This is a genomic window from Methylobacterium cerastii (assembly GCF_022179125.1).
Classification (GTDB): Bacteria; Pseudomonadota; Alphaproteobacteria; order Rhizobiales; family Beijerinckiaceae; genus Methylobacterium; species Methylobacterium cerastii.
Map to the genome: position 1 here is coordinate 1 of NZ_BPQG01000053.1, position 57,671 is coordinate 57,671.

The 57,671-nt window shown below is 67.0% G+C and carries 42 protein-coding genes and 3 pseudogenes (1 of these 45 running past the window's edge); 28 read left to right on the forward strand and 17 right to left on the reverse strand.

The features are described from left to right. The 3 genes and pseudogenes from MFF13_RS17510 to MFF13_RS17520 all read left to right on the forward strand — a co-directional run. A pseudogene (locus tag MFF13_RS17510) lies at window positions 1-557 on the forward strand (transposase); the annotation flags it as partial. A 50-nt stretch (window positions 558-607) separates the two neighbouring features. Next, a pseudogene (locus tag MFF13_RS17515) lies at window positions 608-1,081 on the forward strand (IS5 family transposase); the annotation flags it as partial. A gap of 1,716 nt (window positions 1,082-2,797) precedes the next feature. After that, a complete protein-coding gene (locus tag MFF13_RS17520; RefSeq protein WP_238272604.1) occupies window positions 2,798-3,040 on the forward strand; it encodes a hypothetical protein in 243 nt (80 codons plus the stop codon). A 118-nt stretch (window positions 3,041-3,158) separates the two neighbouring features. Here MFF13_RS17520 and MFF13_RS17525 read toward each other — a convergent pair whose 3' ends face one another. The 8 genes from MFF13_RS17525 to tssK form a co-directional block, all read right to left on the reverse strand. Continuing rightward, a complete protein-coding gene (locus MFF13_RS17525) occupies window positions 3,159-3,791 on the reverse strand; it encodes an invasion associated locus B family protein (protein ID WP_238272605.1) in 633 nt (210 codons plus the stop codon). A 98-nt stretch (window positions 3,792-3,889) separates the two neighbouring features. Next, window positions 3,890-7,540 carry an autotransporter-associated beta strand repeat-containing protein gene (locus tag MFF13_RS17530; RefSeq protein ID WP_238272606.1) on the reverse strand — a complete coding sequence of 1,217 codons (3,651 nt, stop codon included), beginning with the start codon at window positions 7,538-7,540 and terminating at the stop codon, window positions 3,890-3,892. A 1,722-nt stretch (window positions 7,541-9,262) separates the two neighbouring features. After that, complete coding sequence (locus MFF13_RS17535) at window positions 9,263-11,167, reverse strand: serine/threonine protein kinase (RefSeq protein ID WP_238272607.1); 1,905 nt, start codon at window positions 11,165-11,167, stop codon at window positions 9,263-9,265. After that, window positions 11,164-11,955 (reverse strand): PP2C family protein-serine/threonine phosphatase, encoded by a 792-nt coding sequence (locus tag MFF13_RS17540; protein WP_238272608.1) that lies wholly within the window; start codon window positions 11,953-11,955, stop codon window positions 11,164-11,166. The genes MFF13_RS17535 and MFF13_RS17540 overlap by 4 nt, the downstream gene beginning before the upstream one ends. Before the next feature lie 40 nt (window positions 11,956-11,995). Further along, entirely contained in the window at window positions 11,996-12,709 is a 714-nt protein-coding gene (tagF, locus tag MFF13_RS17545; RefSeq protein ID WP_238272609.1) for a type VI secretion system-associated protein TagF, read from the reverse strand. A gap of 5 nt (window positions 12,710-12,714) precedes the next feature. After that, window positions 12,715-16,338: a type VI secretion system membrane subunit TssM gene (gene tssM / locus MFF13_RS17550; protein WP_238272610.1), complete on the reverse strand. Its 3,624-nt coding sequence runs from the start codon at window positions 16,336-16,338 to the stop codon at window positions 12,715-12,717. Between the two features lie 88 nt (window positions 16,339-16,426). After that, window positions 16,427-17,689 carry a type VI secretion system protein TssL, long form gene (tssL, locus tag MFF13_RS17555; RefSeq protein ID WP_238272611.1) on the reverse strand — a complete coding sequence of 421 codons (1,263 nt, stop codon included), beginning with the start codon at window positions 17,687-17,689 and terminating at the stop codon, window positions 16,427-16,429. A gap of 253 nt (window positions 17,690-17,942) precedes the next feature. Next, window positions 17,943-19,280, reverse strand: a complete 1,338-nt coding sequence (gene tssK / locus MFF13_RS17560) for a type VI secretion system baseplate subunit TssK (protein ID WP_238272612.1) — start codon at window positions 19,278-19,280, stop codon at window positions 17,943-17,945. A 158-nt stretch (window positions 19,281-19,438) separates the two neighbouring features. On the opposite strand from tssK, the gene MFF13_RS17565 reads away from it, so the two are divergent. The 3 genes from MFF13_RS17565 (at window position 19,439) to MFF13_RS17575 (ending at window position 21,274) form a co-directional block, all read left to right on the forward strand. Next, window positions 19,439-20,365, forward strand: coding sequence for a hypothetical protein (locus MFF13_RS17565; protein WP_238272613.1), 927 nt, complete (start codon window positions 19,439-19,441; stop codon window positions 20,363-20,365). Between the two features lie 275 nt (window positions 20,366-20,640). Then, on the forward strand, window positions 20,641-20,940 hold the full coding sequence (locus tag MFF13_RS17570; RefSeq protein WP_238272614.1) for a hypothetical protein: 300 nt from the start codon (window positions 20,641-20,643) through the stop codon (window positions 20,938-20,940). 34 nt (window positions 20,941-20,974) lie between these two features. Continuing rightward, on the forward strand, window positions 20,975-21,274 hold the full coding sequence (locus tag MFF13_RS17575; protein WP_238272615.1) for a hypothetical protein: 300 nt from the start codon (window positions 20,975-20,977) through the stop codon (window positions 21,272-21,274). A gap of 75 nt (window positions 21,275-21,349) precedes the next feature. Here the strand turns inward: MFF13_RS17575 and tagH are convergent, their stop codons facing one another. From tagH to MFF13_RS17590, 3 genes are all read right to left on the reverse strand, one after another. Beyond that, window positions 21,350-22,795 (reverse strand): type VI secretion system-associated FHA domain protein TagH, encoded by a 1,446-nt coding sequence (tagH, locus tag MFF13_RS17580; protein ID WP_238272616.1) that lies wholly within the window; start codon window positions 22,793-22,795, stop codon window positions 21,350-21,352. A gap of 147 nt (window positions 22,796-22,942) precedes the next feature. Continuing rightward, window positions 22,943-23,491: a DUF6931 family protein gene (locus MFF13_RS17585; protein WP_238272617.1), complete on the reverse strand. Its 549-nt coding sequence runs from the start codon at window positions 23,489-23,491 to the stop codon at window positions 22,943-22,945. 7 nt (window positions 23,492-23,498) lie between these two features. Continuing rightward, entirely contained in the window at window positions 23,499-25,328 is a 1,830-nt protein-coding gene (locus MFF13_RS17590; RefSeq protein ID WP_238272618.1) for a type VI secretion system Vgr family protein, read from the reverse strand. Between the two features lie 95 nt (window positions 25,329-25,423). Between MFF13_RS17590 and MFF13_RS17595 the strand changes: the two genes are divergently transcribed. The 13 genes from MFF13_RS17595 (at window position 25,424) to MFF13_RS17655 (ending at window position 38,960) form a co-directional block, all read left to right on the forward strand. Further along, on the forward strand, window positions 25,424-25,963 hold the full coding sequence (locus MFF13_RS17595; RefSeq protein WP_238272619.1) for an OmpA family protein: 540 nt from the start codon (window positions 25,424-25,426) through the stop codon (window positions 25,961-25,963). Between the two features lie 41 nt (window positions 25,964-26,004). After that, complete coding sequence (locus MFF13_RS17600; RefSeq protein ID WP_238272620.1) at window positions 26,005-27,348, forward strand: type VI secretion system protein TssA; 1,344 nt, start codon at window positions 26,005-26,007, stop codon at window positions 27,346-27,348. A gap of 171 nt (window positions 27,349-27,519) precedes the next feature. Further along, window positions 27,520-28,047 carry a type VI secretion system contractile sheath small subunit gene (tssB, locus tag MFF13_RS17605; RefSeq protein WP_238272621.1) on the forward strand — a complete coding sequence of 176 codons (528 nt, stop codon included), beginning with the start codon at window positions 27,520-27,522 and terminating at the stop codon, window positions 28,045-28,047. Window positions 28,048-28,207: 160 nt separating this feature from the next. Further along, window positions 28,208-29,707 (forward strand): type VI secretion system contractile sheath large subunit, encoded by a 1,500-nt coding sequence (tssC, locus tag MFF13_RS17610; RefSeq protein WP_238272648.1) that lies wholly within the window; start codon window positions 28,208-28,210, stop codon window positions 29,705-29,707. A gap of 107 nt (window positions 29,708-29,814) precedes the next feature. Then, window positions 29,815-30,297 (forward strand): Hcp family type VI secretion system effector, encoded by a 483-nt coding sequence (locus tag MFF13_RS17615; protein ID WP_238272622.1) that lies wholly within the window; start codon window positions 29,815-29,817, stop codon window positions 30,295-30,297. 108 nt (window positions 30,298-30,405) lie between these two features. Next, the gene (locus tag MFF13_RS17620) at window positions 30,406-30,939 is read left to right on the forward strand and encodes a type VI secretion system baseplate subunit TssE (RefSeq protein ID WP_238272623.1); all 534 of its coding nucleotides are present in this window, start codon (window positions 30,406-30,408) and stop codon (window positions 30,937-30,939) included. Continuing rightward, window positions 30,936-32,909: a type VI secretion system baseplate subunit TssF gene (tssF, locus tag MFF13_RS17625; RefSeq protein WP_238272624.1), complete on the forward strand. Its 1,974-nt coding sequence runs from the start codon at window positions 30,936-30,938 to the stop codon at window positions 32,907-32,909. The genes MFF13_RS17620 and tssF overlap by 4 nt, the downstream gene beginning before the upstream one ends. Window positions 32,910-32,948: 39 nt before the next feature. Beyond that, window positions 32,949-33,401, forward strand: a complete 453-nt coding sequence (locus MFF13_RS17630; protein ID WP_238272625.1) for a hypothetical protein — start codon at window positions 32,949-32,951, stop codon at window positions 33,399-33,401. Beyond that, the gene (gene tssG / locus MFF13_RS17635) at window positions 33,398-34,447 is read left to right on the forward strand and encodes a type VI secretion system baseplate subunit TssG (RefSeq protein WP_238272627.1); all 1,050 of its coding nucleotides are present in this window, start codon (window positions 33,398-33,400) and stop codon (window positions 34,445-34,447) included. The genes MFF13_RS17630 and tssG overlap by 4 nt, the downstream gene beginning before the upstream one ends. A gap of 2 nt (window positions 34,448-34,449) precedes the next feature. Next, a complete protein-coding gene (tssH, locus tag MFF13_RS17640; protein WP_238272628.1) occupies window positions 34,450-37,113 on the forward strand; it encodes a type VI secretion system ATPase TssH in 2,664 nt (887 codons plus the stop codon). Window positions 37,114-37,389: 276 nt separating this feature from the next. Further along, window positions 37,390-37,998, forward strand: a complete 609-nt coding sequence (locus tag MFF13_RS17645; RefSeq protein WP_238272629.1) for a hypothetical protein — start codon at window positions 37,390-37,392, stop codon at window positions 37,996-37,998. Between the two features lie 253 nt (window positions 37,999-38,251). Further along, entirely contained in the window at window positions 38,252-38,617 is a 366-nt protein-coding gene (locus tag MFF13_RS17650; protein ID WP_238272630.1) for a hypothetical protein, read from the forward strand. Between the two features lie 46 nt (window positions 38,618-38,663). Continuing rightward, complete coding sequence (locus MFF13_RS17655) at window positions 38,664-38,960, forward strand: hypothetical protein (protein ID WP_238272631.1); 297 nt, start codon at window positions 38,664-38,666, stop codon at window positions 38,958-38,960. 435 nt (window positions 38,961-39,395) lie between these two features. On the opposite strand, the gene MFF13_RS17660 is transcribed toward MFF13_RS17655, so the two are convergent. Further along, complete coding sequence (locus MFF13_RS17660; protein WP_238272633.1) at window positions 39,396-39,689, reverse strand: PAAR domain-containing protein; 294 nt, start codon at window positions 39,687-39,689, stop codon at window positions 39,396-39,398. 476 nt (window positions 39,690-40,165) lie between these two features. Between MFF13_RS17660 and MFF13_RS17665 the strand changes: the two genes are divergently transcribed. The 3 genes from MFF13_RS17665 to MFF13_RS26575 all read left to right on the forward strand — a co-directional run bounded on the left by MFF13_RS17665 (window position 40,166) and on the right by MFF13_RS26575 (window position 45,839). After that, window positions 40,166-41,440, forward strand: coding sequence for a M23 family metallopeptidase (locus tag MFF13_RS17665; RefSeq protein WP_238272634.1), 1,275 nt, complete (start codon window positions 40,166-40,168; stop codon window positions 41,438-41,440). A 113-nt stretch (window positions 41,441-41,553) separates the two neighbouring features. Then, complete coding sequence (locus MFF13_RS17670) at window positions 41,554-44,085, forward strand: caspase family protein (protein ID WP_238272635.1); 2,532 nt, start codon at window positions 41,554-41,556, stop codon at window positions 44,083-44,085. A gap of 92 nt (window positions 44,086-44,177) precedes the next feature. Continuing rightward, window positions 44,178-45,839: a transglycosylase SLT domain-containing protein gene (locus MFF13_RS26575; RefSeq protein WP_373322571.1), complete on the forward strand. Its 1,662-nt coding sequence runs from the start codon at window positions 44,178-44,180 to the stop codon at window positions 45,837-45,839. A 671-nt stretch (window positions 45,840-46,510) separates the two neighbouring features. Here MFF13_RS26575 and MFF13_RS26435 read toward each other — a convergent pair. Further along, window positions 46,511-47,156, reverse strand: a pseudogene (locus MFF13_RS26435) (methyl-accepting chemotaxis protein); the annotation flags it as partial. A gap of 172 nt (window positions 47,157-47,328) precedes the next feature. Beyond that, window positions 47,329-48,267 (reverse strand): LysR family transcriptional regulator, encoded by a 939-nt coding sequence (locus MFF13_RS17690; RefSeq protein ID WP_147829273.1) that lies wholly within the window; start codon window positions 48,265-48,267, stop codon window positions 47,329-47,331. Window positions 48,268-48,388: 121 nt separating this feature from the next. Between MFF13_RS17690 and MFF13_RS17695 the strand changes: the two genes are divergently transcribed. The 4 genes from MFF13_RS17695 (at window position 48,389) to MFF13_RS17710 (ending at window position 51,238) form a co-directional block, all read left to right on the forward strand. Further along, window positions 48,389-49,006 (forward strand): YceI family protein, encoded by a 618-nt coding sequence (locus tag MFF13_RS17695; protein ID WP_147765081.1) that lies wholly within the window; start codon window positions 48,389-48,391, stop codon window positions 49,004-49,006. 21 nt (window positions 49,007-49,027) lie between these two features. Next, the gene (locus MFF13_RS17700) at window positions 49,028-49,636 is read left to right on the forward strand and encodes a cytochrome b (RefSeq protein ID WP_147765082.1); all 609 of its coding nucleotides are present in this window, start codon (window positions 49,028-49,030) and stop codon (window positions 49,634-49,636) included. Further along, window positions 49,633-50,199, forward strand: a complete 567-nt coding sequence (locus MFF13_RS17705; protein ID WP_147765083.1) for a YceI family protein — start codon at window positions 49,633-49,635, stop codon at window positions 50,197-50,199. The genes MFF13_RS17700 and MFF13_RS17705 overlap by 4 nt, the downstream gene beginning before the upstream one ends. Window positions 50,200-50,302: 103 nt before the next feature. Then, on the forward strand, window positions 50,303-51,238 hold the full coding sequence (locus MFF13_RS17710; RefSeq protein ID WP_238272636.1) for a VOC family protein: 936 nt from the start codon (window positions 50,303-50,305) through the stop codon (window positions 51,236-51,238). 139 nt (window positions 51,239-51,377) lie between these two features. Here MFF13_RS17710 and MFF13_RS17715 read toward each other — a convergent pair whose 3' ends face one another. Further along, a complete protein-coding gene (locus tag MFF13_RS17715; RefSeq protein WP_238272637.1) occupies window positions 51,378-52,286 on the reverse strand; it encodes a LysR family transcriptional regulator in 909 nt (302 codons plus the stop codon). Window positions 52,287-52,518: 232 nt separating this feature from the next. Here MFF13_RS17715 and MFF13_RS17720 point away from each other — a divergent pair, with 232 nt between their 5' ends. After that, window positions 52,519-53,313, forward strand: a complete 795-nt coding sequence (locus MFF13_RS17720; RefSeq protein WP_444543556.1) for an SDR family oxidoreductase — start codon at window positions 52,519-52,521, stop codon at window positions 53,311-53,313. 17 nt (window positions 53,314-53,330) lie between these two features. Further along, the gene (locus tag MFF13_RS17725; protein WP_147763531.1) at window positions 53,331-54,338 is read left to right on the forward strand and encodes a zinc-dependent alcohol dehydrogenase family protein; all 1,008 of its coding nucleotides are present in this window, start codon (window positions 53,331-53,333) and stop codon (window positions 54,336-54,338) included. Window positions 54,339-54,383: 45 nt separating this feature from the next. Here MFF13_RS17725 and MFF13_RS17730 read toward each other — a convergent pair whose 3' ends face one another. Together MFF13_RS17730 and MFF13_RS17735 are read right to left on the reverse strand one after the other, a co-directional pair. Beyond that, window positions 54,384-55,580, reverse strand: coding sequence for an FAD-dependent monooxygenase (locus MFF13_RS17730; RefSeq protein ID WP_147763530.1), 1,197 nt, complete (start codon window positions 55,578-55,580; stop codon window positions 54,384-54,386). Between the two features lie 21 nt (window positions 55,581-55,601). After that, a protein-coding gene (locus MFF13_RS17735; RefSeq protein WP_147763534.1) for a PAS domain S-box protein crosses the window boundary here: on the reverse strand, window positions 55,602-57,671 show its 3' portion. The gene runs 351 nt beyond the window's last position; only the last 2,070 of its 2,421 coding nucleotides appear in the window; the start codon falls outside the window, past its right edge; it ends in the stop codon at window positions 55,602-55,604.

Consider the following 57,671-nt stretch of genomic DNA (forward strand, 5'->3'; position numbering starts at 1 on the left):
GTCCAGACACCGCTTACGATCTTCCTGACGGAGCTACAGGAGAAGCTGGCGGAGCGCGGCCTGCGGGTCGGGGTGAGCAGCCTGTCGCGCTTCTTCAAGAGTCATGGCATCACGCGAAAAAAAACACCGGCCACGCGACCGAGCAGGCTCGGGAAGACGTGAAAGCCGCCCGCGAGGCATGGTTCGAGGGGCAACTCGACCTCGACCCAGACGCCCTCGTGTTCCTGGACGAAACCGCGGCCAACACCAGCATGGCCCGCCGCTACGGACGCGCCCCGCGCGGCGAGCGTTGCCGGGTCGCGGCGCCGATCGGACATTGGAAGACCACCACCGTCACGGCCGCCGGTGCCCGACCGCTCTACCTTCCGCCCTACAGCCCCGATCTCAACCCGATCGAGATGGCCTTCGCCAAGCTCAAGGCCACGCTCTGATCGGCTGCAAAGTGCACCGTTACCGACTTCTGGGACGCCATCCGAAACGCCTTCGCGGCCTTCAAACCAGACGAATGCCGGAGATGCATCGCCGCCGCGGGATACGACGCCTATGATCCAACCTGATCGGATGCCGCTCTAGCAATGAAGCCCGGTGACGGGCGGGCCATCCATAAAAGGGGGCGGCGACCGGTCCGAACCCGACCGACCGACCGGGGCAAGCCGGGTACAAAGCGCCACCTCGTCGTCGATGCCCGCGGCACGCCGCTCGGCGTTGTCCTGACCGGGGCCAACACTCACGACATCACCCAACTCGTTGCGACGCTCGACGCGATCCCGCCGGTGCGCTCGGGTCGCCATGGACGCCTACGTCACAGACCGGGCAAGCTGCACGGCGAAAAAGCCTCCGATCACCGCCGTTGCCGCTGGGAGGTCGGGCCTGTGGAATCGTGCCCCGCATTGCGCGCCGGGGCGTCGAAAGCAGTCGATGCCTGGGCCGCCACCGCTAGGTCGTCAAGCGTACGCTGGCGTGGCTAGCGTGATCCCGACGCTTTGCCATCCGCTACGAGCGCCGTGCGGTCACCCATCTCGCTTTCACGCCCCTCGCCTGCGCCCTCGTCACACTCAACCAATGCAGACGGTTTCGTTAGAAACTCTTAGCTTCCCATATGCCGATAAATAGCTATGAACCTAAATTGCAATGTTTTAATTCGCGCAATCAACTCTTGACTGCTAAAGCTGCCGACATAGATCGAACGTCTCTCGCACCCGCGATTAGTATCCGACCCCCAATAAAATGTGATTTGATGCTAAGAGGCTCGAGGCCGAGCGTTGCTGCCGAGTTGATGCAAAAGACGCCTGGAAATCGATCCCGGCCGAGGCAACGCGGATTGGACGGGCCGGTCCGAGACCTATCCTTACAATCCTCGAGTCACTCAAAAACGCCGTAACGTCAGAATAACAGCGGTATGCCCTATTAAACTGCCGAATAGCCTCTAGAGGCTGACAGGCATTCTTCATATGTTGGCGCGCCGTTTCGAGCCGGATTTCTTTCGAAGAAACGCTGACCTGCGCGGACGCCGATTCAGCACCTAGCGCAAATGCGGAAACGATAATCACCATCGCAGTCGCGGTACGGAACATTCCGATCCTCCTCCGAATTCCAAGATCTATGATAACCCAGGACTGCCCTTGAATCAATCCGGGGCTAATGCCACCCACCTGAACCCATCCGAATTATGAATTTCAAAGACTTTCTTTAATATTTGGCTGCAGATAAACAGAAGCCTGACCCATCGGACACAGAACATTGAAGACTGGAAGTACCTGTTTACAGGTATGATGCGATTGATTCCAAACCCATAGCCCGCGCTCGTACGCGGATCTGTGCCTTCTGGTCCTCACGCATCAATCCCAGCAACGGCTTGGCAGCAAAGTAAATTCGCATGGACGTCTGAGAACCAAACGCATCGGCTGTGTTCTGTCCGGAACGAGCCAGTATCATCTGCTGGGCACCGATATCAGCAAGAACTGCCTCAACCGGCGGCCAATGTTGTTCCTGCTCAGGCGTCAGTCTTAAGGAACGCTTGAGCCTGAGAATTTCTGAGGGTGTCAATACGTTTGCGGGCTGTGGGCGGATTGGGCGCATTGGAGGGGTCGTATGGACGTTTGGCGCACGCGATAGGCTCGGCAGGGTTGTGGGTGACGCGGGTGCTGCAGACATGCGCTGGGATCGGCGCGGTTCGAGAATTTGAGAAGAGCGGTCCTCTGCCATCTCGGAAGCGGCTAGGCCTTGTGTTGCGTCCTGACTGTCGCCGGCCTGCTTTGCCGCGATCTCAGCGCCCCCTCTTCGAACCGGTGGCAAAATAGGTGGCAGAATGGTCGATCCCTCGTTTGCGTTCGTTGGCGCAAGGGTGGATGCGATGCTCTGAGAGGGATCCTGGAGGAAGGACCCCTTTGGAGGTGGCGTGTAATCTACGTTGGGCGTTAGGCTGACGATTGCGTAAGCCCCAACGCCTACAATAGTAGCGAAGAGCCCAGTGATCGAAGCGAAGGTCTTGATCCTTCCGCTATCCATTTGAAGCCCTTCACCTGTACCGTGTGTGTGCCCGCCTCTGCGTCGCACAGACGACTCGCCACATCATACGCCAAGTGGCTGCGATTTGTGCAGCGAGAAATGGTGCTTGCCGATCGGCACTCGTAATCGAGTCAGGCGGATTGAGCGAACTCAGTTAGCAGCATCCGATTTCCTGGCAACTCTTCACCCAAGCATCGGACCAAATGCTGCGGCCAAGCTTCGCGCGACAGGATTCTTCGGTCCTCGTACCGCACAGCAACTACAACACCACCAATAGGAACGCCGACTTGTGGAACAACGACTTGCTGCCAACACAATAGCCGATGGCTACGCCAATTATGATCGCTTCCACTCCTTTGCCATCGAGGCCCTTGTCCCGATGCTGATACGCAGCGAAATTATCGTTCTCGACAACCTGAACATCGACAATGCAGCCGACGCGCGCGAAGCCAGCGGAGTCGACGCAGACTCCGAGGCAGCCGACTTGGGCGATCGGATACAATCACGTTCCGTCGCGGATGGTGCGTGTTGATGCTTGCGATCCCATCAACCTCGTCAAGCGCCTATTGCCGGCTAAGCATAGAGCGGGAGCGGCAGAGAGGACGGCTCGGTGACGCATCGACCGAGAAGCCGCGATGTCGAAAGGGACTTCAAGTCGGCTCTTTAGCAAGCGCGTCGAGGGCCTGGGCGAGGCCGTGGAACGAGAGCGGGATGGCGACATCCTGGCTGGCGGCGTTCTTGAAGGTGATCCGACCTGGTTCGGCGGCCCCGCGCCACCGGCGCAGGACCTCTTCACGCACTCCAGCCTCGGCCACACAGCCGCCGGGCAGGCAGCGCCGCCAAGCCAACTCGAAGCCTGCCGTATCCTTCTGATCCGTCAGCACCCTCACACTGCTTGGCAGGGCGACGTTGGGCGGCAGGATCGCGGTCACCTGCAACGGCTCGCCCGAGCTAACACGACCAATAGCGATTTGGGCGATCGGCTGTGCCTGCCCTTGCACCTGCATGGTCTGGGCAGCCTCGCAGATCCGCACCGGCTTGTCGCCGCCGCCGCGCTGGCAGCGCAGAATCCAATCGCCGAAGCTTGCTGTGGTACTGCCGGGTTCGATCGGCACCGCGACAGGCTTTGGCGCCTGCGCTGCAGGAGCCACTTTCGCCGGCTGCGCCAGTGCCCGAACGCCATCCAGAGCTATCACCGTGGCCATAATCGCAACGGAGAAGCCGAGCGCGACCAGGGTTCGGGATACCCGGCTCCCCGGCGTGGACGACACAATCTTGGGCATCGGAAAACATCTTTTTCGGGACACGGTGCGGGAAGAATATTTAAAGCTCCCGTGGTTAGAGCACGCCCCCTCCGGTCGAGGCCGAAGGAGGCGTGGCATCAGAACGGGTAGCGCACGCCACCGTTGATCGAATAGCCGTCGATGCGATCGCCGAAGCGCAGATCACCCCGGACGTAGCCCAGCAGATCCGTGCCCAGGATCTGGCCGGTGATGCCGAGGCCGACCTGACCGAAGGTTCCGACTCGGTTGGTCAGGATCGGCACGAAGTTGCTCGCGTCGGTGGCGATCGATGCGGCCGTGAAGCGGGACGCCGCGTTACCGGCGAACTCGTTCCACACGCTGAGCGTCACGAACGGCTGCACCGCCAGCGTCTCGCCCGCCACGAAGGTCGTGCCGGCCCGGACGCCGAAGCGCCCCAGGATACTGTCGATCGGCTGGAACGACAGTGCGCCGCCGGTCACCCCGAGCACGCCGATCCGCGTCTGGGTGTAGCTCATGGAGCCCGAGGGCTCGAGGAAATATGCTCGATCGCCACCGAACAGACCCGGTAGGTCGATGCGATAGCCGGCCGAACCCGCCACCGTGTCGGAGCCTATGGACAGACGCTGTTGCATGACGCCCGAGGCGGTGTCGTTGATCCGGGCGTTGTAGAAGTCGTGACGGTAAGCGATGTCGGAAGTGAATGCCCCGCTGGTCACCGCCGCGTAGGCGCCTACGAAAGGTACGCTGAAAGCGCCGGTCGCCTGCGAGGAAAGCAGCTCGCGCCCGTTAGCGTAGATCTCACCGCCGGTGACGCCCATGTGCAGGTTGAATCCGGTGTCGCGGATGTTGAACACCGCGAAGTCCCCACCAAACTGCATACCAGCAAAGCCGATACGGGTGCGATTGTCGCCCTGCAACGTCGTTCCGCCGATGGTTGCCGTGCTGGTGGAGCGGATGGTGGTCTCGCCGCCGGAGCCGCGTGCCCACAGCCCGAGGCCGTAAGTGTCGGGCAGGATGCCGGACACATTAGCGTCGGCTGCAACTGGTGCGGCTGCCGCCTGCTGGTTGAGCTGCGCCCAGCTCTTGCCCGTCGAAGTCACACCAACGCTGGAGGTCGAATTCGGCTGTTCGCAGAGCTTGGCGTTACCTAACTCCTCCGTACAGATCTTGTGCTCAGCCGGGCCGCTGATAAACGCGCTGATTGATTGGAAAAAACCAACATTGAGTGAAGTAATCAGGCCTGTGATGCCTGCTACGGAGGTGGCTGCCTGATCAGGTCTGATCTGCGAAACGATCTGATAGTCGCCGCCGCTCTGCTGAAGCTTGTACGTGATGAAGCCGTTGCCCTGAATGGTTCCAGGCTGGCTAGCGGCCGGATCCAGGACACTAAGATCTATCTTGCCGCCGGCCGTGGACACGACATTGATCGGATTTGAGAAGAACACTCCGCTTCGCGCATCCGGATTAGTGCGAGTCAGAACGAGCGTCGTAGTGCCGCCGCCCGAACCTTTTACGAGAAGCTGGTCAGCGCGCGTGCCTACAACGCTCGTCAAATCGACATCGACGAGGATGCGCGAGCCAGGAGTGCCCTGGTAATTGCCGGTCAACGTCAGGGAGTCGGTGGTCACCGGCTTACCTGCCGGATCGACGTTGCCAGCCAGATTGATTCGGCCGGTGGAGCCGTTGTTAAAGCTTGCCGCCCCGATCGTGCTTTGGAAAGGGCCGCCGCTCGTGATGCCAATTGTACCTGAGTTATCGAAAGTGCCGATTCCCGAGAGCGTTTTGCTCGCTGCAAGGTTGAAGCTACCAGCATTATTAAAATTTGCTACCGAGCCGTCGACATCGCCGAGCAAATTAAATTGACCATTGTTTTGGAAAGTGCCGCTTAATATAGCCCCCCCCTGGGCGTTGAAGACGCTGTTTGTTCCGTTGACTCCGTCGCTTGTATTGGCGAACGTCGTCGCAGATAGAGTGCCGGCTGTCAGATTTACACTAGCATTGTTAGTGAAGAGCGCGGTGTTGACGAGCCCGGCCGTCGAGAACGTGCCGTTGTTCGTCACGGTCGGCGTCGTCACCTGTCCGCCCGCGGCGATGGTGAAGTTGGCATTGTTCAGGACTTGGCTCGACCTGCTGATGATACCAGCTCCGGACACCGCCAGCGTGCCAGTCTGGATCGTGGTGATCCCGACATAGGTGTTGTTGCCCGACAGTGTGAAGGTGCCCTCACCCTGCTTGGTCAGGGCTGTCGCGAGTCCGACGATCCCGCCGGCATACTCCGAACTCGTCCCGTCGATCCCGGTGGTGAGGATGCCGCCGTTGGCGATCGTGGCGCCGGGGGTGGACCCTGCCAGCGAGCCGATCGTCAGGTTCCTGCCGCCGAGGTCGAACGTGCCGTCGTTGGTCAGACGGCCGATGCCCATCGCGCCCCCGTTTCCGTAGTCGGTCAGCGCGCCGGTGAGCGTGAAGGTGGAGCCGGCCCTGTTGGTGACGTCGCCATTGATGGTACCCTGCGCGTTGACGACGGCGACGTTGACGACGCCCCCGTTGATCCTCCCGCTGGTCGTAAGTACGCCGCCGTTGACGGTAGCACCCTCGTTGATCGTGCCGGCGTTGGTCGAGGTCCCGGCGGTGTTGAGCAGCCCGGCGTTGACGAGACCGGACGCGCTGTTGGTGAAGGTTCTGGTGTTGGTGACGCCGCCGCTGATCCTGCCGTTGTTGGTTGCGATGCCGCTGTTGCCGACGCCACCGGCGCTTCCGTTATTGGTGAAGCTGCCGCTGTTGCCGACGCCACCGGCGCTTCCGTTATTGGTGAAGCTGCCGCCGTTGCCGACGTCGCCGATGGTGCCGTTATTGGTCGATATTCCAGCGTTGGTGTGGTTCGCCAACACCGTGCGGTTGTTGACGAAGATTGCGCCCACGTTGTTCGTCACCTCAGAGAAGAGAATGCCGTTGTTGGTCGCGGTCCCGGCGCTGTTCAACAATTTACCGCTGACGACACCGCTGACAGAGTTAGTGAAGGTCCCGGTATTGGTGACGGTACCGCCGATCGCGCCGTTGTTGGTCGATGTTCCAGCGTTGGTGTGGTTCGCCGCCAAAGTGCCGTTGTTGACAAAGATTGCATTCGCGTAGTTCGTCACCTGAGAGACGAGGCTACCGTTGTTGATCAGCGTGCCCTGCGCGTTAGTCGTGCCGCCCGTGTAGATGTTGGCCGCGGTCAACGTGAAGGTGCCAGTGCCCGTCTTGGTGAGCGTACCCGCGCCGGTGCCATCGGCGACAACACCGGTAAACGTCGTCGCAACGCCTGCATCCGTCTGCACCGTGCCAGAGTTGTTGATGGCGACCGCCCGTGCAGTAGTGATGTTGGCAGTCGTCTCCAACGTGCCGCCGTTGAACGTCAGCTTACCACTGTTTGCACCGAGATTAGCATCGGCGCCGATGCTAAGGATACCGGAGGTGAGCGTTGTACCGCCCGTATAAGTGTTAACGCCGGTCAGCGTCAGCGTGTTGGCGCTGTTCTGGATTAATCCACCCGCTCCGGTGATGACGTTGGCGAGCGTCGAGCCGCCTGCGGCTGCATTGATCTGCAGCGTGCTGCCTTGAGCAACTACCGCGAGGTTGCCAGTGAGCGTGGCCCCCGTGGCCGTTGCACCGAGGCTAAGTACGTTGGTGCCTGCGAGGAAGGTTACCGCGTTGCCGTTCGTCGACCCAGCGCCACCTGCGAGCGCACCACCCGCCGTCATATCGATCGTCAGGTTCGACCCGACCACACCAGCGCCGCCCGATCCCTGGTTTCCAGCCGAACCGCCTGCTCCAGCGCCCCCACCAGCCCCGCCATTACCGCCAGTGGACCTCGCACCGGCATTCAGAATCAGTCTGCCGCCATCGCCGAATACGACGCCAGTTCCGCCGTCGCCACCATTGCCGCCGTAGGAGCCTGCGCCGCCCCCGGCAGCGCCACCTATCCCACCAATTCCACCCCTTATGAGCTGTATCTGCCCAGCCGGTTGAGTGAATGTGCTTCCGGGACCAAGAACAACAAGCGATCCACCTGCGCCACCTCCGCCGCCGCTTCCAGTCCCATTGCCGGCGCCACCGCGACCACCTGCCGCGGCGCTGAGGCTAAAATCACCCGGGTTACCTGCATAATTTCCACCAGGCACGAAAAAGAATGAGGATGCACCGCTTCCGCCCCCCCCTCCACCATTCGATCCTAGCGTTGCGTTGGAGCCAGCGTTCGAACCTGCATTTAATGCCTGGTAGACTCTTTGGCCGCCACCGGCAGCTCCACCGAAGCCCGTTCCACCGGCACCACCGCTGACACCGGCACCGCCGCCGCCGCCGCCGGCACCAGCTACCAAGCCGTTCCCACCTGCTCCGCCTACGGCATCGATTGTCCCGACGAAAGAATCCTGTCCACTTGCGCCGCCACTGCCAGCGACGCCGGTGCCACCGGTGCCACCGCCGGCTCCTCCTGCTGCAGTCGCTGGGGCCGACACGAGCGGTCCGAGCGCCATCAGAGCCGCAGCACTCGCTAGCGCGACCCCACGCCGCCGCAGCCGCGCAATCGACCTGAGCCGTCGAACCTGTTTGGTAAACCGACGGTTAATCCGGCTCAGGAGCGAAGCGATCGGCTCGATGGCTAGCGCAAGACACCGCATCCAGTGCGCGCGCAGCATCGCCGGGGATTCTGCGAGATGCAGGACGCTCGGGCGCTGCTGGGCCCGAAGCGAGATCCCGACGAGCGCCGTAGAGGCGACGTAGGCCCGATACAAGGTCCGCCCGTTCGCTGTCTGCTGTGTCATTCGTCTTCACCCATCCCCTCGGCCAGACCGCCGCCTCCCGGGGGCACGTCTGCTCAATTCAACTTAACCATGCAGGAACGCGGGATTGTATTGAAGAGCATTCTGCGTCTTCGGTGCCGCAAAGTTAACGAAGTGACTTTTTTAGCACATCTAGTAATCGATAGTTGATATGTAGTCCGCACTTATTGAAAAGGTTATTTTTTTATTAAATCAGGAGAAAGAAATGGTCGGCGTAAATTTTTGCCGTCGCGAGCTTAGGTGGAAGCGCTTCGAAGCTCACTATGGTGCTTAACACCACCCGTGCCCGCGGTCCGTTTTCAAGCGGGTGACGCGCGGTGATGTAGATCCCGCTGGTCGCATTAGTGCGAATCTTGTCCGCGATCCTCGAAGCAGGTCTCAGATACGATGACCGAGGGCCCTGCGATGCCGACCTCGAACCCATCGTGACTACCGATCCCGGGCGATGTTCGCGTCAGGCGTCGAGGCGAGACGCCCCCGGTCCGCCGATCACCATCTTCCCATCCCCGCCACCTGTTCGGATTTCAGACGTTTCGCGACGCTGGTACCCGGTCCAGACTAGCGGCCACACGCGGATCTGACGACGCGTTCGTTTCGTCGCGGCTCCATCCTTCTAAGAAGGAAAACTGCCGGGCAAAGTGGCAACATTCCCGTTCGTGACACGACCGGTCAGCTACCGAGTTTGACATATTTCACGGTAAGCACGGCCTCCGACGGGAGTAGCTTTACGAATCGCTCGGCGGTCATCGTTCCGGATTTTGCTTCCGCGAGCAGGGCGGTGAGCGGCTTCGGACTCGCCAGGGCGACGACGAGCTGAGGCGTCGGATCACCGCCCCGGCCGTCGTCGACGAGCTTGAGCGTCGCGGTGAGGGTATCGCCCGAACGCTTGGTGTAGCCGGTGAGGCTGTGCACCAAGCCATCGTTGGAGATGAGCAGGAGGTCCACGTGCTTGTCGGCCCGCACGTCGGTGCTCGCGACGAGATCGTCGCCGCCGCGCAGCGTATCTGATTTGAGGGTCAGCATCGGACGATTGGCGACGCGCTGGTTTGCTCGGCTACCAAGATACTCGACCAACGGGCATTGCGCCGCCGTGACCTGGCGCAGATTAATCTCCGGCTCGAAGCCGAGAATGCGCTGGAAAGCCTCGTCGAAGGCCATGAAGGGCGTCGGCGTAGCGCCGTAGGCCTCGATGGTCGCCTCGCGGGCGGCCACCGTCACAGGGGTGATGTGGAAGCACTTCCCTCCTCCGTAACCTCGCAAGAACTCACGAACCTGCTCCACGGAAACACCAGGTCGCGGGGAGAAAGGTGTGGCCGGCGCCTCGGGCGGTGGCGAGAGTGCCGGGGACTCTAAAGCAGCGACGGGCCCCGGCGATTGCAGCGGAGCACGCTCCTGACGTGCTTCTTGGCGCAGTTCCGATTGCGCCTCCAGCCGAGGCTCGGGGCGCACGTCTTGGCGAGTCTCTTGCTGCGTCTCCTGACGCGATTCTTGGCGCGTCTCCTGGCGTAGTTTCGGTTCGGACAGAGGTCGCTGCGGTGGCGGAGGTAGCGGATCGGGCTCAGCCAGCCGTGAGGGTGTGGCGGCTTCCCGCACGCCGCCAGGCGAGAGGCCGGCAAAGTCGAGGCCGCCGGCATAGAAGGCGGCCGCCCCGAGCCCTACGAGTAGAACGACACCAGTAGCCGCAGCCGCGACACGGCGCCCGCGGCCCGAGCCTGGACGGGGTTCTGCACGCGGCATCCAGGTCTCGACGTCGCCCATGCTCTGAGGCCGATCTTTAGGATTGGGCTGGAGCATCCGCGTCAGCACAGCCCGGATTGCCGGATCGATTCCGGCGAGGTCAGGAACACGGCGGCGGCGATCGATCACCTCCACGTGGCTATGGCCCATGTCGAGGTGTCGACCGCGGGCGGCCTCGGCAATTACGAGGCCCAGGCTATAGATGTCGGAGGGTGGCCCGACTTCGCCGCCGAACAGGCCGAGCTGCTCCGGCGAGACGTAGTTCATCTTGCCCGCGAAACCGCTGCCTATCACCGTACCTTCGCCGAGCGTCGAGCGAGCGATGCCGAAATCGATGATCTTGGCATTGGTCACGTCCCCGCCTGGCACGAGGATGTTGTCGGGCGAGAGGTCGCGGTGGATGATGCCGAGGCGATGCGCCGCCTGGAGTCCACTCGCGAGGCGGTGGGTCAAAGTCCGCAGTTGCTGCGTCGAGAGCGGGCCGCGCGCCGCCAGCTCTGAGAGCGACTCCCCCTCGACGAACTCCATCGCCAAATAGGTCAGGCTGAGTCCTGGATCGGTCGAGAACACGAAGTAGCGGACGATCGCCTCGTGGTAGAGGTTGTGCAGCGCCGAAGCTTCTTTGCGGAACAGCTGCATCGCGGTGCTAACACCCGCCAGATCCGGCCGGATCGTCTTGATGGCTACGGTGTCGCCGGTTTCGATTGCTCGACCCCGGTAGATCTCGCCCATACCGCCGGCGGTAATGAACCGTTCGATCTCGTAGATGCCGTTCAGGCGCGTGCCGGGGCCGAGGCGGAATTGCGGGCCGGGCGATATCCGGGTCTCCTCGGTCATGCCCCGATCTCCCGCTCGGTCGCAGCGTCCGACGCCGCATCGAAGCGCACGGCCACCACCGTCACGTTGTCGCTGCCGCCTCGCTCCAGTGCGAGGCCCACCAAGGCCTCACAGGCCGCCTGGGGCTCGGCGCCGTAGGCGCAATCGCGGATCGCTGCGTCCTCGACATGGGTCGTCAGTCCGTCGGAGCAGATCACGAAGGTGTCGCCGGGCTCTAGCACGCAATGGACCAGTTCGAGCTCCGGTTCTGGCCGCACCCCGACTGCGCGAGTTATGACGTTGCGCCGCGGCCAGTCGCGCGCTTCCTGTGGCGTAAGCGCGCCGCTGTCTACGAGGATCTGCACTTCAGTGTGGTCGTGGGTGAGTTGTGCGATCGCTCCATCACGGATCCGGTAAATCCGGCTGTCGCCCGCCCAGAGGCAGGCGAAGTCGCTGCCGAAAACGATCAAGATCGCCACCGTAGTGCCGACGAGCTGCCCGCGCGCCTCGGCGACCGCGCGTATCGCCGCGTTGGCCTGGAGCATCCGGTCCTCGAGCCGGGCGAGCAGGTCTTTGGCGGTTACGGCAGGGCCGATGGAAGCGAGCGCTTGAACCACGGCCGTGCTCGCGATATCCCCAGCTGCGTGCCCCCCCATTCCGTCTGCGACCGCGTAGACGCCGAGTTCGGGCGCGACGAAGCATCGGTCCTCGTTGAGCGTGCGAACCGCGCCGACATGGGTGAGGCTCCCGTGCCGCACCACGAACCGAGGTGCGACAGGAAGGCCGGGCAGAGAAGGAACGTCCGTCATTGCCGTGCTTCCTGGTCTCGTGCCGCTGAGTGCAGGAAACTCATGGCGCGTGCGAGGCGGTGGTGGAGCTGCCGCCGTCGGACAGATCGCCGGTGAGCATGGCGGCGTAGAGGGCCGGATCCGGCATCAGTGAACTCATAAGGATGCAGGGCGCGAAGCCGTCGCCCCCCTGCGTCCACCAGAAGCTCAATCCGGCGCAGGCCCGCTCCCGGTCAGCCAGCCGGAGTTTCGCAGCCGCCGGAGCGATGCCGTCCGCTGGGAGCGCCATCGACCACGCGCCCTGCGCCACCCGATCAATGCCCTCGGGGGGCGTAGCGGCGGGGCGCGGGACGGGGCCGCCGAGAGATTCGAGGTTTGCCAAGACGCCTTCGACGGCGGCATCGGGGCTGAGTGCCGACAGCAGGACGTCCTCCAGCTGCTCCATCCAGCCATCCTGCGGGTCTATCTCGGGGGGCGGCAGGCTCTCATTCGCCTCGGCGCGAACGAATAGGGTCAGCGGGAAGTAGCGCCCGACCCCGTCCACCGACGGCATCAGCGCCCCCGTCGTCGCGGCACCGGACACATCGCGCCCGAGCCAGAACCGCCAGATCGGCGCCTTGAGAAACGCCCCCTGCCATGCGGGGCCGAGGCTTATGCGGCTGGCTGAGATCCCGCCCTGCAGCCACGGCTCCCACGCTGCTAGGAACTCGCGCGGAGTGCCAAGCGCGACGTAGTCGCGCTTGGCAGGAAGCTTTCCGTACAGCCCGCAGCGCATCGGCGTCAGATCCCAGTCGGGCAGCGGAATTCCCGCAGCGCCGGGAGCGCCAGGGGGTTGAGCAGCGAGGAGACGTTGATTTGGTAGGAGAGCTGGCGTCCGCCAATCACGAAGGTCGCGACGATGCCGTCGCCCTGCTTCAGCACGGAGCCGGTGTCGAGCATGCGGTACAACGACCACGTGCCCTGCTTCTCGACCACGACCGGCTGCGTACCGAAGCCGAAATCCAGGGTGATCGCAGCCTTTCCGAGGCCCGAAGGGCCGGGCCACTGCATTGTCACCGGGGTATTGACCCCTTGCTGCGTCTCGAGCTGGCTGCCGTTAACGTCAAGCTTTGCCTTCGACACATCGGCGCTCAAGGTCAGCGGCGTCACCGCGAAGGCGAAGGCCGGCATGTTGCCGCCAGTGGGGAAGAACGCATCGCGGATCTCGGCGGCACGCTGGAACTCGCGGAGCGTCGCGGGCGAGAGCGCGCGCGAGACTTGGTCGTCCTGGCGCCAGACCCATTGTGGCCGCGAACGGTCGGCCCGCTGCGCTAGGTTCTGCGTGAAGAACTTGTCGAAGATCCCTCCCGGGGCGAAGAGGCGCGCAAAATCGGCGAGCGGCGTCTCGCGGTCGCTAGCGCGGGTGAATGGATAGCGGTTGGCGACGATCTGCTGGCAGTCGCGAATTACCTGCTCGCCGAGCGCCTGGGAAATCTGGGACACCGCGGCGCCGGCGGCGCTGCCCTCAAACTCGGTGGCGACTCCGCGGATCATCGGCTCGAAGGGTGGCGGGAAGCGGGCGGCGAGCGCGCGGAGCGAGCGCGCCTGCGTGACCAGGGTACTGTTGGCGGCGGAAGCCTCCGCCGGATTGAGGGCCGCGAGCGCCGCGTTCTTGATTTCGTTGAGATTGGCGATCAGCACGTCGACCGCGCGCCGGCCCGGCTCACCGTCGAGCAGCACGTGGAACTGGCGGAACGACGCCTCGACGTTGCCGCCCGGCGCCTCGTTGGTCGGAATCGCGAAGCGGTCGCCCGCCCGCCCGCCCGCTCCGCCTCGCCCTTCCAAGCCGATGCGACCGAGCGCCGTCGCGGTGGATGCGAGCCCCGACGGCAGTATGGCGGAGGTCGCCCGCTCGGCGGCGCCGCCTGCGGCTTGGCCGATCACCGCCTTGACCTTGCCAGTACGCGGATCGATCTCCGAGCCTTTGCCCGCCGGCCGCTCGCGGGTAAGCCGGGTCTCGTCGCGCAGCGATTCGAGCACCTGCTTCAGCGGCGAGGTCGGGGCGGCGACCGCCTGCAACGCAAGGTAGCGCGGCTTGTCGCTCGACATCGAGCGCATCTTCAGCTTGGCCAGCGCCCCGTTCCATGCGGGGACGAAGTCGCGGGCGTAGAGCTTGAGCAGGTCGGCGAATAGCGAGCCGTACTGGGCGGTGTAGGCCTGCTGCTCGCCCGCTGGCCCGAGCACCCAGCGATCGCGCTCGGCGGCATCCGCCACGTCGCCGAAGCGATCGATGAACGCCTCGAAGAATCCGTCATAGGTGAAGAAGAACGGCACCCGCACTCGGTCGAGGTCGCCGCCGACGGCTTCGAACACCAGCGACGCGTCGGGGCCGCCGGCCCGCGCGACCGTCCAGTCGCGCTGGCTTCCGGCGCGGGCGTCGGACTTTAGCAGCTCGTAGGCGCGTTCGGCGACGCTGAGGCGTGCCAGCGTCCGCTGGCAGTCGTCGACCAGCGACTGGTTGATCGAGACGAGGAGGGGCGAACCGTCCTCTAGGTCGAGCATCGCCTGCAGGTGCTCCCCAAGCAGCTCGCGGCCCTTGGCGTAGCCGGCGCCGGGAAACAGGTTCTCCGACCAGTCGCGCCGCATCCAGGCGAGCACAAGGTCGCGGTCCGGCGGCGCCTCGGGGCGCCCGCCGATCATCAGGTAGACCTTCAGCGCCTCGTAGAGGAAGCTCGGATTGTTGCGGTTGGCCTCCAGTTGCTCTTCTAGCCGGAAGATCAGGCGGGGGCGCAGAAGCCGTTCCAGGCCGGTGTGGTAGGCCGTCAGCGCCGCCGAATTCAGGCGCCCGCGCTGGCTCAGGCCGAAGCCGGCCATAAGCGGGGTCGACTCGTCGCGGAAGGCGTAGCCTGCCGGCATGTAACGCAGGGTGTTCAGGAGCGGCACGATCCGCGCGAGGTTGCGGTCGGCCACCACCGGCTCGCGCAGAATCTCGGTGGCTTCGCCGCGATACTTCGAGAGCAAGGTGTTGCTCTGTTGTACGAGCTGCCCGTTGCGCAGGTAGCTCGTCCACCACAGGCCGACGAGGACGGCGCACAGGACGGCGAGGCCGCCATAGGCCGACAGGCGCAGCAGGTTCGCGCGGCGCACGGCAGAGCGGTCGGTGGAGACCCAGCCGGCCTCGCCGATGATCACCGTCCTGATCAGGTCCGTGAGGAAGAAGCTGCGCCCGCGCCCCGAGAGGGCGCCGGCTCCGACATCCTCCGAGCCGAAGCTGCGCGACATCGAGCCGATAAGCTGGTCGATTGGCGTGCCGTGCTGGGTGCCCGATGTGAGGTAGAACCCACGCAGGGTTGCGTTGACTTGGTAGCGCGAGGGCTCGAACACCCGGTTCAGGAACTCGACCACATGGCGCTTGGTTGAGGCGAGCTGGCTGGGGAAGCCGAACAGCACGACGCGCGCCGTCGGCGTCGGCTCGTCCTGGAGCCGGTCGGGGAGCCAAGCGTTGGCGCGCTCAACCAGCGCGTCGAACTCGGGCCCGACCTCGCCGATCATGTTTCGGGTCTTGTCGTCGGTCTGGAAAGTGTGCCCCCAAACCATGCGCCGGCCGGTTTCCGTGAGATGTCCGAAGAACTCGGTGAAACCGGCGATGAGGTCGGCTTTCGTGAAGAGCGCGTAGACCGGGAAGTCGACGCCGAGGCGCTCGTTGAGTTCGAGCAGGCGCTTGCGCACCGCATTGGCGTGGGCGGTCAGCTCCTCCTCGGTGCCGGTGAGAAGGTCTTCGAGGCTGATCGCCAAGATCACACCGTTGATCGGCTGGCGCGGCCGGTGCTTCTTCAGGATGTCGAGGAACGCCATCCAGCTCTGGCGGTCGGTGCGAGGATCGGATTCCTGGGTGGTGTAGCGGCCCGCCGTGTCGATCAGCACCGCCTCTTCCGTAAACCACCAGTCGCAGTAGCGGGTCCCGCTGATGCCGGCGACCGCCTCGGGCGTCGCTCCGCGGGCCAGCGGAAACTTGAGGCCGGAATTGACCAGCGCCGTGGTCTTGCCGGAGCCCGGCGGACCAATGAGGACGTACCAGGGCAGGTCGTAGAGGGCGTCGCCGCGCGCGCCGCGCACCGTGCGCAAGGTCGCCAGGGCGTCGCGCATACCGGCCTCAAGGACGCCGCCGTCGTGCTCGGGCGCGTCCGTCGCGGACAACTCTTTCTCCAGCGCGACCACCGCGCGGCGGCGCTTCCAGAACCCGTAGCCGACGAACCCAGCGACGGCGAGGAAGACTACGGCGCAGAACGTCACGCGGACCCAGAGCGGATCGAACGGGCGCACGTCGCCGACCGCCACGAGCGGCCCAGCCCACCACGCCAGAGCACAGAGCGCAAACGCGCCAAGGACGGTGGTGCCGAGACGCAGCCAGGCGGCGAGGCTCATGACGGCAGGCTCACGGAACAGGTCATTCGCAGCGGGTCACTTGCTCGGCGGATCATGTGCAGCGGAAGGGTACGCGGGCAACGGGGTTTCAGCCGCCTCGAGGGATCAGGATCTCGACGCGGCGGTTGCGCGCCCGACCCTCGACAGTGTCATTCCCGGCGATCGGGACGTCGGCGCCCTTGCCCTCGACCTCGACCCGATCGGGCTTCGACAGGGTAGCCCGCATCAGCTGTCCCACCGCCCTGGCCCGCTCCAGCGAGAGGTGGAAGTTCGAGGGGAAGCGCACGTTCTTGATCGGCGCGCTGTCGGTGTGGCCGACGACCTTGATCCCGCCGGCCTGGGCCTCCAACAGCTTGCCGAGCCGCTCGACCAATGCCTTGAACTCCGGCTTCACCGTGGCGTCGCCCGGCGAGAACATCGTCGAGGCCAAACGCAGAACGATCTGGTTGCTGATCTCGCTCACCGAGATGCGCTGGCCCGCAATGTCGTCCTGCAGGGCCGCTCGGAACTTGCCGGCCGGGCTCGTCGGCGGCGGCGGCGGTGGAGGCGGCGGAGGAGTATAGATCCGGCGCTGGATGCCGATAGGCGTCGACGGGTGGACGCTGACTAGGGCCTCGGCCGCAGCCTCCGTGCCGCCTCCGAGGAGGAAGCGCAGCATCAGGAAGAACCCGAGCAGCAGCACGCCGACGACCGAGGCCATCGCCCAGAGCGGGATTTGCGCCTGCGCGGCCACGGTAGCGAGGCTGCGCCCTTGCCATCGGGGCGAAATTTCGCGCTCCGCGGCCCGCGTGCGCCGCAGGAGCTCGTAGAGATTGCGTTGAATCTGCTGAAGCGTGGCCGCTCCGCCCGCCGAGGTGCGGTGGATGCCCTGGAAGCCCATAGCGAGGCAGGCGTGCTGCAGTTCGAGCAGGTCGTAGCTGCCGTACGGATCAACCTTAGCGCGCTCCAGCTCCTCGAAGAACCGGACGCCGCCGGTTCGTTCGCCGAAAAACCGGCTTAGCATGCTGTATTGGGTCCATACGTGGCGCTCGTCGGTGGGGATATTCTGCACCACGTCGTCGGCGGTAGCGCAGACGAGATACTTCGCAATCCGTGCCTGTTCGGGCGGCGCGCCGCCCGACCGGCAATCCTTCTCGAAATCTTCAATCGCCGCGGCAACCTGCTCCATCAGGTTGGAAAAGGAAGCGCGCGAAAGCTGCACTCGCAAGCGCCCAAACAACAGCAGAAGCGGGCCGGCCGCCTTCAGGTACGGGTTCCGGTTGGGCGCGACAACAATGTCGCGCCGGAGCACGAGGGCACGCTCCCGTCCGCCGCCCTCTCCGGGCGGGGCGGCGGCGGACGGGCGCTGCATCGCCCACGAATCATCCCCCCCCGGCGCGGCGCCGTGATGGACGGGACGCGCGGGTTCGATGGGCGCAGGGAACGGCTGATAGGCAGGCGCGGGTGGAGCCGCCGCCTGGGACGGCGCCGGAGCGTTCGACCGCCGCCCGGACGGATTTGGGACAATGATAGTTCGGTCGCCGCGGCCGAACGGATCGAACCCGCCACTCACCGCGGTTGCCCCCCCAGAGCGCGGCGTGCGCGACCGGCAGCCTCATGGGCGGTCATCGCCGCCCCTCGAGCACCGCCCAGAGCTCGAGTTCCAGCCCCGGCCAATCGCCGGAGAAGTGCAGCCCGATGGCGCTGGCGGTGCTGAACTCGGCCCAGAGCGGCGAGTTGCGGTCGAGCATGAAATAGACGTGGTCGGTGATCGCACGGATCTGCGGCGGCGGCGTCGGCAGATGGACCAGGGGCACACCGGGCAGATGGGCGTGCACGATCTCGCCCATCTTCGTGTTCGGCCCAACCTTGAACAGGTGCGGGAACTGCACCTGGATCTCGGTGAGCGGCCGGCGGGCGGCGACCTCGATGATCAGGCTGGCATTGCGGAACAGGGTACGGTCACGGATCTGCGAGGTGAAGGCGTTCTGCGCCCGCTCCACGAGTTCCAGACGGATCGCGCGCCGCCCGACATGGGCCGAGAGGAAGTCCTGAATGTCGCGCAGGAGCGGCCCGAACACCTCCTCCAGCGCGTTGTGGTCGTAATCCGCGTACGTGCGCGCCCGGCGCTCGGCAGTGGAGAAGGTGGCGAGTTCGCCGGCCAGTTGCAGGAATTGCTCGTAAAGCCGCTCCGGATGGACGTAGCGCGACCCGCGCAGGTGCCGCAGCACCGGGATGTGCCGGTTGAGCAGTTGCAGCATGAAATAGTCAAGGTTCTGCAATCCGCCGCCCGCCGTCGGGTCGGCGGCGTAGCGGGCAAGTTCCTCGAGCTTGTTCTCGACCCAGCCGATCACCCGGTCGAGCCAGCCGTTGGCCACCGGGTGGGCGGCGCAGACCAGCACCGGCGGCGCGAAACGCTCGTCGAACACCACGGCCCGGTCCCGGACCTCGACCACGCGGGCGATGGGCAGGCCGACGAAGCCGGGCTTCGCCGTGCGGCGCAGCTCGAACGACAGCCGGGGATGAGCCACATCGATCTCCTCCTCGACGCGCAGCGCCGAGGTCGAATCGATCAGGGTCTCGCGCCCCGGATAGAACCGGCTCGCGCTCTCCGCCTCCGCTGCCTCGACCTCGCGGGTGTTGGAGGCGGCCACCGGCATGGTCAGCCACAGCACGAGGCCGGCCGCATCCTCGGGCACGTCGATCGGCGCCGGCAGCGGCGACTGGCCCGGCACGTCGAAGGGCGTGCCGTCGGGCATGATCCCCGTGCCGCGGCGCAGGCCGAACTTGCTCTGCTGCGCGAGGTCGCGGTCGACCTCCACCTGCGCGAAGCCCCAGGGGTAGGGCGTCGCGTAGCGCACCCGGTTCTCCACCAGGGTTTCGAGGTACCGATCGTTCTGTTGAAGATGTTGCGGGCGCAGGAACAGCCCTTCCGCCCAGACCACCTTGCTGTTCCAGGACATGGTCCGCCACCTTTTCCGAGCCGGAGCTATAGCCGGACGATCCGATCCTGTCAGCCGGAGCCTGGGGATTTTCGCACTCTTCACGCCACTGTCGTTGACGTGCATCACCTCGGCTGTGATGGTATTCTCCACGCCCTTCCTCTTCCATCCGAGGCGAGGTGCAAATTTCCGCCGACCTCTTCACTCTGCGCACGCTGCCGGAAACAGTCCTGATCGGCCCGCGCGCCGCGTTCGGCCGCGGGCACCGGCACGCGCTCCAGAGCGATGACGCCCTGCACCGGTGCCTGTCGTGCCTGTGCCACGACCCCGGCGCGATGCAGCGCCTTCGCCGCGCGTTCGAGCGCTGGGGCGGTGGAACGGGCTTCACCCACGCAAGCGACGGGGCGCTGTTCGAACGTGTCATCGCAGATACGCGGCGCGGGCGCTTGGCGGCGTGGGTGGTGCCGAACGGGGAGATCCGTGATCTGCGCCAGCCGGATGTCGAGCGGTCTACCACCTGGATTTCCCAAGGCACGCCGCTTTCGCCGGGAGAAGCTCCCGGCTTCCGGGCAACGCGGGACCAAGGGGCCGCCCGCATCGCGGCCCATACCGTGCGGATGCCACCTCGACCGGTCGACGTCGGTCCGAGACCCGGCACGTCACCCGTCCGCCTCGACGTGGCGGGGATGACGATCGAGGTGCGGCTCACCGAGATCCTGCGCCGGGCAATCCGCTCCGACCGGCTCACCGCTGAGATGGCTGCGCAGCTCCAGGCGATGATCGCACCGGCGGAGATCGCCAAGACGGTCGCGGTTCTGGCAGTCTGGGCCGGATCGCACGCCGTCGGCATCGGTTTCTTCGTCGACCTGCTGCTGGGCAGCAGCTTGTTCTTCCTGGGATGGGGAGTGCTTGAGGCCCCGCGCAAGCTCAAGAAGTTCGTGGAGATCGCTGCCGCAGCCAAGACCGAGGCCGAACTCGACCTCGCCGCCGACTTTCTGGCCGCGGTGATCGTCACGGTCGGCATCAGGGTGATCCAGGCCGCGATCCGGCGGGGCAGCGTGCGGCTGACGAGTGGGCGACAGGGGCGGTCGGAGGGGGGTCGATAGGAAGGAGAACCGCGCACGAGCCGCGGCGAAAGTATCGGTACCCGTCGAGGGGCGACGCCCGCACATGGCGGAGGCGGAGCGGCCAGCTCCCAATCCGATGCCGCGCATCCGGGTGGACCGCAGAAGCCCCCCCCCCCCCGAAAGAGCTCGTGCGATAGCCGGCCATCCACAATCGAAGCTTTGGGGGCCGCACGGGAAGGGTCCCCTTGGGGGATCCGAACGACTCAAACATGCCAGCTTCGACATTCAGAAGCGGATCTTACACCGAGCGCGTCTTGACTGAGGACACCAAGTTTTACAGGGCACATGGGGGCGGGGCCGAGGAGGTGGACCAATACTGGACGACCGTTCCCCCGAAGGACCCATTGCAGGCACAGATGGACTCGGCTCTCAAGCCAGACTGGGGTAACACCGCATCGCAGATGCATGAGCAAGTCATCCCGGCAGGCACGAAAATTTTCGAAGGAGCAGTTGCTCCTCAAGTCATCAACAACGGCACTGGCAGCCTCTATGGAGGAGGACCACAGATTTTTATTCCTTGGTCGACGCTTAATAAAATAGTAATACCGAAATGAATTTTCAATATATGCTGATACGATCAACCTGCGGATGAAAGAAATCGAGAAAGAATATGTGCTGATTATCTTCACTGACGGCTGGGCTGGGAAGCCATTCGACAAACTGTATCGAATTGATTCTATCGAGGCTCGGGGCACAGGCATCTCGATCGTGTTCGACGGCGATTCTTCGATAGAGGTCGAGGAGTTATCCCTCCTCGACACCAGCATCGACGGGCTGTTCACAGTCGAATCTCATAAGTCTATCGTGGTTATCATGAAGGACCGGAAGATTTATCCACGTGGTCGAGTCAGCATCATCTACGGCAACGGGCTCGACGTTCCTAATTAGATCGAGCTAGCTGAGCTTCACTTCGGTCCTGACGGAGTGCGCCGTAATGACTGCGGGCCTCTTCCACCGGATGCATTACCCCTTCCCGCCGCGATCGTAGCACTCCGCGAAAAACACCATGAACGCGTCGACCATCCCCTCTTCGTGCGCGCTCGTTAGCGCGTCCCAGCGCGTCGCGTAGACGTCCCAGAGCCGCGCCTTGCGCGAGCCGAGGAAGCCGGAGAGGCCGCGGTCGTCGCCGAGCGCGGCCTCGACCACCTCCGGGTCGAGGTCCTGCAGCAGCAGGCGGAGCGCGTGCTGCATCGCCGAGTAGACCTTGACCTGATGCTCCTTGAGATCGCGAAATCCCTCTTCCAGCGCGCGGCGGGCGGGCAGGTAGCCGCTGCTCGGGCGGCCGAACATGATCTGCAGCGCATCCTCCACGGTAGGAGTGAACTTCAGCGGATTGTTGTCGAGTGCCTGGATCATCGTCTGGCTCGATGCGCGGGTGACGCGCTTGGCCTCGGCCCGGCCGGCGAGCAGTTGCTTCAGGTTCTCCGCCGTGAGCCGGGTCAGGGCCCCGAGTTCCTCGGCGAGGTCGCCGGGATCGCGCCACGAAAACATCTCCGCCGGCACTCCGGCGCCCTTGGCAAAGCGGGCTACGAAGGCGTCAGCGCCGCCCGCGTGCGGCTGGGGCGGCGGGACCGGGTCTGCGGGCGCCTCAGTACGGCGTGGCGTGGTGACGGCGATCGAGGGACGGCCCCATGGATTGCCGTCCTCCGGAGGCGAACCACGGTCGGGCGGCAAGGCGTGATCGGGCGGCGGTCCACGGTGTGGTGCGGGACCGGGGTCGGGCGGCAGCGGGGCGGGCGGTTCGGCCCAGGGGCTTGCAGCGGCGCGCCGGCGCGGCTCGGGAATAGGCGGGAGCGGTTCTGGGGCGGGGCGGTACGCGGGCGTCCCGTGTGCCCAGTCCATCGCTGCCTCCGGGAACGCGGGCGGCGCGTAGGAGCCGACGTGCGCGTGCGGCACGGGGGGAAGGGCCGCGATCTCCGGCAGATCCATTCGCCAGTCCTGGAAGTCGCCGTGGACCGGGCGGCTCTCGGCAGGCGGACGTAGGTCGCGGCGCGGGATCGGAGGTGCCGCCGCTTCGCCGATGCCCCAGGGGTCGGCGGGATCAGACGCCTGCGCGGCAGGTGCCACCGCATGCGCGGCGATGGCACCCTCGCCATCGATCCGGGCCTGGATGACGTAGTGGCCGACGAAGATGCGGTCGCCGCTGCGCAGGCGATAGGGCTCCTGCAGCCGCTGAGCTGTTTGATTGACGAAGGTTCCGTTGCGCGAGACGTCGGTGAGCCAGTATTCCCCATCGCGGAACCGCACCTCGCAATGCTTGCCCGACACCGCGAGGCTCGGGTCCGGCAGCGTCCAGTCGAGATAGGGATTGCGCCCAATATCGAAGCCCCGTGCCCCAGTCAGCGTATAGCTGAGCGGGCCGCCATCTGGCAGGCTGGTCTCGTTCTCGATGATCAGGTGAAGCGGCATCGCGCCGTCGGTGCTCCGTTATGGCGGCCGGATCGCGCGGTCGGCCGGAATGCCAGGATACAACGGTGCCGACTTCCGCGTCAGCCCCGGTCCGCGACGTTCCCAGGAAACGCGCGGGCGCCGTACTCCTTCGCGGCGGCCGCGCCCTCAATCCACATTCCGCATCAGGTGCAGGCCGGCATCCAGGCAACGGGCGAGTTGGGCGCGCCTGTCGTGGGCCGTCACCCGCGCAAGGCCGCTGAGGATGGCGACGCGGGCCGCACGAGCGGTATAATGCGGCTCGGGATGTGTGATGCCCATGCCCGCGGGTGCGATGTTGCCGCCCGACCAGCCGGCGGCGAGCGCCAGCCAAGTCGTCGGCGCGCGCCGATCGCTGGCCATCCCGAGGCGCAAGGCGGCAAGGCGCTGCGCCTCGCGGGGCTCGTGTACCCAGGCGTCGGCCGCCTCGATCGCCGCATCGGCGGCGAACGGCATCGGGGGCAACCGCCGGACGCACTGGCTCGCCCACCACACCGACTCGCGACGATCGAGCGCATAGGCGCAGAACGCGACCCCGTCCTCTGGAGTGACGCTCGTCCCAAGCGCGCGCAGGAACACCGGCGGGGACTCGGCCGTCGGCGCCGATTGCAGGTCGTCACGCAGGCTTGGAAAGGCTTCGAAGACTTCCAAGGCGGTGCTGAAGCGCAACTTCGTCATCGCGGCCTCAGTTTATTTTGATGAGCGGCGCGGTCTGGATAATATCGGCAGCACCTTCCAGCTTGATCTCGCCCGACTCGATCTTGATCGTCGCCGGCGTCATGGTAATCTTGCTCGCGCCGACCTCGAACACGATCTGGACGCCGGCCTTGAAGTGGATCTTCTGCGCGATGTCCGCGTCCCAGTTGCCGCTGGCGACCTTAAGTTTCTCGTCCCCGTTCTTCAGCGTGGTCGAGCGCGAGGCAGAGCCGGCCGGCGTCTCGAAGGTCTCGCCGATAACCCGCGTCTCGGCGTGGCGGATCACCGAATCATGGTCCTTTTCCGCGCGGAGCTTGATGTTCTCCTCGCTCTTCTTGTCCTCGAACAGGAACTCGTTGTAGCCGCCGTGCCCCTTGGTCGAATCGGTCTTCACCCCGGAGATGGTTTTGTTGTCCGGCAGCGGATACGGAAACTTGTAGTCCTTGTTGTACACCGTGCCGACCACGAGCGGCTGATCGGGGTCACCCTCGAGGAACTCGACCACAACCTCCTGACCGACCCGCGGGATGAACTGCCAGCCCCAGGACTTTCCCGACCACATCTGGGCTACGCGCACCGGCCGTGAAATCAGGGACTTGTCACGGTTCCAGTGGAACTGAACGAAGATGCGACCTTCCTCATCCACGTCAATCTCCTCGCCCTTGGACTTGTCGCGAGTAACGACAATCCCGGTTTGGGGCCCACGAATCAGCGGTTTCGGGGTCACGATAGGGGCGCGGTAAGGGACCTCGCTCTTCAGCAACTCGTAATGGCCGTGGTAAATCTCGTCGGCCTGAGCTCCGGCGCCGGATGCGTAGTCCTCGGCGACGAAGCTGTGCGTGGCGCGCACCACGAGGTATTCCGCATCGTCGGTCGGGTGACGCGACAGCTGAAATAGCCCGCCCGGAAACAGGCTCACCGCATCGCCTGCCGCGTGCTTGCGATGGTCGAGTGCCTGCTCGGCCTGAAGCCTGATTTTGGCGAACTTCTCCCCGTGACCCTTCTCGATGTAGCGGCCCGGGTAGTCGTAGCTCTCGAACGACGCCTTCTCGTAACTTTCCGAGCCGCGAGCATCGGACTTCAGGTCCGCGGTCGGCTTGAGGTAGTCGTAGTCGTTGAGCGCGAACTTCCCCGTCCGAAATCGCCGTTCGGTGACCCAGTGGTACACGTGCTCGGCGGTGCGACGGTTCTTCTCCGCATGCGGGACAAACGAGAGCTTGGCGGCCGGGCCGGAAACCTTCTCATGGCATGACTTCGCGTTCGCCAAAACGAGCTCGTGCTTGTCCTTGGTATGGACGTGGTAAGTGTAGAGTCCAAACTCTTCCATCAATCGCGAGACGAATACCAGGTCGGTCTCTCGGTACTGGACACAATACTCGATCTCGGGAAAGTCCGACTCGCTGGCCTTGACCCTGTAGTCGCTGAAGCCGGCCTTATCGAAGACCTCTTTGATGATCTTGATGACATTCTTATTCTTGAAGATGCGACAGTCGCTCCGTCGGCCAAGCAACCAGAGCCACGGCCTGAGGACAAGGCGGTAGGCGTAGAGAGCTCCCTGCACGCCGACCCATTGCGCCTCCACGAGGACGCCGTTGAAGTGCCGTTCCGCGCCAAGGTAGCTCTGGACCGATACGGTGCAGGGACGTCCGACCGAACGCGAGAAGTCGATGTTTTCTTGCGTGCTCAGTGCATCAATCCGATACTCGAACAGCTCGCTCAGGCCTTCATCGGCATCGAAACGGGACAAAACCAGCTTATCGCCCTCGACGGGAGTCTTAAGCCTCGCGATCCGGGTAGATTGACCGAGTTCCGACGGCATGCCTTCCAACGTCCTGTAGGCGCTCGCACCCCTGCGCGCAGCTTGACAGTAACGGGGTTGACCAGCATAGTCGAGCGGCGATCAGGGGATTGGACATGGAACGGGCGTTTTCGAAGTTGGCAGTGGGTCTCGGCGGCTTGCTGGCGCTCGCCGGGGCGGCCGTCGCGGAGGACAAGCCATCCTACCACGCCGCCGACATCGAGCGGCATTTTCTCCCGGATCTCGGCCCCTCTCGCGCCCTGTGCATCGGCGCTGAGAGCGAGTGCGCCAAGGGCGTGCCGAATCGCCCTAAGGTCAGCAGCGGCTTCGATCTGATCGTCACCTTCGACTACAACTCGGACGTGCTCACCTCGAGTGCCCGCGCCAACCTCGACGAGTTCGCCAAGGCCCTGCGCGGGGCGCAGCTCGGCAGCACGGCCTTCATGGTCGAGGGTCACACCGACTCCAAGGGCGGTGACGCGTTCAACCTCGATCTTTCGGCGCGCCGCGCCCGCTCGGTTGTCAGTTATCTGTCCGAGCACGGGGTCGAGGCCGACCGTTTGGAAGCGAAAGCCTTCGGCAAGGCCCGTCCCCGCACCGGTAACCCGGACGATCCGGCGAATCGGCGCGTCGAGGCACGCCTGCGCGGAGAGTAGCGCGCGTCTCGAAGCCAACGCGTCGATCCGATTGCATCGTCATGGCCGCGCCGGATTATGCTGCGTTCCTCAAACCGGTCACTGAGGCTGAGCCCTCCGGGCCGGACCTCGACTTCGAAGGCGATCCCGACTTCCTGCAGTTTATGGCTCGGGTCGAGTCGCTGCTGCCCGCCTCGTTCTTCACCTACGACGGCGGGCGATCGGTCCCCTTCGAGCGATCGGCGGAGTTCAAGGCCGAATACGCGAAACTCTCTTCGCTGGTCGTGCCACTGTTGGAAGCAACGCGGGATATGCGGCTGCTCTCCATTTGCTGCCGCCTGCACGCGCTGGACCGTGACCTCACGGCCTGTGCGAACTGCCTCGAGGCGATCGCATCGCTCTTGAGCAAACAATGGGACGCCGTCCATCCGCGCGGCGAGGACGGTGAATTCGGCTACCGCATCGCCGTACTCCAGGCGCTGGACGACGCGCCGACCATGATTATGCCGCTCCAGCATCTGCCGCTGTTCTCGAACCGACGGTTCGGGTCGATCACCCTGCGCACGGTCGCGGTGGCGAGTGGCAATGCGCAGGCGCGGACCGGCGAGACGACGCTCGATTCCAGTGAGCTCGACCGGGCGCTGCACGATGCCGACCCCGCAACCATCGAAGCCGTGAATGCCGACGCGCGGCGGCTGCACGCGGCCGCACTCTCGATCGGCGAGACGTCGGCGCAAGCGACGGGTGGCCAGAACGCGGTCAGGCTCGATCGACTCGTCGCGGTCGCCGACGGCATCATCGCCTTCCTCGGCGGCGGGGAAGCTGCAGCACCGGCTCCGCCCGGCGAGTCGAGTTCCTCCGGCATCGACCCGCCGCTCGTGCCTACCGCGTCGGCGCCGGGCACTGTGTCCGGCTTCGTCGAAGCCGCTGCGGCGCTCTCGGCCGTCAGTGCGTATTTCGATGCGTTCGAGCGCTCGAGCCCAGCCGCCCTGCTCGTGCGGCAGGCGGCGCGCCTGATCGGCCTGCCGTTTCACGAGATGATCCGTACTCTGCTGCCAGATCATGCCGAGGAGGCGACAATCCATATCGGTCCCACCCCGGAGAAATCATTCTTGCTTCGCGTCGACCGCATGATGGAGAACGGCGACAAGGCGGTGCGATCGGAGGATGAGGGGTCGGTTGCCTCCGTGGGTGCGCCGGATGTTGCGGTCCCTTACTTCGTAGCGACGAGCCGCCCGGAAGCGATCGCGTTGCTTCGGAAGGTCGGCAACTTCTACCGGTCTCGCGAGCCGTCCAGCCCGATCCCGCTTTTTACGGATCGCGCCTGCGCGATGGCGGACAAGGACTTCCTGACGATCCTCTCTGATGTGCTGCCGGGCGTGCGGCTCGCACGTGAGAGCGATTAACGCTGCTTCGGCTCAATCGGATCCTTGACTTTGCAGCGCCTCTATATTGAATGTCGGTCCGGTGGATAGCCGAGCTTAAGGTGCACCGCACCCTGAATCTCGTTTTTTCAATACCTAGCGAGATGGAACCCACGCGGCGGGTGCCGGCCGGACGACTGTTGAGGGAAGCGGATGTCAGATTCCGGGCAGAAATTCATCAAAAGGAACAGACCTCCGCGGGTGCACATCACCTATGAAGATCCTTATGATGCCGAGAAGAATATCGAGCTTCCGTTCGTCATGGGCGTGATGGCCGATCTCTCGGGCAACGCCCCCGGCGTCGAGAAGGAGAAGGTCGGTGACCGCAAGTTCGTCGAGTTCGACATGGACAACTTCGATCGCCGCATGGGGGCGATCAAGCCGGGCTCGAGCTTTCGGGTCCGCAACAAGTTGTCCGAGAATGAGGACGACAAGCTTTCGGTGAACCTCCAGTTCAACAGCATGGCCGACTTTAGTCCAGCCGCCGTGGCGCGGCAGGTGGAGCCTCTGGCGAAGCTTCTAGAGACGCGCGAACAGCTCGCGAACCTTCTGCGCTACATGGACGGCAAGTCCGCCGCTAACGACCAAATCCGGGACCTGTTAAAGGATCCTGAGAAGATGGCCGCCCTGCGCCAGCAGATCGTGGGTCGTCAGCCTGCTTCCGACGAGCCGGAGGCTTGAGCGGCGCGGACACGCGTCGGCGGGCGACGGCTCGGCAGTGGGCCGAAGCGCGAGCGTGACGGACGAAGGCTCGCGGCGATGCTCGATCGGAAACGAATCGGGCATCGCCGCGAGGGCAGGCGCGGAACGGGACTTCCAAGAGGCAACCATGTCGGCAGGAATGACGGACTATGAGCATCAGCGGGACGACGCCGCGGCTGCGACGACCGAGCAAGACGATTTCTCGGCCCTCCTGAAATCGAGCTTCAAGCCGCGGAACGACCGGGCGAAGACTGAGGTCGAGAACGCCGTCGTCGCCCTGGTGAACCAAGCGCTGGCCAATGCGGACGTGATCAAGGACGATGTCCTCGATACCGTCGAGGAGATGATCGCGCAGCTGGATCGGCGCCTGACCGCGCAGGTCAACGAGATCCTGCACGCCGAGGAGTTCCAGCGGATCGAGTCGGCTTGGCGCGGTCTCAACTACCTCGTGATGAATTCCGAGACGGACGCGACGCTGAAGATCCGCGTCCTCAACGCGTCGAAGACCGAGTTGTACCGAGAGCTTCGGCAGTATCCAGGCGCGCGGTGGGACCAGAGTCCGCTGTTTAAGCAGGTCTACGAATCGGAGTTCGGCCAGCTCGGCGGCGAGCCGTTCGGCTGCCTGATCGGCGACTATTATTTCAGTCACCAGCCGACCGACGTGTCGCTGATGCGCGATCTGAGCAAGATCGCCGGCGCCGCCCATGCGCCGTTCTTCGCAGCCGCGGACCCGACTTTGCTCGGCATGGACAGCTTTACCGAACTGAGCAATCCCCGCGACATCGGCAAGGTTTTCGACACCCCCGACTACGCCGCCTGGAAGTCGCTCCGCGACGCGCCGGACTCGCGATACATGGGTCTGTGCCTGCCGCGCGTACTCTCTCGCGTCCCCTACGGCGCCAAGACCGAGCCGGTGGAGGAATTCGCTTTCGAGGAGCAGAGCGACGGCCATGCCGGCGAGAACTACGCCTGGATGAACGCGGCCTACGCGATGGCCGTGAACATCAACCGCGCTTACAAGGAATGCGGATGGACCGTCCGCATCCGCGGCGTGCAATCGGGCGGCGAGGTGGTAAATCTGCCGAGCCACACCTTCCCGACGGACGATGGCGGCGTTGACCTGAAATGCCCCACCGAGATCGCAATCAGCGACCGGCGCGAGGCGGAACTCGCCAAGGCCGGCCTAATCCCCCTGATCCACCGCAAGAACTCGGACAAGGCCGCATTCATCGGCGCCCAATCCCTTTACAAGCCGAAGACGTTCTTTGGCGAGAAAGGCGTCGAGGCGACCGCATCGGACAACCTCTCGTCACGCCTGCCGTACATGTTCGCGGTCTCGCGTTTTGCGCACTACCTGAAGTGCATGGTTCGCGACAAGGTCGGCTCCACCAAGGAGAAGGAGCAGCTCACCAAGTGGCTGCAGGAATGGATCAACCAATACGTCGACGGTGATCCGATCAACTCATCCGAGCAAACCAAGGCCCGCAAGCCCCTGCGGGACGCGCGCGTCGACGTCTTCGAAAACGAAGAGAATCCCGGCTACTACTCGGCGCGCTTCTTTCTGAGGCCGCACTACCAACTGGAAGGCATGGATATCGGCATGAGCCTAGTCTCCCGCCTCCCCGCACCGGTCGCCTAGACCACCGTCTTCCTCCCGCGGCAGAACCTCGTCGGCCGACGCGGCGCGGTCCGCGGCGGACCGGCCGTTCCCCTCTTCACCCTGCGAATCAGACCAGGAGCGTCATCATGGCATTGGACATCTTCCTCGACCTCGAGGGCATCAAGGGCGAGGCCCAAGACAAGACGCACAAAGACAAGATTGACATTCTCGCGTGGAGCTGGGGCGCGAGTCAGTCTGGAACCACGCATATGGGTTCGGGCTCTGGTTCGGGAAAGGTGCACATCCAGGACCTTAGCGTCACGAAGTACATCGACAAGGCTTCGGCGACGCTGATGCTGCATTGCTGTAACGGAAAGCATATCTCCAAGGGCACGCTGATCGTTCGCAAGGCTGGCGAGAACCCGGTCGAGTACATCAAGATCGAGTTGAAGGACATCATCGTCACGCACGTTTCACTTGGCGGTTCGGGCGGCGAGGATCGGCTGACCGAGAACATCACGCTCAACTTCCGTGAGTTCAAGTACGTCTACACGACGCAGGACAAGTCCGGCGGCAAGGGCGCGGCTCCCGAAGCGGCCTGGAACGTCGCTCAGAACGCCGCGGCCTGAGCGGCCACACCGTCGTCCCGGGCGTGCGCGTCCCGGGACGATCTCCGTTCCGGATAGTCCGGGCCGGTTCGCTCCCGCTCCCTCCTACGCCATGGCCGGACAGCGAAGATGACGACCCGCGTCCGAATTCCCGTGGCCCAGGCCTTCCGCAGGGCGTTCGAGGAGCGTGACCGGGGCATGTCGGCCAAGGCACCCGACCCGGGGACTGAGGGCGTCGTTTCTGGGCGTCTCAGCCTCGGCCGCGCCTCTATATCGGAGCGCGACCTCCACGGCGTCGTCGCGACCGAACTTTCCGGACTGATGAACACCGTCAACTTCGCCGCCGGGACTGACCTGTCCGAATACCCTGAGGTGCGGGCGTCGATCCTTAATTTCGGCTTTCCTGACATGGTCCATCGCACGATCGGTGAGGGCGGCGTCGATGATATTGGCGATGAACTCGCTTGGGTGCTGGCGACGTTCGAACCGCGGCTCGTCCGGGAGTCGATCCGCGTCACCCGCGACCGGCGCGTCGATCCCGACAGCCTGAAATTGCGTTTCGTCGTTGCCGCAGACCTCGATTCTGAGCCACTGAAGCTGCAGGTACAATTTCTTGCCGACCTCGAGCGGGATACCGGCAAGATCGTGATCCAGCGGCGATGAACCAGGAGTTCCTTCACCTCTACAACCGCGAGCTCAGCGTCCTGCGCGAGCAGGCGGTGGAGTTCGCCGACGCCTATCCCGGTATCGCTGAGCGCCTTGGCGGCTTGCTCGACGAACGCGCCGACCCGATGTTGCTCGGGATGCTAGAGGGGGCGGCTTTCCTCGCGGCGCGCGTGCAGCTCAAGCTCAAACACGAGTTCCCCGAATTCACGGCGAACCTGCTGGAGCAGTTGGTCCCCAATTACCTAGCGCCGACCCCATCGGCGCTCATGGCGCGGGTCTCGCCGATATTCGGCGACGCGGCGCTTCGCGCCGGATACCGCATTCCGCGCGGGGCCTACATCGATTCGACCTACCGCGAAGAGCTACGGCAGGTAACCTGCCGTTTCCGCACCACGTCCGACCTGACAATCTGGCCCTACGAGATCACCCGGGCCGATTACCACACGACGCCGAGTGCGCTGCAGGCGCTCGGCGTCCCTGCGGGGCGCGAGACCGTGGCCGGCCTGCGCATCGTCTTGGCGCACCGCATGGCCAAGGAGCCGGCGGGCGAGATGCCGGATCACGAGGCGGCCAAGACCCCGGCGGCGTGGTTCGCGAACGGTCCGATCCGCTCGCTGCCGATCCACCTCGTCGGCCCAGAGGCAGAGGCCGTGGCGCTTCTGGAGCAGATCTTCGCCAACCGGACGGCGGCGTATTTCCGCTACCTCGACGCCAATGGCGACCCGGTGACGCTTCGACTGCCCGACGACGCGCTGGAGCCACTTGGATTCGAGCCGGAGGACGCCCTGATCCCGAACGACTTGCGGGTGTTCGAGGGCTTCGACGTGCTGCGCGACTACTTCCTGTTCCCGCGCAAGTTCCTCGGCTTCGCGATCACCGGGCTCGACGCCTTCAAGGAGCGGCTGAAGGCGCGCACCGTCGAGCTGATCGTGACGTTCGACGAAAGCAACCCGCGCCTGCCTGCGGCAGTGCAGGCCGACGCCTTCGCGTTGCACGCGGTGCCGGCCACGAACCTGTTCCGGATGTCGCTCGACCGGGTGGCCGTCAGCACTCGTCAGCACGAATACCACCTCGTCCCCGATCGCAGCCGTGCGCTGGACTACGAGGTCCACCAGATCCTGGAGGTCGGTGCGCATTATAGCGGCCGGGCGGACAAGGTGCCGGTGCCGCCGCTCTACGCCCCGGGGAGCCAGCCCGGCAGCCCGGTCCGGGCGCGGGCGCCATTGGCCTACACCGTGCGCCGCCGCCCGCGCTTGCGCACCGGCACCGAGCGCGCCTACGGCGTGGTGTCCGACTACACAGGGACGGACATGTTCCTCTCGCTCTCCGAGCCGACGCGGATCAGTGAGGACGGGGGGGTCTCGGAGATCAGCGTCCGGGCGCTGTGCACGAACCGTCACCTACCGGAGCAACTGCCGACGAGCGTCGGCGCGTTCGATCTGCACTTCCTCGACGATGCCGCGCTGCCGGTGGGCTGCGTAGTCGGGCCGACGCGGCCGCGAGAGGCCGTGGTCGGTGCGCTCCAGAGTCGGACGGAGATGGCGCATACCGGCACGGTGGCGTGGCGGCTCCTTAACATCCTCAGCCTCAACCACCTCGGCCTCGTTGCCCGTGGCGCTGGACGCGACGCCGAGGCGCTGCGCGAGGTCCTGATGCTGTTCGCCGACCTGAGCCAGGGCACCGTGGAACGGCGCATCCGCGGCCTGCGCTCCGTCGACAGCCGCCCGGTGGTCCGGCGCCTGCGGCAACGCACGGGGACCGGCACGGCGCGGGGTACCGAGATCACGGTGTTGGCCGAGGATAAGGCCTTCGAGGGAACGGGGGTGTTCCTGCTCGGCGCCGTGCTCGACCGCTTCTTCTCCGAATATTCCGGGCTCAACCACTTCACCCAGACAGTTCTACGCACGGTGGAGCGTGGCGAGATCATGCGCTGGCCGCCGCGGCTCGGCGCGCGGAGGCCGTTGTGAAACCACGTCTGCGTCGCGCCGACAGACGGAGGCAATGAAATGGCGCGCAAGCCCGATTGGCGGTCCGATATCAACGAGATGAAAGGCCGCGCGCTTTGGTCGCTTCGTGGTCCGTTTTCGCTCATCAAGGTCAAGCCCATCGCTGATGCCGTCGTCACGATGGTTGGCGGTTGCTTTACCACAGAGAGTTCTATCAGCGGTCTTGACGTCCCGGCGATGGAGGGTCGCCTCGGCTTCGAACCCGGTCATTTCAAAAACGGCGTGCTCATCTACACCTTCGCACGGCTGCCGGCCCGCTCCGAATACACCTATGAACTCACCACGAAATTTCCGGACGGTCTCGCCTACGTCGCGTGGTCGAGCGATCAGCATTATCCGCCCGGTGTAGGGCATGCGCACCAATGGTGCGTCCGCCCTGGCGTCGGCATCCCCGTGTTGCCCGTCCACGTCGCTATGGCCGACCGGTCGGAACGCTATCGGGCGCCGACATGAGCATCGCCGACGACCTCCGTGCCCGCCCCTACGACTTCGACCTGCTCGGGACCCTGCGCCTGATCGAGCGCAGCTTTCCCGACAAGCCGCGCATCGGCGACAGCGCGACACGCTCGGACGACTTCGTCTGCCTCGGAGAAGATCCCTACCTCGCGTTTCCAGCCGCCAACATTCATCGCGTCGACAATGATGAAGCAGGCCGGATCAGACTGTTCGTGCGCTTCCTCGGCCTCCTCGGGCCGCAGGGTGCGCTTCCACTCCAGACCACGGACGAGGCGCTCACCTGGGATCACGCCGGACACGATGCCTTCGCGCGCTTTCTCGATCTTCTGAACCATCGCTTCCTGCAACTGTTCTTCCGCGCCTGGGCGGATGCGAGGCCGATCGCGCAGGCGGACCGGCCGGGCGAGGACCGCTTCGTCGCCTATGTTGGTTCCAGCGTCGGCCTCGGCTCACCGATCTTCAACGCACTTGACTCCGTCTCGGATATCGGGCGGCTCGCCTTCGCCGGTCTGCTCGGCGCGAAGGCGAAATCCGCCTCGCGGCTGCGGCAGGCCGTCGAAGGCCTGTTCGGCGTGCGCTGCGAGGTCGAGGAGTTCGTCGGCGCGTTCCTGCCGTTCGAGCGTGCCGACCAGACGCAGCTCGGGGCCGCCCATGCGCGGCTGGGGCTCGATTGCCTCGTCGGGGCGAGCGTGTTCAGCATCGAGGACAAGATCTGCTTAAGGCTCTACGCCGAGGATCTTCCGACCTACGAGCGCTTCCTGCCGAACGGCCCGCTGTGCACGCCGCTGGCGGACCTGCTGTTCTTCTATCTCGGCTCGGAACTCGACTGCGAGGTTGAACTTGCCCTGCCCGAGCGCGCCGTGCGGCCGCTCTGCCTCGTCCGTGAGGGCGGCGGCCAGCTCGGCTATACAAGCTGGATGGGGCGCAACCCAGATCCCGGCCAAGCCGACGCGTATCGCCGCGATGCCCGCATGAATCCGGCTGAACGCGCACGCCGGACCTCAGACGCTGGCGCGGCCCCACAACACGACGCAAGGGGATGACAATGGCCGACATCAGCCTGGAAACCGTGACGGGCAAGCTCAATCGGATCGGCTACGAGGGATTCATCCAGGGGCTGCGCAGTGCCAAGGGCGCGGGCAACCGGAACGTCGAACTGGCCCACTGGCTGCTCCACGTGCTTCAGCGCGACGCGACCGATCTCGGGCTCACGGCGGATGCCTACAAGCTCGACCGGGCGCGCCTGCTCTCCGACATCAACGCGGCGGTGGCGGGCTTGCGCAAGAACGAGACAGGGATGCCGGGGGTGTCGAACACCCTGGTCGACCTGCTCGACCGCGGTTGGCACTACTCGACCTTATTCTTCGGCGAGACGCAGATTCGCACAGGCCACGTCCTCGTCGCCGGTCTGAAGTCGCCCGAGTTGAACCGGGCCTTCATCGCCCTGTCGAAGGAGTTCGCTCGGATCCCTGTGGAGGCGCTCACCACCGAGCACCGCGGGATCTGGTCACGCTCGGAGGAGGAGAACCTGCGGCCGATGGACGGCTCGGGCGCCGTTGCCGCCGGCACGCCAGGCGCCGACGCAGCGAGCGCCAAGGGCCAGACAGCCCTCGACCGGTTCTCGCAAGACCTTACGGCTAAGGCGGCATCGGGCGAGATGGACCCAATCCGCGGGCGCGACGATGAGATCCGCCAACTGATCGACGTGCTAATGCGGCGTCGGCAGAACAACCCGATCCTCACCGGAGAGGCCGGCGTCGGTAAGACTGCGGTGGTCGAGGGCTTCGCTCAACGGATCGCGGCCGGCGACGTCCCGCCCGCGCTGAAGGGCGTGCGGCTCTGCGCCCTCGACATCGGCCTGATGCAGGCCGGCGCCTCAATGAAGGGCGAGTTCGAGCAGCGCCTGCGCTCGGTGATCGACGAGGTGCAATCCTCGCCAACCCCGGTGATCCTGTTCATCGACGAGGCCCACACCCTGATCGGCGCCGGCGGTGCTGCCGGCACAGGAGACGCCGCCAACCTCCTGAAGCCGGCGCTCGCCCGCGGCACATTGAAGACCATCGCCGCGACCACGTGGGCAGAGTACCGCCAGTATTTCGAGAAGGACCCGGCGTTGACCCGGCGTTTTCAGTCGATCCAGATCGGCGAGCCCGACGTGGCGCGCTGCTGCGACATGCTGCGCGGGCTGCTCGGCCCCATGCAGAAGCATCACGGCGTGCGCATCTCGGATGCGGCGGTGGTCGCCGCGGTCGAGTTCTCGCACCGCTACATTCCGGCCCGCCAATTGCCCGACAAAGCGGTGAGCCTGCTCGACACGGCCTGCGCCCGTGTCGCCATCAGCCAGAGCGCGACCCCGGCGGCGATCGAAGACATTCGGGTTGCCATCGCGGCCCGCGAATCGGAGCGCGCGGCCCTCGTTGAGGACCGCGATCTCGGCGCACCGAACGAGACGCGCGTCACCGAGATCGACGCGGAATGCGAAGGTCTCGCCGAGACACTGGCCCGACTGGAGGCGGAGTTGGCCTCCGAGCGCGCACTGGTCGACGAGATCCTCGCCTTGCGCACCGGCCTCGGCAAGCCGGCGAGGGCCGAGACCGAGCTGCCGGATCCGGAGACGGCGCGCACCACCCTCAAGGAACGCTCGGCCGCCCTCGACGCGATCGATCCGGAGGGGCGCATGATCTACGCCCATGTCGACGAGCAGGCCGTCGCCTCCGTGGTCTCCGACTGGACCGGCATTCCGGTCGGCCGGATGGTCCGCGACGAGATCGAGACGGTGCTGCGCCTGCCGGAGACCCTGAACAAGCGGGTCGTCGGCCAGTCGCACGGGCTCGCGATGATCGCCAAACGCATCGAGACCAACAGGGCTAAGCTCGAGAACCCAAACAAGCCAATCGGCGTGTTCATGCTCTGCGGCCCCTCCGGTGTCGGCAAGACCGAGACGGCGCTGGCGCTGGCCGAAGCCCTTTACGGGGGCGAGCAGAACATGATCACCATCAACATGAGCGAGTTCCAGGAGGCGCACACCGTCTCGACCCTCAAGGGTGCGCCCCCCGGCTACGTAGGCTACGGCGAGGGCGGCCGGCTCACGGAGGCGGTGCGGCGCCGGCCCTACAGCGTGATCCTGCTGGACGAGGTCGAGAAGGCGCACGGCGACGTGCACGAGATCTTCTTCCAGGTGTTCGACAAGGGCGTGATGGAGGACGGCACCGGCCGCCGCATCGACTTCAAGAACACGCTGATCATCCTGACCTCAAACGTCGGCACCGACGTGATCATGCAACTCTCGCAGGATCCGTCCTATGCCAGCGACCCGGAAGCGCTAGCGGTGGCTTTGCGCCCGCAGCTGCTCAAGGTGTTCCCGGCTGCGCTCCTCGGGCGTATCGTGACGATCCCCTACTTCCCGCTCTCGCCGGACATGCTCGGTGGGATCGTCCGTCTTCAGCTCGACCGAATCGGCCGCCGCATTCGCGACAATCACGACGCGGCGTTCTCCTATGACGACGCGGTGGTCGCGCATATCGTCTCGCTCTGCAACGACCCGGATTCAGGCGGCCGGATGATCGACAACGTGATCACCAACACGCTGCTGCCGGAGCTGTCGCGGGAGTTCCTGAAGCGGGCGCTCGCGAAGGAGTCCGTCGCCGGCATCCGGGTCACGACGGAGGCGGACCAGTTCGCCTACACCTGGGATGGCGCGGCCGGATAGGCCGGGATCGCGGAGGGAGCGGACGCTGACGGATTAAGGAGGGGTGAATGCCGAAAACGATACCCCCTTCGGTCGGACTAAACGAATTGAACCGGTCCGGCGACGTGAAGGTGGTCCAACACCTTCTCAATGGAACCGCAGCCTCGGGCACTCCACGGCTCAAGGACCACGGAGCTACCGGATTGCTGCCGCTGAAGGCGATCGAAGCCTTCCAATCGACGGTCGTCGCTGGTCCCGACGTACCGTCGACGGCACGGTCGAGCCCAGCCAGACGACGTGGAAGGCGCTCAATGGCAACGTCGTGCAGATCGCCCGGATCATGCCGCAGCCTTCGCCGCTATCGGCCTGGCAGGATTTGCCCCGGCCGCCGGCAAGCCCGTCACCGCGCCGAAGTGGGCCGCCCCCGCCTCCGGCCCTTACACGCCCTGCCGCCAGGGCTCGTACAAGGAGGCGCAGGGCAACGGCAACGGGGAGAAGAACCAGTCCATCGCGCGTTACGACTGTGCGTTGTGCGGCTTGACCATGGCGGCGACCTTCTTCGGCACGCGAAGCGAATATTGGCCTGTGGATCTCACGCCGAAGGATTTCGACCCGCATCGGGCCAACACGATTTGCCGCAAGGCCGGAGCGTTCAGCGGGTTCCATCTCGCCATGGGAAAGGCTGCGGCTGCGCTCGGCATGCCCTACGACGGGTACGGTTTCGCCGCGAGCCTGAACGAGGGCGACATCGACCTCGTGGATGCCAACTTGAAGCGCGGCAAGCCGGTGGCGGCCAACGTCGACTACAAGAAAGGCAGCTGCGACGACCACTGGATTCTCCTTACCGGAGCAGCCGGAGCTATCTACTCGGCCATCGATCCGGCCACGGGCAAGCGGGTGAAGTAGACGAGCAACCGCGAAGGCGCATCCGCCAACGCCCGCTACGAGACGACGCGCAAGGACCGGTCGGGCGTTCTCTTCGATTTCCAGCGTGGCGCAGGCAAGAAAGACCACAGGGATGCTTACGTCGTCATCTGTTTCGCTTGCCTCGACCAAGCCTGAGGTCGACGCACGATGCTGCAACGCTCTCCATCGAACAGTCGCGCCCGCCTCGCGGTCCGAACCGGCGCGCGAGCCGCCGTGTTCGCGGTCGCCGTACTTGTGGCAGCACTCGCCTCGGCGGCCGGCCGGCCCGCCCCCCAGCCTCGCCTGCCTCAACAGCCTGCACCTCGACGGGCTGGAACCGATCCGGGCCGCGGGCGGGAAGCCGCTCCGTATCGTCGACGAGCTTCCGATCCGGGAGCTGACGAGCGACAATCTCGTGGCGGGCCTGCGCGTCGTCGAGATCATGGTGACCCAGGTGTCCGGCCCGCCGGTCGCGATCGGGTACGCGGAAAGCGCGCGGTCGCCGGCGACGATGCCGTCCGTCGATGTGCCGACCCCCGTGGTCTTCGGGATCGGCATGCGCAATGCAACCGGTGCACGCAGCGGCCGGCTCACGGTGATGGTCCGACTTGGACAGTAAGCGGTATGGCGCCGGATGCGGCGCCGATATCCCATGGAGGCGAGGTATGACGATGAGCAACAGCTTCGAGCAGGTGGACGAGCCGCCTTCCGACGCCATGACACTGGCGCTCCGGCGCGACGGCGACACGCAGTCGGCCCAGATCACCTGTCCCGCCTCGGCTGCCGGCGGACGGCTCCCGAAGGGCTTCCGCGGGGCCGAACTTCCCTTGAAGGACGCCTTCCGCGCGGCGATTAAATTCGCCAACGACTTTAAGGTGCCGATGGTGGTGCACGACCCGGATGGGCTGTGGCAGGCCGAGTGGGGAACGCTCTACCGGGAGGACGACGACATGGAGGCGTAGGTGTCCGTATAGCCCGTCCGGGGCGCCGGCTCCGCTATCGCTCAGAACTGCGCTAGGATGTCAGGCTACGCGACCGGAGCCTTAATGTCTGCCTCAACGCAGTTCATACACATGCAAGGAAGCCGTCGATGTCATCGGACGTGAAGCGCACCGCCTTCGAAGGTCAGAAAGTCCAAGCATCCCGCAATATAGAAAATATCAAGTCACATCAGAATATATCGATCGATAAATCTAGCATGCTGCAGAAGCCCGAAAATATCAAAATCATGGCCGGCACAAGTGGATACATTAAAGAAATTAACCGATCCACAAGGCGAATGCTGATCAAATTCAATCCAGACACAGTCAATATGGTCGCGCTATGGATCGATTTTTCCGCGGTCGTGACAAATATTCGATACATGGATGACCACTATGGAGGATAGCGCGTAGCGCCTAACCCCCAATTAGCACCGTCGGAAGCCCAGTCACGATCACCCCGCCATGGGCGGTCGTGTCGCCGATGCGGGCGGCCGGCTTGCCGCCGATGAGAACGCTGGTCGAGGCCTTCACGATCACGTCGGTGGGGCCAACGCAGAGTGCCATGTCGCCGATGCGGGCGGCCGGTAGGTTGCCAATCAGCACCGTGGGGCAGCAGGGCGACAGGATCGGGCCGCCGACATGGGGCACCAGCACCGTCACCATCGGACAGGTGTGCTGGTCGGTGATGCGTGCGGCTGGCTGACCCATCGTCCGTCCCCGCCCCGCGGCCCAGGCCGCATCGCGACGGTACACAGTTACCGGCACGATGTGAACGGGAATCCTCGCGTGCTGTCGAGCGAACGCCTTGTTTCGGCCTCAGGGCCGAGATCAATGTCCACGAAACGTTTTCTGCGAATGCGGGGCGTCGTCGGCATTGACGGGCTCGATCTTCTTGTCGATCGGCGTGATGCCGGCGCCCGATGGACGAGACAAGTCCATCGCATCGCACGCCGCCGCCGCCACAGGTCAGCAGCCGACCTGTGGTGGCGGCGCTATAGCCGACGGGAAACGGGGATCGGGCGGTCCACATCACGCGCGACTTGGGCTACTCTCGAGCGGTTGCAGCCCGAGAGAGGCCCCGCAAGCGAGCTGGGAAGAAGGCGTCTTTGAACCGGACCCGCACCAAAATCGGTCGGAGCGTCCCGGCCGGGCCGCGCCCCACGGCGCGCCGCCCGCGACGGCAGGTGGCCGCCTATCTACTCGCTCCGGCCCTGGCCTGGGGTGCAGCAGCGTCCTGGTACGCCTGGCGCGGCGCAGCGGAGGCGGAGCAGGCGCTGGCCGACGGGGCGACGCAGAAGGCGGCCTACGAGGACAAGGTGCGGGCGCTAACACGCCGCCTCGTCGGCGTCGCAAGCCATCAGATGCTGGAGCAAGGCGGCCTGGCCGACCGGATGGCCGACATCGTGACCCGGCAGGTCGAGTTGGAGACACGTGCGGCGACGCTCGCGGGCTACGCCGAGCGCATCGCCGACCCGTCGCGGGGCGCTTCCGCCATGGAGGCCGCGCCCGCGCGGGCGCAAGCCGACGAGGGCCCCCGCGAGACGACGCGGGACGCGTCCACCCGCCTGGATGCGCGCGGAGCCCCCCCGCCCCCCAACGTTCTGCGCATCGGTGGGCCGGCGCCGGGACAGCCCGCGCCGCCACCGGGACCGCGCTCTGCACTCGACGGCGTCGGCCCAGTGCGGTCCGACCGGATCCGGGAACTACTCGCCCTGCCGACGCGGGACCAGTTTGATGCCCTCGATGCCTCCCAGGCCCGCGTCGCGGCGACCCAGAACGGAGCACTCGCCGCACTCGCACAAGGCGCCCGCAACGGCGGCGTCCGCATCCGCACCGTGCTCGCCGAGATCGGGGTCGTTCCGGTCATGCCGGCTCTTTTACCGCCGCCGCGGCTAGCTGCGCCGCGCGACGCATTCGCGGAGGGCACGCGGCACATCGATGCGGGGCTCGCCGAGACGCACCGTTGGCGGGTGGCGGCCGATTCGGCGCCGCTGCGCCGCCCGATCGATGCCGCGGAACGCAACCTCACCAGTAACTTCGGAACGCGCAAGGACCCGTTCACCGGCGTGGCGACGATGCATGCGGGTATGGATTTCCGCGCGCCGGTGGGCACCAGCGTCGTCGCCACAGCGGCGGGCCGGGTCATCACAGCCTCAGTGACCGGCGGCTACGGCAATCTCGTCGAGCTCGACCATGGCAACGGCGTCATTACGCGCTACGGCCACCTGTCGGCGTTCCAGGTCTCCGTCGGGCAGAGCGTTCAGCCGAATACGGTGATCGGCCTTGTCGGCTCTACGGGACGCTCCACCGGCCCGCATCTCCACTACGAGACCCGTCTTGTCGGGGTCGCCGTCGACCCGATGCGCTTCCTCAAGGCGGGGGTCCAACTCTACGAGCACGCCCCGTCCGCCGAGGCGCGGGTGTCGCAAGCCGCGATCGACGAGACGTCGGAGGATTAATGTCGATCCTTCGCGCGCCCGGTCGCGTCCGAACCCCGACGCAAAGTCGTCGCAGCCCCACCCCCGCGCAGGGGGCCGCATGCGCGCTAGTCCTGCTTCTGTGCCTGTGCCTGATGTTCGCCGCAGACCCGGTGCTCGCCGCACCGCGAGAGCGGCGCGTCGCGCTGGTGATCGGCAATTCCGCCTACGCGCGCTTCCCGTCGCTGCCTAACCCCCGCAACGACGCCGAGGACGTGACTGCCGCCCTGAAACGCGCCGGCTTCGAAGTGATGGGCGGAACCGACCTGTCGCGCGAGGCCATCCGTGACCAGTTGCGCCTGTTCGCCCGCGCAGCGCAGGGGGCGGACGCCGCACTGGCCTACTACGCCGGCCACGGACTGCAGTATAAAGGGCGGAACTACATTGTCCCGGTCGACGCGAAGCTTCAGGACGAATTCGACCTCGAATACGAGACCGTTCGGGTGGACGATGTCGTCGGCGAACTCAACCGTGCCGAGGGCGCTCGCATCCTCGTCCTCGACGCCTGCCGCAACCTGCCGCTGAAGGAAAAGAGCGCGCGCAATCCGTTCGCCGATACGGGCCTTGCCAAGATCAGCGGCCGTGGGCTCGTGGTAGCCTACGCGACGCAGGCCAACGCGCTTGCCTATGACGGGACCGGGCGCAACAGCATCTTCAGCAGCGCCTTCCTTCGGGTCATCGACGAGCCCGGCCTCGACCTGCCGCAATTTTTTCAGCGCGTCAGCATCGCCGTAGACAAGCAGAGCGGGGGGCGCCAAACGCCAGAACTGTCGCTCTCCTATCCCGGACAGTTTTTCATCAACCGCAGCGAGACCGATCGCGACGTGTGGCGCCGTATCCGTGAGGCGACCGATCCGGCCTTATTCCGCGACTTCCTTAAACAATATCCCGGCAGCGACCTCGCCGACGCCGCCGCTTCGAGGTTGGCGCGTCTGGACGACGCCTTCGCGACGCGTCAGCGGCAGCCGGACGAGTGGGCGGCCCTGAAGCTGGAGCAGGCTCGACGCGTCGAGGCTGCGCGTGCGCGGCGCGAGGAAGAGGCGGAGGCGGTTCGGCGCGGGCTCGCTGAGGAGAAGGCCGCCGAGGACCGGCGCGTCGCCGAGCAGGCGCGGGTGGCCGAAGAGTTACGCGAAAAGCGGCTCGCCGAAGACAGGGCGGCGGAAGCGCGCCGCCTAGCCGAAACGGCCCGCATCTCGGAAGCGGCACGCCGGAAATCCCTTGCCGAGGAGCGGGCCGCCGAGGCGAGGCGCGTCGCGGAACACGCCCGTGCCGCCGAGGAGACGCGCAGGCGCGCCCTCGCCGAGGAGAAGGCCGCCGAGGATCAACGGATGGCGGAACAGGCGCGCGCGGCGGAGGAAACCCGTCTCGCCCACGTGGCAGAAGAGCGGGCCGCCGAGTCACGCCGCGTGGCCGACAGGATGCGCGCGGCGGAGGAGGCCCGCCAAGCTCGTATCGCCGAGGAGAAGGCCGCCGAGGACCGACGGATGACGGAACAGGCGCGCGCGGCGGAGGAGGCCCGTCTCGCCCACGTGGCAGAGGAGCGGGCCGCCGAGGCGCGCCGCGTGGCCGACAGGATGCGTGTAGAGGAGGAGGCCCGCCAAGCTCGTATCACTCAGGAGAAAGCCGCGGAGGGTCAGCGTCTTGCGGAGAAGGCCCGGGCCGCCGAGGAGCGGGCGGCAGAAACGCGACGTCTCGCCGAGCAGACCCGAGCCGTCGAACTGGCTCGCGCTGCCGAGGAAACTCGTCGCAAGGTGCTCGCCGAGGAAAAGGCAGCGGAGGACAGGCGCGTTGCCGAGCAGGCGCACGTCGCCGAAGAGCGGGCTGTGGAGACGCGGCGCCTCGTGGAACAGGAACGCGCCGCCGAGGCGGCTCGGATCGATCTGGCTCGGGCCGCTCCCGAGGCGCCTGCGCCGCTCGGCCGCTTCGCGGCGCTCGACGCGAAGGCCCCGGTGTCCGGCAACGAGCCTGAGCCGCGGGCGGTTGCCGTCGGCAACAGCCGGATGGCCTACAACGAGCCGCGGGCGCCGCTGCCCGATGCCAAGCCCCCCGTCAGCGCCTTCCCGGCGGAAACCCTCGATAAGGATAGGCTGCATCGCGAAGCAGAGGCCGAACTCGGTCGCATCGGGTGTTTCGAGGAGAGCGCCGACGCGACCTGGAACGTGAAGTCTCGGAGCGCTCTGGCGAACTACGCCCTGCACGCGAAGCTGACCCCCGTCCCGACCGAGCCGACGCCGGACCTGCTTCGAGATCTCAAGCTCAAGCCTGCCCATTTTTGCCCGCTCGCCTGTGGCCCCGGCACGAAGGCGCATGGCGATGCCTGCATCGCGGTGGAAAAGCCGCAGCCGGTCGCGCGCAAGCCTAAGCCTAAGCCGGAACCGGATGTCGTCGAGAAGGCTCGGCCGAAGCCGCAGCGCGAGGCGGTCCGGCCGCGGCCGCAGCGCGAGGCGGTCCGGCCGCGGCCGGAGCCGGCGCAGGAGCGTCCGAAGCCCCGCCGCGAGGCGGTGCAGCCGAGGCCGCGCCCGGCCCCGGTCGCAGTTGCTCCGCGGCCCGCCGCCGCCCCGCCCCAGGCACCGGTCTCGACCGCTGCGCGGCCGATGCAGCGCCCGATGATGGGTGTGGGATTCTAGGTGGATGGTTTCGTAACGAGGCGGTGGGGCTACCCGTGTGGCACGATATGACATGCTGCCCACCGGTTTCTTGATTTGGACTGGATAGGCAGGTGAAGCAGGGGGCCGAAGTACAAGCGATCTCGGAGGAGCAGTGCCTCGCGGAAACGATGCGCCTGCGCCACCTGGAGGCGGCGTGCGCGGCCTGCGGGCGCAGGGCCGGGTTCGCAGCCACCGGAACGCATCGGGCGTTCGCCTGCAACGCCTGCGGCTACAAGATCTATCCGTGCCAAGGGACACCGTTCTCCAAGCCGCAGCCACAGTTGGTGCACTGGTTTCACACGCTCCACGCCCACCGTACTGGCACGCTAGGGTCGTCGCGAGATCTCGCTCGCGCGCTCGGCACCTCGAAAATCCTGGCCGAGCACCTCCATGCCCGCGCCGTGGAATTGGAGCTTGCCGGACCGCAGGGAACGCCACCGGTCGACTGGTACGCTGCCGCCAGCGACTTCGTATCGGAGCGCCGCGCCGAGGCGCGAACCGTACAGGAACCAACGCGCCCCGCGCAGCGCGGCGAGACCGCGTGGGCGACGCTGCGCTCCCTGGTCCGCCTGCCGGACACGGAGCGGCTGCCCTATCTCGGTGCCGGGCTGATCCTCGTTCTCGTCGCGGCGGCCCTTGCCTTCGGCACCCTCCTGGCGCCGAGCGCACCTGAAGAGGACCAGGATCTCGTCCAGGCCACCGCCATCCTGCAGCTCGCCCCGGATTCGGCGGTGCTGCTCGTTTCCGAGGACGTAGCCGCGCAACTCTACGACGTGTCGGACCTCGACGCGTCGGCCGCTTCGCCGCTGATACCGGTGATCAAGCTGGTGCCCAGCGGAGTCGCGCTCAAGCGCATTCCCCTGGCCGAAGCGCAACCCCTCTCGCGGCCCGCCGTAAAGCTCGCGACCTCGGTGGGCAGTGCGATCCTCAGCGGCGACCTGTCGGCCGCGCGAAAGGGGGCCTCAGCCCGCCCGGAACTGGCGGCCTACGAATCGCTTGCGATCGCGCTCGAGTCCAGCGGACCGAGCAACCCTGACGAAGTGCTGATCTTCGGCCCGATGAAGATCCGTCGCCACCTCGTTGAGAAGATCGTCCGTGCTGCCCGGATTACCAAGACCGACCCGGTGTTGTTAATGGCGATTGCCGACAAAGAGTCAAGTTTCGCCACCGAAGTACAAGCTCAAACTTCTTCCGCAACCGGTCTGTTCCAGTTCATCGAGCGCACGTGGCTGGGAGTAATTAAAGATTTTGGGTCGAGCTATGGCCTCGAGCGCGAGGCACGCGTCGTCGCGGGCGACCTTTCGTCTGCGGAGCGGACGCGCATCCTCACGATGCGGAACGATGCGTACCTATCGGCTGTGTTTGCCGCTGAAATGCTTAAGCGGGACAGCGAGCGGATCGGTCGCCGGCTCGGGCGGCCGCTAACTGGCGGCGAGACGTACCTCATTCACTTCCTCGGTCCGGATGGGGCCGAGCGCCTACTCGCGCGGGCAATGACGGCGCCCGATGCCGTCGCTGCCGATCTGCTGCCGAAACCGGCGGAAGCGAACCGCCCGATATTCTACTCTGCCGGTGCCGGCGGCGAACGGCGTGCCGTATCCGTGAGCGCATTGCGCGACAAGTTCGAGACGATGATTGGGGTGAGATTGAATCGCTATCGCAATGTCCATACGATTGCTGCGCCTGGACCGGCAGTGGAGCCACTCACCGCTGAGACGAGACCAGCCCGTTGATCAGCCGGAATGGCGTTGCGGCAGCTTCGAAGAAGGACAGTGCGCGATGTGGGTGATTCGACCAATAGGTTATGCCAGCAGAGGCGCGGCGCTCATTGTATTCGCCCTTACGGGCAGTTCGGCCATCGCGGACCCGGTGGCCTCAGTCGAGCAGCCCGTTGCGATCTCGCCTGCGGCACCTGCCCCGGCAGCAGCACCTGCTCCAACGGCAGCCCCCAGAACGGTTGTCACTGCCGTGCGAACCCGGTCTGCCGTGCGCGTGATAAAGGAGCGGCGCATGACGTTGCGGGCTCGTATCGCTGCGGAGCGCGCCATCTCACAGTCGGCGCGGGAGATCGCTGCCGTGCGCGCCGCGCGATAAGGCGATGCGCCGTGATTTAGCATGGTCCACCTGGCAGAACCATGTTACAAAACCTGTCTGTTCCACTGTTACAATATAAGAATAAAACCTATAGTATTTGTTGATTTTGTTGATAAATTCGGCGTTTTGTAGAATTCGATCCTCTCCACCGGCACCAGCTTGGCGCTCTGCGCAGCATCATCGTCCGCGACAAGACCGCGGTCGCCGCGAGCCCGCATCACCGCGCCGACCGACCGCGGTCATCACGCGATATCCCACCGCGTACCGGCGCGCATAAGCTGACAAAGCGGCAGGCGCGGCGGCCCGCAACTCATGCCGCGCGCACCGTCGCGAGGAAGCGGGTCACCTCCGCGCCGAGGTGGTCGGACTGGCGCGACAGCGCGGAGGCCGACGCGAACACCTGGGACGCCGCGGCCCCCTTCTCCTCGGCGGCGCCCGCCACGCCGGCGATGGTGCTCGTGACCTCGCTCGTCCCCACCGAGGCCTGGGTGACGTTGCGCACGATCTCCTGGGTCGCCGCGCCCTGCTCCTCGACCGCCGCGGCGATCGTGGTCGCCATGGCGCTCATGTCGCGGATGCGCACCGCGATCCCGTCGATCGCCGTGACCCGTGGCCGACTGGATCTGCGCGATCTGCCCGGCGATCTCGTGGGTCGCCCGCGCCGTCTGGCTCGCCAGCTCCTTGACCTCGGCGGCCACCACGGCGAAGCCGCGGCCGGCTTCCCCGGCCCGCGCCGCCTCGATCGTGGCGTTCAGCGCCGGGAGGTTGGTCTGCCCGGCGATGCCGGAGATCGGCCCGACCCCGTCGTCGATCTTGGCCGCGGCCCGGGTCAGGGCCTGGACGAGCTGCGCCGTCTCGTCGGCCTCGCCCATGGCCGCCTGCGCCAAGCTCGCCGAGCCCTGCACCTGTCGGCCGATCTCCTGGACGGAGGCGCCGAGCTCTTCCGCGGCCATCGCGCCGACTTCGTCTCGGCGGCCCGCACCGGGCACCGTCAGGCCGACGTCGCCCTAGGCCAGGCGGCCCATCATGGCGGTCACGCCCGTGATCGGGCGGGCGATGCCGGCATGCGGCGGCGGCAGGGCGCCGGCCGCCGAGGACCGCAGACAGGCTCTCAGGACCGTCCCGGCGTCAGCTCTGATCGGACTCGACCGAGAACCGCTTCATCATCTCGGCGCGGACGTGTTCGCGGAAGACCCGCACCCGTGCCGGCAACTCCCGCCCCGCGAGGCTCACCGCGCGCAACGCGCCCCCCGCGGTCGCCCAGGGCGCGAGCACCCGCACGAGCGTTCCGCTCTCGAGGGCGCGCGCCGCCACGGCGCTCGGCAGGTGGCCGATGCCCGCCCCCTCCTGCGTCAGCCGGAAGACCGCGGCGAAGTCGCTCGCCCGGATGGCGGGGTCGAGCGAGACCTGCTCGATCCGGCCGTTCCCGTCGTTGAGCAGGAAGCCCGTCGCGCCCGGCCGCTCCCGGGACAGGATCAGGTCGTGCTCCGCGAGCGCCGCGAGGTCCGCCGGCGCTGGATGCCGTGCGAGGTAGTCCGGGGACGCGTAGAGCCCGATCCAGAGGTTGACGATCAGCGCGGCCCGGTATCCGCTCTCCTCCGCGTCGCCGAAGCGCAGGGCGAGGTCGATCCGGTTGGCTGCGAGGTCGAGGCGCGCGTCGGTGTTGATCAGGTCGATGGTGATCTGCGGGTAGGCCCTGCGAAAACTGGTGAGGATTCCCGGCATGAGCTCGATGCCGAAGTCGACTGCGGTCGTCACGCGCAGGTGTCCGGCCGGGACGGTGCGGGCGTCGCGCGCGGTCTCGGCCGCGTCGTCGAGGAGCGCAAGGCTCTCCTGCGCCTTGGCGTAGAACGCGACGCCCTCGGCCGTCGGCGTCACGGCGCGAGGGTGCCGGGCCATCAGGGTGGCGCCGAGCGCCGCCTCCAGCCGCGAGATGCGCCGGCTGACGCTTCCCTTGGTCTCGCTCCGGCTGGCCGCCGCCGCCGTCACCGTGCCGAGGTCGATGACCGCGCAGAAGGCGCGCAGGTCGTCGAGGCGACCGCCGAAGGTTTCCGTTCTCGCAACCATGTAGTGCCGGATAGCAGGCTCAACCCCGGCCGCCAACGGGGCTAGGTGCAGGGTCAGTCGCGGGGGCGCTCGGCCCGGCCGTCGTGGTGGCGAGCCCCCGTCCACACCAAGGAGAAGTCCCTTGAAGTCCTTCCTCGGCTCCGGTCTCGCCTCCGGCCTCGCCCTCGCCCTGCTCGCGGGCACGCCGGCCCTGGCCCAGGCGACCCGCGACCCCGCCCAGATCCAGTCCGGCACCTACGCGGTCGATCCCGGCCACACCCAGGTCGGCTGGCGGGTGTCGCACATGGGCTTCTCGAACTACGCCGGCGGCTTCTCGGACGTCTCCGGCAGCCTCACGCTCGACCCGAAGAACCCGGCCGCCTCGAAGCTCTCGATCAAGGTCCCGGTCGCCTCGGTGACGACGACCAGCGCCAAGCTCACCGGCGAGCTCAAGGGCGACCAGTGGCTCGACGCCGGCAAGTACCCCGACATGACCTTCGTCTCCACCAAGGTCGCGCCGGCCGGCAAGGACCACGCGAAGGTGACGGGCGACCTGACGCTCCACGGCGTGACCAAGCCGGTGACCCTCGACGTGACCTTGGTCGGCGCCGGCGCCAACCCGCTCAGCAAGAAATACACGGTCGGCTTCGAGGCGACGGGGACGCTCAAGCGCTCCGAGTTCGGCGTGAAGACCTACGTGCCGCTGATCGGCGACGAGCTCCACCTGACCATCGCCGGCGCCTTCGAGCGTCAGGACTGACCGGTTCACAGGAGGATGGCCATGGCCCCCGTCGAGACGGCGCGACGCTACACGCTCGTGGCCATCCTTCTGCACTGGACGAGCGCCCTCTGCGTGCTCGTCCTGATCGGCCTGGGCCTGACCATGACCCATGCGGCGCTGGCGCCGATGCGCCAGTTCCAGCTCTATCAATGGCACAAGTCGGTCGGCGTCACGGTGCTGGCGCTGACGGTGCTGCGCGTCCTCTGGCGCCTGTCGCACCGGCCGCCGGCGCACCCGGCCGCCATGCCGCCGCGGGAGCGTCGCGCGGCCTCGGCCGCCCACGGCCTGCTCTACCTCCTGCTGGTCGGGCTGCCCCTGACCGGCTGGGCCGTGGTCTCGCTCTCCCCGTTCAACATCCCGACCGTGCTGTACGGCCTCGTGCCGTGGCCGCACCTGCCGCTGGAGGCGCTGGTCCCGGACCAGGCCGCGGCGGAAGGCGCCCTGAAGCAGGTGCACGCCTACGGGGCGTGGCTGCTGACGGCGCTCCTAGTCCTGCATGTGGCGGCGGCGCTGCGTCACCACCTCGTCCTGCGCGACGACGTCCTGCGCCGCATGCTGCCGGCCCGCACGCCGCCGGCCCCGTCCGAAACCCTGGGATCGCCCCGATGACCCTGCGTCACCTCCTCCTCGTCGCAGCCCTGCTGGGCGGCACGGTTCCGGCTGTCGCCGCCGAGTGGGCCGTCGATCCCGCCAAGAGCACCATCACGTTCGCGGGCGTGCAGGTCGGCGCCCCGTTCACCGGCCGCTTCGAGCGCTTCGACGCCAAGATCGCTTTCGACCCCGCCCAGCCGGAGGCCGGACATGCGGTGGTGCTGGTCGACCTCGCCAGCGCGCGGACCGGCGACGTCCAGCGCGACGCGGCCCTGCCGCAGAAGGACTGGTTCGACGTGAAGAGCGCGACCCAGGCCCGCTTCGAGGCGACCCGGTTCGTCGACAAGGGCCACGGCGACTACGAGGCGGTCGGCACGCTGACGATCCGGGACAAGAGCCGGCCGCTGACGCTGCCCTTCCACCTGACGCTCGACGACCGGCAGGCGCACGCCACCGGCCATGTCGGCCTCGTTCGCACCGAGTTCGGCGTCGGCCAGGGCGCGTGGGCCTCGGGCCAATGGGTCGCGCTGGAGGTCGGCGTCGATGTGGACCTCGTCGCCGCGACCAAGCCGGGCCCCTGAACCACGGCCCCCGCGGGACGCCTGCGACGACCGAGGGCCGGCGCACCGCGACGCGTCCTCTCGCCGAGACCGCAGCGGAATCCGGCGCTGAAAGGATACGGACATGGCAAACATCGTCGGCCCGACGCGGCCACCCGCCGAGGGGACCGGCTCGCTGCTCGACACGGCGCCCTATTGCATCGGAAGCGTCGCCCTGGTCGTCCGCGACCTCGACGTCCTCGCCGGCTTCTACCGCGAGGTCGTCGGCCTGACGACCGTCTCGCAGGAGGCCGACGTCGTGCGCCTCGGCGTCGGCGCGACGGTGCTGCTCGAACTCCGGCGCGACGCGGCGGCCCGCCCCTGGAGCCCCGGGGAGGCCGGCCTCTACCACACGGCCTTCCTGCTGCCGAGCCGGGGGCACCTCGGCGCGTGGCTCGCGCATGCGAGGGAGCGCGGCGTCCGCCTGTCGGGGGCGTCCGACCATGTCGTCAGCGAAGCCGTCTACCTCGACGACCCGGAGGGCAACGGCATCGAGGTCTACGCCGACCGCCCGAGTTCGGCCTGGCCGAAGGAGCCGGACGGCACGATCGTCCTGCGGAGGGACCGGCTCGATGTCGCCGCGCTCACCCAGGCCGCGTCGGGACCCTGGGCCGGCATGCCGCCGGGCGGGCGGGTCGGGCACGTCCACCTGCAGGTGGGCGAGATCGAGCCGGCGGACCGCTTCTACGCCGGGCTGCTCGGGTTCGACGTGATGATCCGCTACCCGGGCGCGACCTTCCTCGGCGCCGGCGGCTACCACCACCAGCTCGCGACGAACGTCTGGCAAAGCCGGGGCGCGCGCGAACGGCCCGCCGCCATGGCCGGCCTCGCCGAGGTGGTCCTGCTGGCCGACGCCCCGACGCTGGCGGCGGTCCGCGACCGCTGCCGGGACGCCGGCCTGACGCCGGACGCGGCCGACGGCGCGCTCGTGCTTCAGGACCCTTGGGGGACCCGATTCCGCCTGGTGCCGCAGGCGGGCGTTTTTCGCGACAGCGAGCCGACGCGCATCCCGGCATCCTAGGCGCGACGCGGGAGCGACCCAGCTGCACGGACGGATGTCGGATCGCCACTCACGTGCGATCCTTGCGGATTGTAGCCTTCACGACGGCCGGTCCGCCGGGTTGGTCGGAAGTCCGAACGCTCGCTCGAAAGCCCTGTCCTCACCACTCCGACGCCATCGCGGGGATGGTTTCGGCGAGGAACGCGACCCAGGCTCGGGTCTTGGCGGCCGGGCGGCGGGTGGGGTGGGTCAAGGCCTGCACCCAGCCGAGATCCATAGTCGGCACGTCGAGGTCGATCTCGACCAGCGCGCCCCGCGACAGCTCGGCCGCGGCGACGAAGCGCGGCCCGTAGACGAGGCCCTGGCCGGCCGCCGCGGCGCGGACCAGCGCCTCCCCGTTGTTGGCGTGCATGCTGCCGCGCACCGGGACGACGACCTCCCCGCCGCGCCCGAAGCTCCAGGTCGAGGTGCCGGCCTGCGAGACGATGGTGTAGCCCAGGCAATCGTGGGCGGTGAGGTCCGCGAGGATCCGGGGCGTCCCCCGTTCGCGCAGGTAGCCGGGGGCGCCGCACAGCGCGATCCGCATCGGCGCGAGCTTGCGCGCGACCAGGCTGCTGTCGACGAGCCGGCCGATGCGCACCGCCACGTCCCACTTCTCCTCGAGCAGGTCGACGTAGCGGTCGGTGAAGCCGAACTCGACCGTCACCCGCGGATGGCGCGCATGGAAGGCGGGTAGCAGCGGCGCGAGGTGGAGGACGCCGAAGGTCGCGGGCGCGCTCACCCGCAGCAGCCCCTCGACCTCCAGGGCGCGCGAAGCCGCCTCGCCCTCCGCTTCGCCGATCTCGGCCAGGATGCGCTCGGTGCGTTCCAGGTAGGCGGCGCCGGCCTCGGTCGGCGAGACCCGCCGCGTCGTGCGATGGACCAGCGCGGTGCCCAGCCGCGCCTCCAGCGCATCGATGTGCTTCGTCGCCATGGCCGCGGACATGCGCAGCGCGCGCGCGGCGGCCGAGATGCCGCCGAGGCGGACCACGCGGACGAACACCTCCATGCCGGTCAGACGATCTGCCACGACCTCGTACTCCTGGTGTGAGCAGATCGTCATACATTGTCGATTATCGCATCGGACGGCAAGGTCCATATCCCGGCTTGCGACAGGCGGCGCCCCCGAACCGGGCCTCCTCCAGGAGGACCTCCGCCGACGCCGGACCCGCGTCCGATCCAACTGATCCAAGACGGAGAACACCCATGACCATCGCCGTGACCGGTGCCACCGGCCAGCTCGGGCGCCTCGTGATCGAGCCCTGAAGGCCGAGGTTCCCGCCGACGCCGTCGTCGCGCTCGTCCGCTCGCCCGGCAAGGCGGCCGGCCTCGGCGTCGCCGCCCGCGCCTTCGACTACGCCAAGCCCGACACGATGGCCGCCGCCCTGGAGGGCGTGGAGACGCTGCTGCTGATCTCGTCGAGCGAGGTCGGCCAGCGCGCCGTGCAGCACCGCAACGTCATTGAGGCCGCCAAGCGTGCCGGCGTCGGGCGCATCGTCTACACCAGCATCCTGCACGCGGACCGCTCGCCGATCAGCCTGGCCGAGGAGCATCGCGCGACCGAGGCGGATCTGGCCGCGTCCGGCATCCCCGCCACGATCCTGCGCAACGGCTGGTACGTCGAGAACTACACCGCCTCGATCCCGCCGGCGCTCGCCAACGGCGCCTTCGTCGGCAGCGCCGGCGACGGCAAGCTGTCCCTGGCGTCACGCGCCGACTACGCCGACGCCGCGGTCGCGGTGTTGACCGGCCAGGGTCATGAAGGCCGCACCTACGAGCTCGCCGGCGACGACGCCGTGACGCTTTCCGATCTCGCCGCCGAGCTGTCGAAGGCGGCCGGGCGCGCGATCCCCTACCAGAACCTGCCGCAGGACACCTATGCCGGCATCCTCAAGGGCGCCGGCATCCCCGACGCCTTCGCCGAAGGGCTCGCCGCCTGGGACGTCGACGCCTCGCAGGGCGCGTTGTTCGACGACGGCCGCCAGCTCTCCCGGCTGATCGGCCGCCCGACCACCCCGCTGGCGCAAGCGGTCCGCGACGCCCTGCCGGCCGCCTGAAGAAGGAAAACGTTTCGATGAAGACCATCACCTGTGGCGGCGCGCTCGGCCTCGACGGGCTCTCGATCGTCGACGGCCTCGATCCCGGTGCGCCCGGGGCCGGCGAGGTGCGCGTGCGCATCCATGCCAGCTCGCTCAACTTCCACGACCTCGCCGTCGTCACCGGGCGCATGAAGACCGCCCCCGGGCGCGTGCCGATGTCCGACGGCGCCGGGATCGTCGAGGCCGTGGGCGCGGGCGTCGCCGACCTGTCGGTGGGAGACCGCGTCGTCTCGACGTTCTTCCCGCACTGGATCGACGGCGAGCCCACGGTCGCCGACTTCTCGACCACGCCGGGCGACGGCGTGGACGGCTACGCCCGCGAGGTCGTGGTCGCGCCGGCCAGCGGCTTCACCCGCGCGCCGGCCGGCTACAGCCACGCGGAGGCGGCGACGTTGACCACCGCCGGGCTGACGGCCTGGCGGGCGCTGGTGGCGAATGGCGGTCTCAAGGAGGGCGACAGCGTGCTGGTGCTCGGCACCGGCGGCGTGTCGATCTTCGCGCTCCAGATCGCCAAGGCGATGGGGGCGACCGTCATCGCCACCTCGTCCTCCGACGCGAAGCTGGAACGCGCCCGCGGGCTTGGGGCGGACCACCTCGTCAACTATCGCACCCGGCCCGACTGGGGCATGGCGGTGCGCGACCTGACCGGCGGGCGCGGCGTCGACCACGTGGTCGAGGTCGGCGGTGCCGGCACGCTCGCCGAGTCGATCGTGGCGGCACGGGTCGGCGGCCACATCGCGCTGATCGGCGTGCTCACCGGGCCGGCCGGCCCGGTGCCGACCGCGGCGCTGATGGCACGCCAGCAGAGGCTTCAGGGCCTGATCGTCGGCAGCCGCCGCCTCCAGCAGCAGATGATCCGCGGCCTGGAGGCGACGGGCCTGCGTCCGGTGATCGACCGCAGCTTCCCGCTGGACGACATCGCCGAGGCCTTCCGCCTGCAGCAGGCCGGCGATCACTTCGGCAAGATCGCCCTCGAATATTGATCGCGCGGAAGAGGCGGCCTCCGCTTCGATCGCGCGGAGGCCGTGTCACACCTCCGGCACCGGATACCGGCTCAGGTCCGGCTCCTTGGCGCGGCCGGCGGTGAAGCGCGCAGCCAGGCGGCGGGCGGGCTTGGTGCTCGCGATGCGCAGGGCGCCGTGGAGCAGGCGGATGCCGAGGCGGGTGTTCGGGTTCATCAGCTTCGGCGCGATCTTGGGCACGCCCTGCCCGTCCTCGACCATCGGGCGCATCGCGCGCTCGTAGGCGGCGAAGGCCGCGGCGACGTCGTCGGCGGCGGCCAGCTCCGCGGCGAGGACGTAGGCGCCTGTGACGGCCAGCGTCGTGCCGATGCCGGCGAGCGGCGTGGCGCACCAGGCCGCGTCTCCGGTGACCGCCACGCGGCCGCCGGACCACCGCGGCATCCGCACCTGGCGCAGCACGTCGAAGTAGAAGTCCGCGGTGGCGTCGAGGCCGGACAGGACGCGCGCGGCCTGCCAGCCGGCGTCGGCGAAGCGTTCGCGCAGGTAGGCCTTCTGCCGGGCGGCGTCCCAATCCTGCTCGCCGCCCGGGGGCTGGCGCAGGGTCAGCATCGCGCGCGTGGTGCCGTGCTGGTCGGGACGCAGCGAGATGCCGCGCCCGCCCGGCGCGTTGAACCAGCGCCACATCCGGTCGTCGCCCGCGATGCGCGGGATGGTGAAGTAGGCGATGGTCAGGTCCATCCAGCGCGGGTCGGCCTCGCCGGGGAAGACCAGTTCGCGCGTGCTCGAGCCGACGCCCTCGGCGATCAGGACCGCGTCGTAGCGCGCGCTCGCCCCGCTCGCGAAGCCCACCGTCACGGCGTCGGCCGCGTCGTCGATGCGGGTCACGCGGTCGCCGAAGCGGTAGGTCGCGCGCTGCCGGGCGGGCTCGTAGAGCAGCCGCGCGAGGTCGCCGCGCAGGATCTCCATCTCCGCCGTCGGGCCGTCGCCGAGGCTCGGATCCATCCGGAAGGCCGCGACCGCCCGGCCCTGCCCGTCGACCCAGGCGGTGCCCTCCTCGCCGGTGCCCTGCGCGAGGGCGATCTGCTCCAGGCCCATGCGGCGCAGGACCGCGCGCCCGACCCCGCGGACGTCGACGTTCTGGCCGCCGTCCCGGAAGTCCGGCGCCCGCTCGACGACGGTGACGTCGAAGCCGGAGCGCCCCAGCCACCACGCCGCGGTGTTGCCGGCGACGCTGGCGCCGGTGATCAGGATGCGGCGGGGCATGCGGGGCTCATGGTGGACGGATCAGGGCCCCGCCGCGCCGGCGCGGTTGACCGCCCGCCGCAGGGTGCGGGACAGGTCCTCCACCGAGTAGGGCTTCTTCAGGAGCGGGAAGCCGTGGGTGCCCTGCTCGGCGATGACGTGGCTGTAGCCGGAGGCGAGCACGACCGGCAGGCCGGCTTGGCGGTGGCGGATCTCCCGCGCCATGTCGATGCCGTTCATCCCCGGCATCACCACGTCGGAGAACACCACGTCGAAGCGCGGGGACGCGGAGAGCACCGTCAGGGCCTCCTCCGCGCTCATCGCCCACACGGTCTCGTAGCCGAGCTCGCGCAAGGCCTGGGTGGCGAAGGAGCCGACCTCCTGGTTGTCCTCGACCACGAGGACGCGGGTGCCGTGCCCGTCGGCCAGGGGCTCGGGCTCGCCGTCGTCCTCGGCCGCCACCGAGCGCCCGACCTCGCGGGGCAGGTACAGGGTGAAGGTCGTGCCCTCGCCCAGCGTGCTCTCGACCACGACCTCGCCGCCCGACTGCTTGGCGAAGCCGAACACCTGCGACAGGCCGAGCCCGGTGCCCTGGCCCACGCCCTTGGTGGTGTAGAAGGGCTCGAAGATCCGGTCGAGGTCGGCGGTCGCGATGCCGGTGCCGGTGTCGCGGACCGAGACGGCGACGAAGTCGCCGGCGACGCGGGGATGGGCGCGCACCGCCGGGATGGCGGAGGCGCGGCGGACGTTGATGTCGAGGCGGCCCTCCCCGTCCATCGCGTCCCGGGCGTTGATGGCCATGTTGACCAGCGCGGTGTCGAACTGGCTCGGGTCGGCGTCGATCAGGTAGGGCACCTCGTTGCCGCGCCCGTCGCGGTTGGCGGCGACGTCGGTGACCACGCGGATGCGGGCGCCGGTGAGCGTGCCGACCATGTCGGCGACCGAGGCGACGCTGCGGCCGACGTCGAACACCTCCGGGGTCAGGGACTGGCGCCGGGCGAAGGCGAGCAGCTGCCCGGTGAGCTTGGCGGCGCGGGTGACCGTGTCGGAGATCGCGCCGATGTAGCGCTGGCGGCGCTCCTCCGGCAGGTCGGGGCGCTTGAGCAGGTCGGTCGAGGACCGGATCACCGTCAGCAGGTTGTTGAAGTCGTGCGCGACGCCGCCGGTGAGCTGGCCGACCGCCTCGAGCTTCTGCGACTGGCGCAGCTGCTCCTCCAGGGCGCGGCGCTCGGTGACGTCGCGGCCGGCGCCGTAGAAGTGGTCCTCCTGCGGGATCGCGTTCCACGACACCCAGCGGTAGCCGCCGTCGGCGGTGAGCATGCGCACGTCGAGGCTGTCCAGCACCTGGCCGGCGCGCAGCTGCTCGAAGGCGGCGGAGGCGGCCGCCTTGTCCTCGGGGTGGACGTAGTCGCTGAACGAGGTGCGCACGAGCTCGAAGGCGGACCAGCCCAGCATCCCGTTCCAGGCCGGGTTGACCGAGCGGTAGAGGCCGTCGAAGCCGCAGACCACGAGGAGGTCGCGGCTGGCCCGCCAGACCAGGTCGCGCTCCGTGGTCCGGTCGCGGGCGGTGTCGCGCAGGACGCTCTCGGCCTTCTGCCGGTCGGTCACGTCGTTGAACAGCAGGGCGACGCGGTGCTGCACGGGATCGCCGATGCGCAGGGCCTGGACCTCGAACCAGCGGCCGAGCGCGACGACCCCGCTCTCGAAGCGGACGGCCCGGCCGGTCAGGGCGACCTTTCCGTAGGTGTCGAGCCAGCTCCGCTCGAGGTCGGGCACCACCTCGCTCACCCACTTGCCGACCACGTCGTCGAGGCCGGTGTGGCGCGAGAAGGCGGGGTTGGCCTCGACGAAGCGGTAGTCGACCGCGCGGCCGTCGGCGTCGAACCGCAGCTCGATCACGCAGAAGCCGGCGTCGAGCGCGTTGAACAGGGTGCGGTAGCGCGCCTCGCTCTCGGCGAGCATGCCCTCCTCGGTGCGGAACCGGGTGACGTCGAGCTGGCTCGCGAAGAAGTAGCGCAGGTGGCCCTCGGGGGTGAAGACCGGGCTGACGTAGAGCTCGTTGCGGAAGGTCGAGCCGTCGCGGCGGTAGTTCAGGATCTCGACGACCACGTC

Coding starts and splice junctions, on each gene's coding strand:
- MFF13_RS17660 (WP_238272633.1), bottom strand. CDS start 39,689: ATGGGTCAGCCAGCCGCACGCATCACCGACCAGCACACCTGTCCGATG.
- MFF13_RS17525 (WP_238272605.1), bottom strand. CDS start 3,791: ATGCCCAAGATTGTGTCGTCCACGCCGGGGAGCCGGGTATCCCGAACC.
- MFF13_RS17670 (WP_238272635.1), top strand. CDS start 41,554: ATGTTCGCCGCAGACCCGGTGCTCGCCGCACCGCGAGAGCGGCGCGTC.
- MFF13_RS17730 (WP_147763530.1), bottom strand. CDS start 55,580: ATGCCCCGCCGCATCCTGATCACCGGCGCCAGCGTCGCCGGCAACACC.
- MFF13_RS17710 (WP_238272636.1), top strand. CDS start 50,303: ATGGCAAACATCGTCGGCCCGACGCGGCCACCCGCCGAGGGGACCGGC.
- MFF13_RS17700 (WP_147765082.1), top strand. CDS start 49,028: ATGGCCCCCGTCGAGACGGCGCGACGCTACACGCTCGTGGCCATCCTT.
- MFF13_RS17575 (WP_238272615.1), top strand. CDS start 20,975: ATGAAAGAAATCGAGAAAGAATATGTGCTGATTATCTTCACTGACGGC.
- tssF (WP_238272624.1), top strand. CDS start 30,936: ATGAACCAGGAGTTCCTTCACCTCTACAACCGCGAGCTCAGCGTCCTG.
- tssM (WP_238272610.1), bottom strand. CDS start 16,338: ATGAGCCTCGCCGCCTGGCTGCGTCTCGGCACCACCGTCCTTGGCGCG.
- MFF13_RS17615 (WP_238272622.1), top strand. CDS start 29,815: ATGGCATTGGACATCTTCCTCGACCTCGAGGGCATCAAGGGCGAGGCC.
- tssB (WP_238272621.1), top strand. CDS start 27,520: ATGTCAGATTCCGGGCAGAAATTCATCAAAAGGAACAGACCTCCGCGG.
- MFF13_RS17620 (WP_238272623.1), top strand. CDS start 30,406: ATGACGACCCGCGTCCGAATTCCCGTGGCCCAGGCCTTCCGCAGGGCG.
- tssH (WP_238272628.1), top strand. CDS start 34,450: ATGGCCGACATCAGCCTGGAAACCGTGACGGGCAAGCTCAATCGGATC.
- tssG (WP_238272627.1), top strand. CDS start 33,398: ATGAGCATCGCCGACGACCTCCGTGCCCGCCCCTACGACTTCGACCTG.
- MFF13_RS17535 (WP_238272607.1), bottom strand. CDS start 11,167: ATGACCGAGGAGACCCGGATATCGCCCGGCCCGCAATTCCGCCTCGGC.
- MFF13_RS17590 (WP_238272618.1), bottom strand. CDS start 25,328: ATGCCGTCGGAACTCGGTCAATCTACCCGGATCGCGAGGCTTAAGACT.
- tssK (WP_238272612.1), bottom strand. CDS start 19,280: ATGTCCTGGAACAGCAAGGTGGTCTGGGCGGAAGGGCTGTTCCTGCGC.
- MFF13_RS17655 (WP_238272631.1), top strand. CDS start 38,664: ATGACGATGAGCAACAGCTTCGAGCAGGTGGACGAGCCGCCTTCCGAC.
- tssC (WP_238272648.1), top strand. CDS start 28,208: ATGACGGACTATGAGCATCAGCGGGACGACGCCGCGGCTGCGACGACC.
- MFF13_RS17540 (WP_238272608.1), bottom strand. CDS start 11,955: ATGACGGACGTTCCTTCTCTGCCCGGCCTTCCTGTCGCACCTCGGTTC.
- MFF13_RS17600 (WP_238272620.1), top strand. CDS start 26,005: ATGGCCGCGCCGGATTATGCTGCGTTCCTCAAACCGGTCACTGAGGCT.
- MFF13_RS17630 (WP_238272625.1), top strand. CDS start 32,949: ATGGCGCGCAAGCCCGATTGGCGGTCCGATATCAACGAGATGAAAGGC.
- tssL (WP_238272611.1), bottom strand. CDS start 17,689: ATGCAGCGCCCGTCCGCCGCCGCCCCGCCCGGAGAGGGCGGCGGACGG.
- MFF13_RS17705 (WP_147765083.1), top strand. CDS start 49,633: ATGACCCTGCGTCACCTCCTCCTCGTCGCAGCCCTGCTGGGCGGCACG.
- MFF13_RS17595 (WP_238272619.1), top strand. CDS start 25,424: ATGGAACGGGCGTTTTCGAAGTTGGCAGTGGGTCTCGGCGGCTTGCTG.
- MFF13_RS17725 (WP_147763531.1), top strand. CDS start 53,331: ATGAAGACCATCACCTGTGGCGGCGCGCTCGGCCTCGACGGGCTCTCG.
- MFF13_RS17585 (WP_238272617.1), bottom strand. CDS start 23,491: ATGACGAAGTTGCGCTTCAGCACCGCCTTGGAAGTCTTCGAAGCCTTT.
- tagH (WP_238272616.1), bottom strand. CDS start 22,795: ATGCCGCTTCACCTGATCATCGAGAACGAGACCAGCCTGCCAGATGGC.
- MFF13_RS17690 (WP_147829273.1), bottom strand. CDS start 48,267: ATGGTTGCGAGAACGGAAACCTTCGGCGGTCGCCTCGACGACCTGCGC.
- tagF (WP_238272609.1), bottom strand. CDS start 12,709: ATGCGCTGCGGGCTGTACGGAAAGCTTCCTGCCAAGCGCGACTACGTC.